Here is a 57,464-nt window from a genome sequence, read left to right as displayed (position 1 = left end):
AGTAGATGGCGTGGATTTAAGTTTATCTGTGGTGGTGCAGGTCCAGCTGAACGCGGGGCCGTGCAGGCTAGGACGCGAGGGCGTCGGCGCCGGCAACGATCTCGGACAGCTCCTGCGTAATTTCAGCCTGGCGGGCCGTGTTGCGCAGACGCGTGTACTTCTTGATGAGGTCCGTGGCGTTGTCGCCTGCGGACTTCATGGCACGCTGTCGGGCAGCGAGCTCCGAGGCTGCTGCCTGCAGCATGGCCGCGAAGATGCGTGACTCGATGTAGCGCGGCAGCAGAGCGTCAAGAACACGCTCGGTTTCCGGCTCGAACTCGTACAGCGGCAACAGGTCCGTTTCTGAAGCCGCCTGCTCTTCCACAACTTCCAGGGGAAGCAGGCGGATGACAGTTGGCTCCTGGGTGACCATGGACTTGAAGCGGGTGTACACCACGTGGATTTCATCCACGCCGCCCTCTTCGTAGTCGGTTGCGAAATCGGCCAGCAGTGCTTCGCCGACTTCGCGCGCGGTAGTGAACTCGGGTGCGTCGGTGCCTCCGGTCCAGACCCGTGAGTATTCACGGTTCCGGAACTCAAAGTAGGCCTGCGCCTTGCGTCCGACGAGGTACGTCTTGACTTCCTTGCCTTCAGCGTGGAGCAGCTCGTTGAGACCCTCCACCTGCTTCAGCACGCTTGCCGAGTAGGAACCAGCCAGGCCACGGTCCGAGGTGATTACCAGGACGGCGGCGCGGCGGATCTGCTCCGGCTCGGTGGTCAGCGGGTGGTCGATTTCGCTTTGGCTGGCGACAGCAGAAACGGCGCGCGTGATCGCGTTCGCGTAAGGCAGTGAAGCTGCTACGCGCGCACGGGCCTTGCCGATGCGCGAGGTAGCGATCAGTTCCATCGCCTTGAAGATCTTGCGCATCGACGTGGTCGAGCTGATCTTCTGGCGGTAGACCCGAATCTGGGCTCCCATACTTATCCTTTCCTAACATTCCGTAGACCGGGTGTGCCGGACCCTGGAGGTCCGGCACACCCGGCCAGTGGAATTAGCGCTTCTGCTTGACGATTTTTTCCTGGTCGACATCGCCCTCGGAGATAGCGCTGTGCTCCTCGTGGCCGGCGCCTACCAAGTGGTTGTCACCCTCGCCGAAGAAGCCCTTTTTGAAGGCCACGATGGCGGACTTCAGCGCTGCCGCGGTGTCATCGTCCAGCACGTTGGTCTGCGCCAGCGTGGTGAGGATGGAGGACTTGTGAGTGAGGTGCTCCAGGAACTCCGACTCGAAGCGGTTGATGTCCTCAACCGGAACGTCGTCGAGGTAGCCGTTGGTGCCTGCCCAGATGGAGACGACCTGGTTCTCGACCGGGAACGGCGAGTACTGGCCCTGCTTGAGCAGTTCCATCAGGCGGGCGCCACGGGTGAGCTGCTGGCGTGAAGCGGCGTCCAGGTCCGAGGCGAACATGGCGAAGGCCTGCATGTCGCGGTACTGGGCGAGGTCCAGCTTCAACGTACCGGAGACCTTCTTCATGGACTTCACCTGTGCGGCGCCGCCCACGCGGGACACGGACACACCAACGTCAACAGCAGGACGCTGATTGGCGTTGAAGAGGTCCGACTGCAGGAAGATCTGGCCGTCGGTGATGGAGATGACGTTGGTCGGGATGTAGGCCGAAACGTCGTTCGCCTTGGTCTCGATCAACGGCAGGCCGGTCATGGACCCTGCGCCCAGCTCATCGGAGAGCTTTGCACAACGCTCCAGCAGGCGGGAGTGCAAGTAGAACACGTCACCCGGGTAGGCTTCGCGTCCCGGCGGACGGCGGAGCAGCAGCGACACTGCACGGTAGGCCTCAGCCTGCTTGGACAGGTCATCGAACACGATGAGGACGTGCTTGCCGCCGTACATCCAGTGCTGGCCGATGGCCGAGCCGGCGTACGGTGCAAGGTACTTGAAGCCTGCGGGGTCCGAAGCGGGAGAGGCCACGATGGTGGTGTACTCCAGTGCGCCGTTGTCCTCGAGGGTCTGACGGATGGCGGCAATGGTTGACGCCTTCTGGCCGATTGCCACGTAGATGCAGCGGACCTGCTTGGTCACATCGCCCGAAGCCCAGTTGGCCTTCTGGTTGATGATGGTGTCAATCGCAATGGCGGACTTGCCGGTCTGGCGGTCACCAATGATGAGCTGGCGCTGGCCGCGGCCGATCGGAATCATGGCGTCGATGGCCTTGAGTCCGGTCTGCATCGGCTCGTGCACCGACTTGCGCTGCGTTACGCCGGGAGCCTGGAGCTCCAGTGCGCGGGTGGTCTCGGCCTTGATCTCGCCGAGGTCGTCGATGGGCACGCCCAGCGGATCGACCACGCGGCCGAGGAAGGCGTCGCCCACGGGTACGGACAGAACCTGTCCGGTGCGGTGGACTTCCTGGCCTTCTTCGATGCCGGTGAAGTCGCCGAGGATGATGACGCCGATTTCGCGGACGTCAAGGTTCTGGGCGAGGCCCAGGGTGCCGTCCTCGAAGCGCAGCAGCTCGTTCGCCATGACCGAGGGAAGGCCCTCAACACGGGCGATGCCGTCACTAGCGGTGGTTACGCGGCCGACCTCTACGCGCTCTGCGTTTCCGGGTTCGTAGGACGCCGCGAACTCGTTCAGCGCATTACGGACGTCGTCGGCGTTGATGGTCAATTCGGCCATCTGCAGTCCCTGCTCTCCTGTTTTTGTGATCACCGTTGCGATGACCGGGGTTTCTATCAGTTTTGTTGTGCTTGTCCGGCTAGCCGGCCAGCTGGCGTTGCAGCTCGCCAAGGCGGGTGAGAACCGAAGCATCGAGCACTTCGTCACCGACCTGGACGCGGATGCCGCCAATGAGTGACGGATCAACGTTGACGTTGACCTTCAGTTCCCGCCCGTACATTGCATTCAGGCCCGCCTGGAGGCGGGCAAGCTGCATCGGTGTCAGGGGGCGGGTCACGCTGACCGTTGCAATCCAGCGCTGCTGCCGCTTGGCCGCCAGTTCGGCGAACCGTTCCACCAGCCGGGTGGGCTTGATGCCGCGGGGCTGGGTAACTGCCTGCGTGATGAGGACCTTTGCTTCCTCACTCACACCGGGAACCAGCTTCTCGGCAAGGGCAGCCTTGGCTGCAGCGCTGGCCTGTGGTTCGGACAGAGCACGTTGTACCTCGTGGTTGGAGGCAACGGCCTGGTTGAAGGAGAACAGATCGTTCTCCAGCTCTTCCAGGCCAGAGATTCCGGAGGCAGAAACGGCCGACTTGTTTTCAGCAACGGAAATAACCACCGTTGCGGCAAGAGTCTCGAGTGCATCGCCGATATCCCGGGCAGTTGCCCAGCGTGAGCCGGCCAGTCCGCCCGCGATCTCTGCAGCATCAGCGGAGACTTTCCCGCCAACCAGCTGCCTGACCAGCGCCGACTTTTCGTCACCGTTGCGGGACGGGTCAGTCAGGGCGCGGCGCAAGCCAGCCGAGCTGTCCACCATTCCCAGAATTCCGAAGAGTTCCTTTGCCAGCTGCAGTGACGCCGTCGGAAGCTTGGCTTCCAACATGGCCAGCCCTGTTGCCAGCGATTCGCTCGATACGCCTGCCATTACTTAGCTGCACCTGCGTTCTGGGTCTCCAGATCTGCCAGGAAGCGGTCCACTACCCGTGCTGCACGCTGGTCGTCGTTCAGCGATTCGCCAACGATGCGGCCGGCCAGGGTAGTGGCCAAAGTGCCCACCTCCGAACGCAGGGACACAACGGCCGCCTGGCGCTCGGATTCGATCTGGGTGTGGGCCTGGGCCGTAATGCGGGCAGACTCTGCTGCTGCCTTTTCCTTGAGATCCGCGAGGATCTGGGCACCTTCGGCCCGGGCTTCCTCACGGATGCGGTTGGCTTCGGCGCGGGCGTCGGTCAGCTGCTGCTTGTACTCTTCGAGTGCAGCAGACGCCTCAGCCTGGGCCTTTTCAGCCTTTGCAATGCCGCCTTCGATAGCCTCGGCACGCTCGGCGAAGGTCTTCTCGAACATCGGGACAACGAACTTGACCACGATGAACATGAGGATGGCAAAGCCCACCAGGGTAACGCCCATTTCCCAGAGGTTGGGCATCAGGGGGTTAACTTCGCCCTCAGTGGCGGCTGAGATGATCAGCTGATTCATATTTCACCCGTCCTTTTCTACTCGGTTCTGTAAGTTCGCTTCGTTCTAAGGACTAGAGAACGAAGGCGAAGACCAGGCCGAGGATGGCGAGGGCTTCGGTAAGCGCAAGGCCGAGGAACGCGATCGGCTGCAGGACACGCTGTGCTTCCGGCTGGCGGGCGACGCCGTTGATGTAGGCAGCGAATACGAGACCAACACCGATACCACCGCCGATTGCGGACAGACCGTAACCTACGAGGTTGAGATTGCCTTCCATTTTTCTTCCTTTCAAGATGCCACCCATGTGGCAGGTTGTTTGGGTTGCTATCATCCCCGCGAGGGGAAGCTTAAGGGTGCCTAGTGGCTGTCGGCGTGAAGCGCGCCTTCAATGTAGATCGCGGTCAGCAGGGTAAAGACGTAGGCCTGCAGGACCATGATCAGGGCTTCAAGCATGTACATGGCGATGGCGCCGGCGAGAACCAGTACGGAGGTCCCCTTGAGCAGGAGGTTCTCCTGCATGATGAGGTACTCGATGCCGGATCCGGCGATCATCACGATGAGGTGTCCTGCGAGCATGGTCGCGAACAGACGGAGGCTGTGCGTGACGGGCCGGACCAGGAAGTTGGAGATGATCTCGATCGGGATCACGATCGGAAGGATGAACCAGGGAACACCGGAAGGCACGGTGGCCAGCTTGAAGTAGCGGAGTCCGTTCTTCTTCACGCCGATGGCGATCCAGGTGAAGTAGACAAGGCCGGCCAGTACGTAGGCGCCGCCCACGTGCGAGAACGTGGGGAGCTGGAACAGCGGAATGGCACCGTAGATGTTGTTCACCAGGATGAAGAAGAACAGGCTGAACAACAGCGGGACGTACTTAATGAAGTCCCTGCCGCCGATGATGTCCTTGGCGATTCCATTGCGGACGAAGCCGTAGGCGGCCTCGCCGGCGAACTGGAGCTTGCCGGGTACCAGCTGCTGCTTGCGTGCGGCGAGCACGAAGAAGACGGAGATAAAGACAACAGAGAGGAGGACCAGCAGCATCTGCTTGGAGAATCCTTCTGCGGCACCCCACGGCAGGATTGCCGGCAAATGCATTTCGTTAATTCCAGGAGGAGTAAACTCTCCTGAATCTTGGGCCGGGAGCGCAAGCGCGATCAACGCGTTTCCTCTCTGCAGTGTCCATCATTGGGCGTTGGGCGGGGACCGGCAGACGAAAGGCCTGCTGTTCCCCCTGTGAAATTATTTGGCATTAGTGTCGCCGTCCTGGGACGGCCCGCTGGCAGCATGGCGCTCTCCAGCAATTTTTCGAGAACTGGTAAGGCCATGCATGTGGGAAAGGTAAAAACCTCCGACGGCTCCAAGCAGAGCGCCTGCGAGCACAATCCAGCGCGTTCCCCACACGTAATCCAGACCCCACCCTATCAAACTCCAGACGATGATTCCGCCAATGATGTAGCTGAATACGGCCATGCCGGCGTTGTATCCGCCGCTGGTTCCGTCGCGTGATACACCGGGGGCAGAGCCGTCCGATTTGCCCGTGCCGTTGGATGCTTCGTTGGGGTTCCTGGGATCACGCATCGCGGGTTTCCTTGGTTTCTGGATCGTTGTAGATCTGGAGGCGGGCTTTGCTGAAACCGTAAAGTTCGGCAGCCTGCCAAAGTACGACGGCGGTGACGGCACCGGCAACGAACCAGCGGCCATGCAGCCACTGCGGAGCCCCGATGACGAACAGGACCGCCGCGAATCCAACCACCTTCACGAAGTAGGTGGCGACGAACATGCCGATGGCCCCGGATGGATTGTTGCGCCCCATGAAGTGGCCCACCAGCAGGCTGATCCCGAAGAACACCATCACAAGCAGGCCGCCCAGAGTACTGGACACGGCGCCGCTTCCGCCGTCGAGGATTGCTGCAGGGACTGCGCACAGGGCGAGTCCGGCCGCAGCAGCTGCGGAACTTCGTCCCAGGAGGTTCAGCCACAGGGACGTTGTGGGGCTGGATGCGCCAACGTTTCCGTTGCCGGAGGCAGGTCCGGACTCGGCGTTGGAGGTCATTTGATCCCAATCGTCGGCAGCATCAGGCACGGAGCCAGGAGGCAGTTTGAAGGGCAGCTTTGGCTGCCTTCGAATTCTACACGAGATAGAACACCGCTAGCTCACCGGAAGCCGTGTGACTTTGGAGGGGCGCCGGTACCGCCTGATGAGGTCCGGGCTGGCGAGGTACAGGGCAAGCACCAGCACGGTCGCGGCCACGCACAGGGCGACGACCGGAAGAGGCGCAGTGGCGGCGGCAAAGCCCAGGATGATCACGGCGGCGGTGCACACCGTGACAGTTGCTGCAGACTGGAGGTGCGAGAATCCCACGTCGGTGAGCCGCTGGTATACATGCTCCCGGTGCGAGGCGTACCACCGCTCCCCTGCCTTGATCCGGCGCAGCAGGGTGTAGCCGGTGTCCGCGGCGTACACCAGGACTGGTGAAAGAACGTATTCGACATAGACGCCGCCGAGGAAGCCGGCTACGGCGAGGGCGGCAATCGAGGCACCCAGCAGGTAGCTGCCGACGTCGCCAAGGAAGACGGAACCGCGGCTGAGGTTCCATGGAAGAAAACCGAGGAATGCCGTGGCCAGCACCAAACCACCGGCCGCGAGCCATGGCTGTCCGGACAGCCAGCCGGCCGCGGCATAGGCAGCCCCGGCTGTCACCCCGTGCAGGCCCGAAATGCCATTGACGCCGTCCATGAAATTGGCGATGTTCACGTAGGCCGCGATCGCCACGGCAGCCAGCGGCAGCCACCAGAACGACTGTCCTGTCAGTGCGATGAGCACCGCCGAGCCGACGGCCCCGATGCCGAGCTGGGCGCCCGCGCGCCCGCGGATGGACATGCCGCGCAGGTCCTCGGCCCACCCCACGGCTGCGCACGCGGCAATGATGCCAAGCACGACGGCGAATACTGAGCGGTCCACTGTCACGACCCCCAGCAGCACCGCAGCGGCATAGCCAAGTGCTGTTGCCAGGGCCACGGCGACACCCATGCCGCGGATGGTCGCATTGACGTGCGATGAACGGGCGGAAGGAACATCCACCACGCCCATCCGGACCAGCCAGGGCTTCACGGCAAAGGGAAGCAGCAGGCTGGCCAACAGCGTGATCCCGGCCACCAGGGCCAACGGCATCATGAGGCCACCCGGATCTCACCGGCGTCGTTGGCCTCATCATCGGGGATGGCGGTGATATTGGCGCCTTGTTCTGCCTCACAGCGGGCCAGCCAGACGTTGAGGTCAAGCTTGTCCGGGTCCTGCTCGGTGGCCTTGGTGTGTGAAATCTTTGGGTGCAGGGGCCGCTGGTCCCGTTCACCGCTGCCGACCAGCACTTCGTGCAGCTTCTCCCCCGGCCGCAGCCCGGTGTAGATGATTTCCACGTCCTTGCCCGACATGGCAATCATCCGCTGCGCGACATCCAGGATGCGGACCGGTTCACCCATGTCCAGGATCAGTACGTCGCCGCCGGTACCGATGGCACCTGCCTGGATCACCAGCTGGCATGCCTCGGGGATGGTCATAAAGAACCGTGTGACATCGGGGTCGGTGACGGTGACGGGACCGCCTACACGGATCTGCTCGGTGAAGAGCGGCAGCATCGAGCCGCGGCTGCCCATGACGTTGCCAAAGCGGACCGACACGAACTTGCTGCCGGTCTGGCCTGCCATCCAGGCGGTAAGTTTTTCCGCCACCCGCTTGGAGTGGCCAAGGGCGGTGGTGGGGTTGGCCGCCTTGTCGGTGGAAATGTTCACAAAGTGCGAGACACCGGCCCGCTGGGCAGCACGCAGGACGTTCAGGGTGCCGCAGACGTTGGTCTTCCAGGCCTCCACCGGATACTGCTGCAGCAGCGGCGCGTGTTTGAGGGCGGCGGCGTGGAAGACCACTTCAGGGCGCCGGTCCTCGAAGATGTTCTGCAGTGCTTCAGCGTCGCGGATGTTGGCCAGCACTGTGTCCCGGCCTGCCAGCAGGCCGTGGCCGGTGATGGAGATCTGGGTTTGCTGCAGGCCCGTCTCGTCGTGGTCCAGCATGATCAGTTCCGCCGGCTCGAACTGGACGATCTGCCGGCAGAGCTCGGATCCGATGGATCCGCCGGCGCCGGTCACCAGAACCCGTTTGCCCTTGATGTATCCCGCAATCTCGTCGACCTTGATGTCCACCGGCCGCCGGCCGATCAGGTCCTCGACCGCCACCTCGCGGAAATCGGAAAAACCGGCAGGTGCGCCGCCGCCCAGCATGTCCCGCAGCGGGGGAAGCACCAGCACACGCACGTTCAGGCCCGCCACGGCATCGGAAATGCGCCGGACTACGGAGGCCTCGACGTTGGCGAAGGCCAGGACCAGGACCGAGGCGCGGGTGCGGCGGATGATGGCCGGCAGGTCATCGCCGCGGCCCTGTACCTGGACGCCGGAGAGCCGCAGGTGTTTTTTGGCCGGGTCGTCATCGACCAGGCCCACCGGGAAGTACGGGGAATCCGGATCCTGCAGCATCCGTGTCACCAGGGAGTTGCCGAGGAATCCGGCGCCGTAAACCAGCGTGTTTTGTGCCCCGTCCCCGGGCCGTGCCTTGCCTTCCACATAGAGCCTTTTCGCGTACCTGGCGGCGCACATAAAGAGACAGGCGAAGGGAAAGGCGATCAGGCCCACGCTGCGGCCGATGCTGATGGCTTCGTAGAGCACCAGCAGGCTTGCAGTGATGGTGGCGGCGACAATGACGGTGACGAAGACCAGCGCCTTGGCCTCCTGGAAGCTGCCGAAGGGATACCGGCCGCGGTACAGGGCGAGGGAGTAGCCGGCCAGCATCTGGGCCACCACCGCGATGGCAGCGATAACGACCGCTCCGGCGAACTGTTCCATCCGGATGCCCATCTCATAGCGCAGCAGCAGCGCCAGTCCGATCGCCACAACCCACGACATTGAGTCCAGGAAGAGCTGGATCCAGATCCAGAGTGCGGGTTTCTCGTCCCGTACGGCGGCAGATGCCTGCGTTTCTGATTTTGTACTCAACGAAAGATGCAACCGACTTCCAATACCACGGCGGCCAGGCGCCTGTTTCAAAATACCCCGCCGCAAGACCGTCGGACGGCGAAGGGGCCTAAGACGATACTAATTGCTTCGGGTTCCGCTGCCCGGATATGCCGGCAGCGGCGGCATGGGTTCCCAGCCCCTGTCCGCCAGGATTATTCGTGATTCACGCCATCCCTGCCAGAGTGCGCCCGCCCCCTTGAGGGTCCTCTCGACCAGGACCAGGCGGACAAGTTCCTTGAGGAAGGTCAGGGCGGTGCCGGCTGCGAAACCCGCCCGGTTGAATTTGCCGTATGCCCGCAGGTAGTGCGCCACATGCCCGCGGTTGCGCATCACATAGCGGCGGCTCAGGTCGGAGGAATCATTGAGATGGCGCAGTCCCAGGTCCACCTGCCGCTGCGCGCGGACCTTTTTGATGACAAAGGCATTGACGTACACCACCGGTGTTTGCTGCGCGGCAAGCCAGCCGTAGACCAGGTCGTCCCAGGTGATGAAGAAACGGGGATCCGGCAGGCCGATGCTACGGGCAACGGAAGCATGGATAAGCATGCCTTCAAAGTTCCCTACGTTTGTATGGAAGACCTCAGAGTGCCGGAAAACATCGCGCGAAACCGGAAGGAAGATGCCCAGCGCCTCGACGAAATGGTGCTGCCAGAAGAACGGCTTGCCGTTGGCGTCGTACCGGCGGCCGATGAGGCAGGAGTACTCCGGCGTGAACTTCTCCAATGCCTCCACCGCGCCGGGCAGAACCTCGACGTCGTCATCCATCAGCCACAGCCATTCGGCCCCGGACTCCAGTGCCAGCTCCACGCCGCGCGAAAACCCGCCGGCCCCGCCAACGTTCCGGTCAAGCCGTTCGTACTGGATGGGCGGCCCGCCGGCTTCGATGGCCTGGGCGACCACGTCCGGAGTGTGGTCGGTGCTGGCATTGTCCACTACGAGGATCCGCGCAGGGGCAGTGTCCAGCCGGGCGAAGGAATCGAGCAGGTTGCGCAGGAATTCTGCCCGGTTGTAGGTGACGACGACGGCGTAAAGGTTCTCCACGGGTGCCTAGCTGTTTGCGGACATCAGTTCCGCGGGCGAGCCGAAACCCTTGCCGCGGAAGCCGATTGAATAGGCCCTGAACCAGTGCGCCAGGCCTTTGAGGTCCCCGGCTTTCAGGAAGTAATAGGGGAAGCCGACGACGTCCGCGCTGAACCAGCGCAGGTTCCGGTACTTGCGGGTCAGGTAGCCCCGGTTCCGGAAGTAGCAGTAGCGCTTGAACTCACCTTCGGGGATCACGGGGGTGATGAATCCGCCGAACACCGGTTTCATCTCCGTCCAGGTGGCGGGATGCTGCACCGCGACGGTGGCGAGGGTGCCGTACTTCAGTCCTGCTTTCTTGACGCGCGACAGGAAATCAACCTCGTCGCCGCGGATGAAGAACTTAACGTCGGGGATGCCTATCCTGTAGAAAACTTCGGTTTTGATCAGTGCACCGTTGAAAAAGTGCACCATGTCCGGAAGGTAGCCCATGGGCGCCAGCCGGGACCTGTCGTTGGTCAGCAGCCCGTTGATGCGGAAGTTGAAGGAGAGCCGGTTGGGGTCGGCGGTGGCGGCCACCAGCGGGCTGACAATGTCGAGTTGGTGTTCCTCAGCGGTGCGCAGCAGTTCGGCCAGGCAGGTGGCGTCCTCGGGGTGGCCGTCGTCGTCCATCATCCAGATCCACTCGGCGCCGCTGGCCATGGCCGCCAGGATGGCGTAGGCGAATCCTCCTGCGCCGCCGAGATTGGCTTCGGAGCGAAGGTAGTTGATGTTCTGCGCTCCCCCGGCATTGACGACGGCGGTGGCCGGGTCAGTGCCGGAGTCCACCAGGGCGATGGAGTGGATGGGCGCTGTCTGCGCCGCCAAACCCTTCAGGAGGAGGGCAAGCTCCTCGTGGCGGTCAAAGGTTACGGCCGCGACGGCCACTTTGGGCTGCATGTCAGATCCCCGGGAGGTTGTCGGTGCTGTTGACGGCACTGCTGCCGGCGGCGGGGCGGGCGCCGTCCTCCGGTGCATCCGATGCCGCAGAAACCTTCGGGGCCTCCGAGGGCTCCGGAACCTCCGGTTCTTCTGCAACCATGGGAATTTCGCCGAGTCCCAGGACGCCGGGAACATGCTCCCGGAGCTGGTCCAAACTCACGGCACCGTTCCGGACCACGCGCAGGCGGGGGCCGGTGGCGTCAACAATGGTGGACGGTACTGCAGCAGCACCGTCGAGGGGACGGACGCCGCCTTCAAGGTAAACCTCAACCGAATCGGCCAGCTGTTCGCGCGCTGCGGCGGCTGTCTGCCCGGGAGCATGGCCGGTGCGGTTGGCGGAAGAAACGGCCAGCGGCCCGGTGAGCGTCAGCAGTTCCTGGGCGATCTCATCATCGGGCATCCGAAGCGCCACTGTGCCTTTGGTTTCGCCAAGATCCCAGTCCAGCGACGGCTGGGCATGCAGGATGAGGGTCAGGCCGCCGGGCCAGAACGCTTCGGCAAGCTTTCGGGCGTCCGCCGATACGTCAGTGGCCAGCCCGTCGAGGGCGTTGATGCGCGGAATCAGCACGGGCGGCGGCATGGTGCGGCTGCGTCCCTTGGACACCAGGAGCATGGTTACGGCCTGTGGGGAGAAGGCATCGGCGGCAATCCCGTAGACCGTATCGGTGGGAAAAACTACGCATTTCTTCTCGCCAATGGCCCGCTGGGCGTGCTCAAGTCCTTGGGCGCGCTCGTCGTCGCTGGTGCAGTCATAGGTTGTGGTCACTGGCTTATTCTTTCATTCCCTGTGGTCCGGTTCCGTCAGCAGGGCACTGGTGGCGCGCTCCTTGCCGTTGAGGTCCCGATGCGTGCTGATGGCGGTCCAGTTCCCTGTCCGTGCCAGCATGGCCGAGATCCAGCCCGCCTGGACTTCGGCGTGTTCCATGACAAAGTAGCCCCCGGGTACCAGTAGCCGGGCAGCCGAGGCGGCTGCCGCCGTCGGAAGTTCCATGCCGTCCGCTCCCCCGCCGTACAGTGCTTCCGGAGGGTCGTGCAGGGCCACTTCGGGCTCAATGGGGACCGCTTCGGCCGGGATGTAGGGCGGGTTGGAAATGACGACGTCGAAGGTCCCGTCGAGTTCCGGCAGCGCGTCCCGCAGGTCCCCCAGCACGAGACGGACGCCCAGGGGGGCCAGGTTCTTCGCCGCCCAGGCGTGGGCGAGGGGGCTGAATTCCACCGCATGCACTTCCGCTCCGGGCACTTCGTGGGCGATGGATCCGGCAATGGCGCCGGATCCGGTCCCGAGGTCAACAATCCGCGGATTCCGCATGCCTTTGACGTGGTCGATGACCAGCTGAACAACGGATTCGGTTTCCGGCCGGGGTACAAAAACTCCGGGCCCCACGGCGAGTTGGAGGTAGCGGAAATGCGCCACTCCGGTGATGTGCTGGAGCGGTATTCTGCTGGCACGCTCCGCCACCAAAGCCGCGTAACCCGCAGGCACAGGGGTATCACCGAGCATCAGGGCACGCAGCCGGCCCAGCCCGACGTCCAGCAGGTGGTCGGCGAGCAGCTCGGCGTCCACCCGCGGGCTGGGTACGCCGGCCTCGCGCAGAATACCCGTAGCTTCGCTGACGGCATCTGCGAGGGACTGGCCTTGACCGAGTGTCATGCGCTGTATTCCGGGACGCGTCAGTCGCCGATGGCGTCCAGGCGGGCCTGTTCGTCCATCTCGATAGCGGACTGGATAACCGGTTCCAGATCGCCGTTCATCACCTGGTCCAGGTTGTAGGCCTTGTAACCGGTGCGGTGGTCCGCAATCCGGTTTTCCGGGTAGTTGTAGGTGCGGATGCGCTCGGACCGGTCCATGGTGCGGATCTGCGATTTCCGCTGGGCAGAGTTTTCCGCGTCAATCTGCTCCTGCTGGTGGGCGAGGATCCTGGCCCGCAGCACGCGCATGCCGGCTTCACGGTTCTGCAGCTGCGACTTCTCGTTCTGCATGGCCACCACGATGCCGGTAGGCAGGTGGGTGATGCGCACAGCAGAGTCGGTGGTGTTCACGGACTGGCCACCGGGTCCGGACGACCGGTATACGTCGATCTTGAGGTCATTCTGGTTGATTTCAAGTTCTTCGGGCTCATCCACTTCAGGGAGGACGAGAACGCCGGCGGCAGAAGTGTGGATGCGGCCCTGGGACTCCGTCACGGGAACGCGCTGCACACGGTGCACGCCGCCTTCGAACTTGAGCCGGGCGAAAACGCCCTCCGCCGGATCGTTCGAGCTGCCCTTGACGGCAACCTGCACGTCTTTGTAACCGCCAAGGTCTGATTCCGTGGCGGAGATGATTTCCGTCTTCCAGCCGCGGGACTCCGCGTACCGGGTGTACATCCGCAGAAGGTCGGCGGCGAACAGGGCAGCCTCATCGCCGCCTTCACCGCCCTTGACCTCGAGGATCACATTGCGGGCGTCGTCAGGGTCGCGGGGAATGAGCAGGCGCCGAAGTTTGGCAGCCGCTGCTTCCAGCGCCTCCTCCAGCTCGGGCACCTCAGCAGCAAACTCGGGATCCTCGTCAGCCATCTCCTTGGCAGCAGCGAGGTCATCACGCAGGCCTTCCCACTTGTGGTACGCCTCTACAATCCCATTGAGCTGAGCCGAACGCCGCCCAAGCTTCCGGGCAAGCCGCTGATCAGCATAAACAGCAGGATCCCCCAGCTGCGCCTGGATAGCATCATGCTCATCAAGCAGGCCCTGTACGGACTCAAACATATTTCAAAACCTCTTTCGACTTGTACAAGTCTAGTAACAAACGGGAACGTGCCGCGGCTGGTGGGCTTAACGACGAAGCCGCACAGATTTTTCCGCCCCGGGAGTGGCATCGGGCCTGCCGGAGCTGGGAGGCTAACGATCGAAGATCGGAAGCCTCCCAGCGTAGGGGCGGGGGCGGAAAAATCTGTGCGGCGTCAGCATCGGGGCAGCAGAATCAGCCGCTGACCGAAGCGTTACTTGTCGTTATCGGACTTTGCACCAAGCGTCGTCTTCTGGACCTGCATGAGGAACTCGACGTTGCTCTGGGTCTCCCGGATCTTGTTGGTCAGGAGTTCAAGGCTTTGCTGGGTTTCGAGTCCGGAGAGGACGCGGCGCAGCTTCCACATGATCTTGACTTCCTCGGGGGAAAGCAGGTTTTCCTCGCGGCGGGTGCCGGACGCGTTGACGTCCACGGCCGGGAAGATGCGCTTGTCTGCCAGCTGGCGGGACAGGCGGAGCTCCATGTTGCCGGTGCCCTTGAACTCTTCGAAGATGACTTCGTCCATCTTGGAACCGGTCTCCACGAGAGCCGTTGCCAGGATGGTGAGCGAGCCGCCGTTTTCGATGTTGCGGGCCGCACCAAAGAAGCGCTTGGGCGGGTACAGGGCTGCGGAGTCGACACCGCCGGACAGGATGCGGCCGGAGGCCGGTGCTGCCAGGTTATAGGCGCGGCCCAGGCGGGTCATGGAGTCCAGCAGGACCACCACGTCCATGCCCATTTCCACGAGGCGCTTGGCGCGTTCGATGGAAAGTTCGGCCACAGTGGTGTGGTCGTCGGCCGGGCGGTCGAAGGTGGAGGCAATAACCTCGCCCTTGACCGTGCGCTGCATATCCGTGACTTCTTCAGGACGTTCGTCAACGAGCACCATCATGAGGTGGACCTCAGGATTGTTGGTGGTGATGGCGTTGGCGATGGACTGCAGGATGAGCGTCTTGCCGGCCTTCGGCGGGGAGACGATCAGGCCGCGCTGGCCCTTGCCGATCGGGGCAACCAGGTCAATGACGCGGGGGCCGATCTTCTTGGGGTCGGTCTCGAGGCGCAGGCGCTCGGACGGGTACAGCGGTACCAGTTTGGCGAACTCGACGCGGTCCTTGAGTTCTTCCGAGGTCTTGCCGTTCACGGACGTGACGCGGACCAGGGCGTTGAACTTCTGGCGGGCCGACTGCTGGCTGCGGTCTTCGCCGTCGCGGGGAGCGCGGATGGCGCCAACCACGGCGTCACCCTTGCGCAGGTTGTACTTTTTCACCTGGGCGAGGGAGACATACACGTCGTTCGGGCCAGGAAGGTAGCCGGAGGTGCGGATGAACGCGTAGTTCTCCAGCACGTCCAGGATGCCGGCAACCGGGAGCAGGACGTCGTCCTCGGTGACCTCGACGTCGTCGACGTCCGGTCCCTGGGCGCGTCCACGGCGGCGGTCGTTGCGGTCCCGGAAACGGTCGTTGCGGGAGTTGTCCCGGTCCTGGCCGCCGGAGCGGTCATTCCGCTCGTTGCGATCGTTGCGGTCGCGGCGGTTTCGGCGGTTCCGGCGGCTGCCGCCGTCGGCGTCGTCAGTGTCACGGTTGTCCTCCCGGCGGGCGCCTTCACGCTGCCCTGCCTCGCGGCTGCCGGCGTTGTCGCGGCCGCCGTCGGCGTTCTCGCGTGCGGCGTTGTCCCGGCCGCGGGTGCGTCCACCTTCGCGGCGGTCCGTGCGCTGCCCGGCGTCGCCGGCTTCGGCTTCGGTCCGCTCGGCGGCCCGTTCTGCCGTGCGGTTTTCGGTGTTGGCCTGCGCTCCGGCGGGCTGCTCGGCGTCGGCCTGTTCTGCCGGTGCCTCCACACCTTCGGCGCCCTGCGGCGCTGCTGCGGCTGCTTCGCTGCGGCGGCGGTTGCGGGTGCGCGGCTGGCGGCGCTCGGCAGTGCCTTCAGCAGCTTCTGGAGCCTCAGCGGCGGCGGGAGCCTCCACCGGAGCTGCGGGGGCGGCTTCGGCAACAGCCGGTTCGGCGGCTGCAGGGGCTACGACTCCGTCGCTGACGGCGCGGCGGCTGCGGCCACGGCCGCGGGCCCGCGTTCCCTCGGCAGGAGCCTCGGTTGGTTCAGCAGCCGCTGCGGGGGCGGACACTGCCGGGACAACGGCCGGGGCGGATACGTTCTCAACAGCCTTTTCCGCTGCCTTGGCCGGGGCCTTGGTCATAGGGGTGCCGGCGCGGTGTGCGGAAATGGCTGAAACCAGGTCCCCCTTGCGCATCCGGGAACCGCCGGAAATCCCGAGCTGGCTGGCAAGCGCCTGCAGCTGGGCGAGCTTAAGGCCGGCAAGCCCGCTGCTCTTGGCGGGTGCGGCCGGTGATTCGGCAGCAGAAGATAGTTCCACAGCTGGCGACAGCTCAGTGGTTTCGGTCACGAAGGATCCTTCCCCCTCGACGGCGTCCAGACTGGGAGCTGGACGCGATGATTTGATCTGGGCTGCAGTTCAGATCTGCAGCCGGATTGTTCGGCCTTGCCGGTTGGATATCGGCCAGCAGGGCCGGATACTAATTCACCTTGCGCTCCGCCCATGGCGGGACGCAGGACTGACGCTTTAGGGGCAGTTTGTGTGCTGCAGATTCCTGCGACAGACCAAGCAGGCGGCACCGGAATAGATTGCGCAGTAAAAGACCAAGCGGCAACTAGTGCAATAGCAGATCAGATAGGCGTCAATTACCGCCGGTGCAACTCCACCTTAGCACCTTCGACGTCCACTGCGAGCTTCAGAACACGCCACCCAATTTCCGGCGCGTTCACGGCGGTGAACTCTTCAATGAAGGCAACGACGGCGGCCGCATCAGCCTGTCCATTGGCCAGGACCAGCACGGTGGGCCCGGCACCTGAAACCACTGCCGCGTGCCCGGCCGCCCGGAGCGCCGAAATCAGGGCGGCGCTTGGGCGCATGGCTTCTGCACGGTAACTCTGGTGGAGGTAGTCCTCCGTGCCGGCCAGCAGGAACTCGGGCTTTCTGGTTAAGGCATGGATCAGGAGTGCCGCACGTCCGGAGTTCATAGCGGCTGCATGATGACCAATTGAGGCTGGAAGCAGCGCACGTGCGGTCTCGGTCGACAGTTCGAAATCGGGAACCGCGACAACGGGAACCACGGTTTCACACACTGTCGCGCTGGTGCTGCTGTACTGGTCACTGTCCTGCCATGACAGCGCCAGTCCGCCGAAAATGGCAGGTGCCACGTTGTCCGGATGCCCTTCGAGTTCGCTGGTGAGCTGAAGGATCCAATCCTTCCCGCGGCGGCTTGCCTCGGGAACCAGAGCGTTTGCGGCGGAAACGGCTGCCACTACTGCCGATGCGGACGAGCCCAGCCCCCGTCCATGGGGATTGACGTTGTCAGCGGTGACCTTCAGCCCGCCGTGGCGGAACCCCAGCCGTTCGAAAGCCGCTTCCATGGCCCGGATGACAAGGTGGCTCGCGTCCCGGGGAAGGGTGTCTGCGCCTTCGCCCCGAAGGTTGAACAGGAGTTCCTCCGATTCAAGGCTCTCCACTGTGAGCGTGTCGTGCAGGGCCAGGGCCAGGCCCAGGCTGTCGTAGCCGGGGCCAAGGTTGGCCGACGTGCCCGGTACCCGGACCGTGACGCTTTGCCCGGGTTCAATAAGCTGCAGTCCGACGGCGGTCTGCGAGGTGGCGTCCAAAGCTATTTTTCTTCCAGTCCCAGCTCAGCTGCAACGGTAACCACGTCATTGGAAACCTTGACCGGCTGCACATCGCTGCCGTCCTCGGTGCGCAGGGCCCACTGGGGATCCTTCAGGCCGTGGCCCGTGACGGTGATGACGATGGTCTTGCCTGCGGGAACCTCACCTGCGGCGTGCTTCTTGAGCAGGCCCGCGACGCCGGCTGCCGAACCCGGTTCAACGAAGACACCTTCACGGGAGGAGAGCCAGCGGTGGGCGTTGAGGATTTCCTCATCGGTCACGGCATCGATGAGTCCGCCCGATTCGTCGCGGGCACCAATGGCACCCTCCCAGGACGCCGGATTGCCGATCCGGATGGCGGTGGCGATGGTGTCTGGTTCGGTGATGGGGTGGCCGGCGACGAAGGGCGCGGCACCCGCTGCCTGGAAGCCCCACAGGGCCGGGGTCTTCGTGGAAACGGCGGGAAGGGTGCCGGCAGTTGCGGACTCAAACGGAACCGCGTACTCCTTATAGCCCTTCCAGTAGGCCGTGATGTTGCCGGCGTTGCCCACCGGAAGCACGTGGATGTCGGGGGCGTCACCCAGGGCGTCGACGATCTCGAAAGCACCGGTCTTCTGCCCCTGGATGCGCGCGGGGTTGACGGAGTTGACCAGGAACACCGGGTAGGACTCCCCCAGCTTCCGGGCGATGTCCAGGCAGTTGTCGAAGTTGCCGTCAACCTGGAGGAGGGTGGCGCCGTGGGCGATGGCCTGGCTGAGCTTGCCCATGGAGATTTTGCCTTCGGGCACCAGGACCGCGCACTTCAGGCCCGCGGCCGTGGCGTAGGCAGCAGCGGAGGCGGACGTGTTGCCGGTGGAGGCGCAGACTACGGCCTGGGCGCCGGATTCGACGGCGGCGGTCATGGCCATGGTCATGCCGCGGTCCTTGAAGGAGCCGGTGGGGTTCATGCCTTCCACCTTGAGGTACACCTCCGAGCCCGTCAGCTCGGAGAGTTTCTGCGCGTGCACCAGGGGGGTGCCGCCCTCGCCCAGGGTAATGACCCGGGTGGACTCCGTCACGGGCAGACGGTCAGCGTATTCGCGGATAACGCCGCGCCATTGGTGAGCCACTTAGACTCCTTCTACCCGCAGAACGGATGTAACTGAATTGATGACGTCGAGGCCCTTCACAGCCTCAACGGTGGCCGCAAGGGCGGCCTCGGATGCGCGGTGGGTGACAATCCGCAGTTCGGCCGACTCCACATTGGAATCCGCATCCCGGTGGATAGTCTGCCGCATGATTTCGATGGAGACGCCGTGCTCGGCGAACAACTGGGCGATTTTGGCCAGCACGCCGGGCTGGTCCGCCACATCAAGGCCGATGTAGTAGCTGGTCACCGCAGCATCGATGGGCAGGGCCGGAACGTGGCCAGTGGTGGTTTCCGTTCGCTGGGGCCCACCCAGGACCAGGCGCCGGGCAGCTGAGACAAGGTCGCCGAGGACGGCGGACGCGGTAGGGGTGCCACCCGCGCCCTGGCCGTAGAACATCAATTCGCCGGCGTTCTCGGCTTCGATAAACACAGCGTTGAAGGCGCCGTGGACGGCAGCCAGCGGGTGCTCCCGGGGAAGGAGCGTGGGGTGCACGCGCACGGAAATGCCTTCGGCGCCGTCTGTGTCAGTGCCTCCGGCGGGAAGCTTTTCAGCGATGGCCAGCAGCTTGATGACGAAACCGGCCTCCTTGGCCGCGGCGATGTCAGCGGCGCTGACTGAACTGATGCCTTCGCAGTGGACGTTTTCCAGAGCGAACCGGGTGTGGAATGACAGTGTGGCCAGGATGGCCGCTTTGGCGGCTGCGTCGTGCCCTTCGACGTCGGCCGTCGGGTCCGCTTCCGCATAGCCGAGCCGCTGGGCTTCAGCGAGGGCATCGGCGAACTGGGCGCCGGTGGAATCCATCTGGTCCAGGATGAAGTTGGTGGTGCCGTTGACAATGCCCAGCACCCGGGTGATGCGGTCGCCGGAAAGGCTGTCGCGGATGGGGCGCAGGATGGGGATGGCGCCGGCCACGGCAGCTTCATAGGACAGCTGCACGCCCGCCTTGTCCGCCTCTTCGTAGAGGGTGGGTCCGTCCTGGGCCAGCAGGGCCTTGTTGCCGGTGACCACGCAGGCGCCGTTTTGCAGCGCGGAGAGGATCAGTGTGCGGGCCGGCTCGATGCCGCCCATCAGTTCGATGACCAGGTCTGCGTCCTTGACCAGGGTCTCGGCGTCGGTGGTGAAGAGCTCCTGCGGCAACTCAACGTCCCGCTTGGAGTGGACGTTGCGCACGGCGATGCCGGACAGCTGCAGGCGGGCGCTTGTGCGGGCGGCAAGGGCGTCGGCGTCTTCAATGAGAATCCGCGCAACCTGGGCCCCAACGTTGCCACAGCCCAGCAGGGCCACTTTCAGGGTTCGCAATTCAGACATTCAGGCTCCCATGTCGCGGTTCAGCAGATCTTCTTCGGTTTCCCCGCGGACAATCAGCCGGGCAGATCCGTCGCGCACCGCGACAACGCCCGGCCGGGCCAGATAGTTGTAGTTGCTCGAGAGGGCCCAGCAGTAGGCGCCGGTACCCGGTACAGCAAGCAGATCACCGGCTGCCACGTCCTCGGGCAGATATACATCTCTAACAACTATGTCGCCGCTCTCGCAATGTTTGCCCACCACGCGGGACAGCTGAGGCCCGGCGGTTGACGTGCGGGAGGCCACGACGGCCGAATAATCCGCGTCGTAGAGCACCGGCCGGGCGTTGTCGCTCATGCCGCCGTCCACCGACACATAGCGGCGCGGATACGTAACGTTGCCGGCAGCGTCGGATGCATCCTGGCCGGGCGCATCCACGCGGACGGTCTTGAGCGTACCCACCTCGTACAGGGTGAAGGTGGTGCTGCCCACGATCGCGCGCCCCGGTTCGATGGAGATCCGGGGTGAGTCAATGCCCAGTTCAGCGCAGGTGGATCGGACGACGGCGGCCATCGCCGCCGCAATCTCTGCTGCGGAGCGGGGGGTGTCCACCGGGGTGTAGGCAATGCCGTAGCCGCCGCCGAGATCAAGTTCCGGCATGACGATGGAGTACTTTTCCTGCATGGCGGCGAGGAAACGAAGGAGCTTCTCCGCCGCCAGGGCGAAACCGTCGGGCTCAAAGATCTGGGAGCCGATGTGGCAGTGCAGGCCCAGGAGCTCGATGCCGGGGTGCGCGGATGCGGCCGCTACGGCTTCTTCGGCAGCAGACAGGCCGGCCTGCTCCGTGGTGTCTGCGGCCATGGAGAGGCCAAACTTCTGGTCCTCGTGCGCGGTGGCGATGAATTCATGCGTGTGAGCGTGGACGCCCGGGGTCAGCCGCAGCATGACTTTGGCCTGTATTCCGCGGGCCTGGGCTATGTCGCCCACCCGCACCAGCTCGGACAGGCTGTCCACAACAATCCGGCCGAGTCCCATGTCCAGGGCACGGTTGATCTCGCCGTCGGACTTGTTGTTCCCGTGCAGCGCCAGCCGCTCACCGAGAATTCCGGCGCGTGCAGCCACGGCCAGCTCTCCCCCGGAGGACGTGTCCAGGCGCAGGCCTTCCTCCTCAACCCACTTCACAACAGCGGTGCAGAGGAAGGACTTTCCCGCGTAGTAAACATCGACCCCGCCGCAGATGTCAGCGAAGGCAGCATCAAAGGAATCCTTGAAAGCCCGTGCCCGGGAGCGGAAATCGGCCTCATCCAGGACGAAGAGGGGTGAGCCGAACTGCTCCTTAAGCTCCTGGACAGTGAGCCCTCCCACAGTGAGCGCGCCGGCGTCGTTGCGTTGCACGCTGCCCGCCCACATCGGTTCCTGGAGGGCGTTCAGGTCAGCGGGCACCGCGAGCCACTCGGGTGCCAGCGGCGACGCGGTCCTGGTGGTTTCTACAGACATTTCCGTCACATCCGTTCCGGCGCGGAAACGCCAAGGAGGTTAAGGCCGTTGGCCAGCACCTGGCTGGTGGCGTCGTTGAGCCACAGGCGGGTGCGGTTGACATCAGTAACCGGTTCGTCCCCCATGGGCGCGATGCGGCAGGCGTCGTACCAGCGGTGGTATGCCCCGGCGATGGTCTCCAGGTGCCGTGCCACGCGGTGTGGTTCACGCAGTTCCGCGGCCTTTGCCACTACCGATGGGTAGCTGCCCAGGTATGAGAGCAGTTCGTTCTCCGTGGCGTGGTCCAGGAGGGAGGCGTCGAAGCTGTCGGTGCCGTCCACACGGCGTTCCACGCCGGCGTCGACGGCGTTGCGTGCTGCGCCGCGGGAGCGGGCGTGGGCGTACTGCACGTAGAACACAGGGTTCTCGTTGCTGTGCTTCTTCAGCAGCTCCGGGTCCAATGTCAGCGGCGAGTCCGCCGGGAACCTAGCCAGGGAGTAGCGGACGGCATCTTTGCCAAGCCAGTCGATCAGGTCCTTCAGCTCAATGATGTTGCCTGCGCGCTTGGACAGCTTGGCACCGTTGACGGAAACCAGCTGGCCGATCAGCACCTCGATGTTTACCTCGGGATCATCCCCGGCGCAGGCGGCGATGGCCTTGAGCCGGTTGATGTATCCGTGGTGGTCGGCGCCGAGCAGGTAGATCTTTTCGGTGAAGCCGCGGTCCTTTTTGGACAGGTAGTAGGCTGCGTCGGCGGCGAAGTACGTGGGCTCGCCGTTGGCACGGATCATCACCCGGTCCTTGTCGTCGCCAAAGTCAGTGGTGCGCAGCCAGACAGCACCGCCGTCGTCGAACACGTGGCCCTGCTCGCGAAGGCGGGCTACGGCACTTTCGATGGCGCCGGCGTCGTGCAGTTCCTGCTCGGAGAAGAACACGTCGAACTCAACGCCAAAGTCGGCGAGGGTGGCCTTGATGTCCTTCATCTGTGCCTTGTAGGCCGCGGCGCGGATGACCGGAAGGGCGGCAACTTCGGTCAGTTCGCGGATGGCGGGGTGCTCGGTGAGGACCTCGTGGCCCAGGTCTGCGATGTACTGGCCCGGGTAGCCGCCGTCGGGCACGGGCAAACCGTGCAGGCGGGAGTACACCGAGTTGGCAAAGACGTTCATCTGTGACCCGGCGTCGTTGATGTAGTACTCGGCCGTGACGTCGGCACCGGAAGCGCGCAATACCCGGGCGATGGCGTCGCCGAGGGCAGCCCAGCGGGTGTGCCCGATGTGCAGCGGGCCGGTGGGGTTCGCAGAAACGAATTCCATGTTCACCGTGTGGCCGGCGAGCGCGGTGTTCGTTCCGTACTGCTGGCCGGCTTCAACGATGGCCTTGGCGAGGGCGCCGGCTGTTGCGGCGTCAACGGTGATGTTCAGGAACCCGGGCCCTGCAATGTCCACGGCGGAGACGCCGTTGATCGACTTGAGCCGTGCACTTAGTACGGTGGCGAACTCGCGCGGGTTGGTGCCTGCCTGCTTGGCAAGCTGCAGGGCGATGTTGGTGGCCCAGTCGCCGTGGTCCCGGTTCTTGGGCCGCTCCACGCGTACCTCGTCTGGCACTCCTGATGCTGAAAGGGCAATCTCGCCGGCGGCGACGGCGTCTTTCAGGCAGGCGGATATGGCGAGGGAGAGTTCTTCGGGAGTCACCCCTCTAGCCTACCGGGGGCCAGTGACAGCAAAAGAATTGGGTAATTGTCCGGAGCCGTAGGCATTCCACAGGAAATCCACAAGGCACTTGCAAAGTTGAACCAATACGCTGGGTTCAACGTTGACACCAGCGTAAGCACCGTCCCAAACACTTAATCGAAATGAGTGCCTTTATGAGACCGTCAGTCCGCAAGAGTGTTTTCGCCGGAATCGCCGGCCTGTCCCTCGCCGGAACGGTAGCCGGGTGCGCCCCGTCCGCCACTGAGAGCACGCCGGCAGCCCCCACGGGCGGCGCGGCAGCAACCTCCGCGGCAACCCCGGCTGCAGAAGCTTCGCCGCTGGCCACCAGTGGCTCCAGGTACAAGGACGGCACCTACAGCGCCGACGGAAACTATGTCTCCCCAAACGGCACCGAGACAGTTGGCGTGGAACTGACCCTGGCTGAGGGCACAGTGACGGACGTCAACATCACACAGCATCCGTCAAACCCGAACACCCGCAAGTACCAAGGTGAATTTGCCGGCGGAATTGCAGCGCAGGTGGTGGGGAAGAACATCGACGAACTGAACGTGTCCCGGGTAGCTGGCTCCTCTTTGACCAGCGGTGGCTTCAACCAGGCCGTGGAACAGATTAAGTCGCAGGCGCAGTAGACGGTGCCGGACGGGGACTGGGACGACTTTGCGTTCGAGGGAATCGGCACGCAGTGGGAGATCTCCACGCCTCTTCCGCTTCCCCGGTCTGTCCGCGCGCGCCTTCTTGGCCGGGTGGAAAAGTTCGACGCCGACTGGTCCCGTTTCCGTGCCGGTTCCCGCGTCAGCGCCTTGGCGCGGGGGTCCGGCCGGTTCGATTTCCCGGACGAGGCGGACCGGCTTGGGCGGCTGTACCGGACGCTTTACCGGCTGACGGACGGCGCCGTGACTCCTCTGATCGGCGCTTCCCTTGAGCGGCTGGGGTACGACCCCGGCTACAGCCTTGAGCCTTCAGGACCGCCCTTGCCGGCACCCCGCTGGGATGAGGTTTTCGAGTGGGCGGGAACCACTATCACCACCAGGTCGCCCGTGGTTCTTGACATCGGGGCAGCAGGCAAGGGCTTGCTGGTTGATCTGCTTGCCGGGGAACTGGACGCTGAAGGAATCGATTCCTTTGTCATCGACGGCAGCGGAGACCTGCTGGCAAGGGGCGCCCGGTCAACCAGGGTGGCTCTGGAACATCCCTATGACCCTGGCCAGGCTATCGGCATTGTTCCCCTTGCCGGGCGTGCACTCTGCGCCTCGGCGTCCAACCGCCGGGCTTGGGGCGACGGCCTGCACCACGTCCTGGACGGCAGAACAGGGCAGCCGGTCCGGACCGCCGTCGCCACGTGGGCCATGGCAGAGACGGCAATGCTGGCCGATGCCCTGGCTACTGCGCTGTTCTTTGCCCCCGGCGGCGAATTGCAGCAGGAGTTCGATTTCTCGTGGCTGACCGTGTTTTCCGACGGGAGCGCCGCCCACTCCGCCGAGTTTGAAGGGACACTGTTCAGATGAGCCCAGTGGAAACGCCGAAAGCCGGCTACGCACCCTCGGTGGCTGCCCGGCTGGATACGGTGCTGGGCCGGTTCACTATGTACCGGCTCATCCTGATCGTCCTCGCTGTGCTTGCCGCGTACAGCCTTTTACTCGATGTCCTCGGCTGGCTGACGTTTGGCATTCCGGAGATGCTGGCGCACCTTGTGCTGTGCCTCGGCCTGACGTACGCATCGAACCGGGCCCTGGCGGCTTTGTTCCGTGTGCGGCCCCACTCCGAATCTTCACTCATCACAGGGCTGCTGCTGTACTTTCTGTTCTGGCCCTCCTTCGCGCCGCTGGACGTAGCTGGAGTGGCCTTGGCCTGCGTCGTGGCGTCGGCCTCGAAGTACGCGCTCGCGTGGCGGGGACGCCACATTTTCAACCCTGCCGCTGCCGGGGCCTTCGTGGTTGGGCTCACGGGACTTAATATCGCCACCTGGTGGGCAGCCACCCCTGCAATGCTGTTGTTCCTGGTCCCGGGGGTCCTTTTGGTGCTGCACCGCACACGAAAGTTCCTGATGGCCTCGGTTTTCCTCATGGTGGCCTGCGCCATCATCACCGCGGAACTGCTTCAGGCCAACATGTCCGTGGGGACGGCGTTGTGGCAGTCATTGGCGCAGCGGCCACTGCTGTTCTTTGTGGGCTTTATGCTTACCGAGCCACTGACGCTGCCCCCGCGAAGGTGGCAGCAATTGGCCCTTGCCGCTGTTGTGGGCGTGGTTTTTGCAGTTCCCTACAACTTCGGGTTCATCGCCAACTCCCCTGAGGCCGCGCTGCTGCTGGGCAATCTCCTCGCCTTCATGGTGGGTCAGCGGGGCGGTGTGCGGCTGAAGTTCAACGGGACCAGGCGGCTGACACCCAGCACCACTGAGTTCTCCTTCGAGCCCTCCCGTCCCGTGCGGTTTGTCCCTGGTCAGTACGTGGAACTGGACCTGCCGCATGCCAAGTCTGATGGGAAGGGACGACGCCGGGTGTTCAGCATGACCGGCTCCCCCACGGAGCGCCTGGTGAAGTTCGGCGTGCGGACAGCCGAGCCCCTGTCGGCTGCGAAGAAGGTCCTTCTTTCGCTGCACCCGGGTGATGAGTTGACGGCAACGTCAGTTGGCGGAGACTTTGTCCTTCCCCGCGATCCGCATAAGCCCGTTCTCATGATGGCTGCCGGCATCGGCATTACGCCATTCCTTTCCCATATCGCCTCCGGAGGCTTACGGGACCGGGATGCCGTGCTGCTCCTGCTGGCCAGGAGCGCCGACGAGATCGCGTACGTGGATGAATTGAAAGCTGCCGGTGTCCGGGTCGTAGCCCGCATCGCCGATGGCTCCGAACCGCCACCGCACATAACCGCCTTCCCCGCAGACGGGACCAGGCTGGACGGTGACGCGATCAAAGCACTTATTCCCGACGTCGCTGACCGCGAGGTTTATATTTCGGGCTCACCGGCGAGCGTCGCCTCCCTGAGGCGTGCGGCGCGGCAAGCCGGGGCCCGGCGAATTCACGTCGACTCGTTTTCCGGTTACTGATCCGCATCTCGGGACGCCGCCTTTTCGACTCAGGAGTGGCAATTTTCCCTTGCGGGCCACCTTCCTGCTAAGCTCTAGGACGTCCCGCCGGCAACGGCAGGAAATCCCCGGACTGCCCTCGTAGCTCAGGGGATAGAGCGTCTGCCTCCGGAGCAGAAGGTCGTAGGTTCGAATCCTATCGAGGGCACCAACAGAAGCACCCTGGTCCACCGGCCGGGGTGCTTCTTTTTGTTGGTCGAGTTCCCGACGGTGACACTTTCGTCCTCGGGTTTTTGTGCCCCGGCATCGTGCTAGACCTCGCAGGCCATCGCCCACCAGATTTCTTCGGGCAGAGGGTCCTTGGGCAACGTATACCCGGGCAGCAGCCAGTCGTCGTAAGTGTCTTCCGGAAACTCTTCGTGCCAAAACAGGTTTTCGGCGGGCTGGTCGTGGGTGGTCATGCAGGCTTGCGAAAGATCGGCGGGCGGTGGGAAATTCAGGTCCTTGAGCTCTGGCGGCCAGTGTGGTGGTTCCCAGTGGTGGTGTTCGCTTTTGTAGTGCCGGCCGGTGGGGGAGGTCCAGCCGGGCGGTGCGGTTTTGGTGGCCGGGGTGGGTTTCCAGGCGGTGGCGTGTTTGAGGCGGTGGTGCTTGGGGCAGAGCTGGCCGAGGTTGCTGATTCCGGTGGTTCCGCCGTGGTGCCAGGCGGTGAGGTGGTCCGCTTCGTTGTCCAGGGAGTTGTTGCTGCACCCGGGGAAGGTGCATTTGCCGTCCCTGAGTTGCAGGGCTTTCTTCATGGCTGCCGTGATCCGGTAGCTGGTCCGGCCGATCTCCAGCGGTGCGCCGTCGCGGGGGTCAACGAGGACCCGGTGAAACGAGCTGGCCCCCGTCCGCGACGAGTTTGCGTGCCATCGACGCCGGGATCGGGCCGTAGCCGTCCAGCATGGCCGGTTCCTCGGTCAGTCCCATCAACGCGAACACCGGGACGGTGACGAGCACGTCCGCCTTCGGGGCCGGAACCTTTCCCATGCCCGCAACGTAAGCAGTTTCACCGTCCCCCTTCCCGCCCCCGCTTGCAGCGCCCCCATCCCCACGGTCCGCGGTACCTGCGCCCGGGGCCGTGAGCAGCAAACCGGCGGCGGTGTCGGCCCGCAACTGTGTGAGGGTGCGGGGCTCGTTGGGGCCTTGGAGTCCACGGGCGAGGGCGGTGGTGCGGTTCCAGATAGCCGCTGCCTGGTCAGCGGGCAGGTAGGCCGAGAGCCAGGCCATCCCGTCCTGGTCCGGACGGTATTCCATCCGCCGGTCGACCACACCCCTGGCGTGCCGCTGTTCGATGGACTCGGTGTGGTGGCGTTCCCGCCACACCCGGGCTTTAGCTTTGAACCGGTACGCCGGAACGTCCCCGATCGGCGCGGCGGTGGATGGTATGGGTGTATCCGGGCCCAGGAAGTGGGCTTCAAGGGCGGCAGCGCCGGCAGAGTCCAAGGTGGCCGTTTCCTCGTCCATGACCTGGGCGTGCCGCCACGAAACCGTCCCAGCGCGCAGGGCCGAGAGGGTCAGCGGCAGCGTGGCCACAAGGGCGTGGGAGGTGGCCAGGAAGGAACCCGCGGCCCGGCCGCCAAGGGCCAGGAGGGCGCCGATTTCCGCGGCGACCGCCATCTCCTGCGCCTGCACCGGGGTTCCCGGCGCCGCGACAGCATGAACCGTGTCCGCGTACGTCACCGCCGCCCGGGCCTTCAGCCCCGCGACCCGTGCCTCCACGGCTGCCGCGCCGGAGAGGATGTCCAGGCAACCATCAGCCAGGGCAGCCAACGGATCAGCACCATCAACCACCCCGGAACCCGGAGCCGCCGCTTCGGCATAAAGCACGGCAAGGGGCGGCGTTGATGTCCTCAAACGCCTTCACCACCGCCGCTTTACCCATGTACTCATCATGGCAAGGGGGTCAGACAATCCGGCTGCACCCGAGGGTTGCATTTGACCGCTTCGAAACTGCGCGTGAATCCCCCGCTTTGTCGGTACCCCCTCGTAGTCTGAACGCACCTAGTTGAGGGGGTACGCCATGCACGTTCCATTCTGTTCCATCATTCCGCCCTACCTGCTGAGGAGGCTGGCCCGGCAGGACGCTCCGGAGTTTTCCGCAGCCGCAAGAGCCGCCAAGGAAGCTTTGGGGCATGTGCGCTCAGTGCATGCAGCACGCACCCAGGCCGCGCCCGACGTCCCGGCCGGAGTGCGGCAAGCCAAACCAGGACCTGCAAACCGCTCGGTCTTCGACGCCGACGGTTCGGAAACTTTACCCGGCAAGCTCGTCCGCAAGGAGGGTGAGCCCGCTACGGGGGACCCGGCAGCTAACGAAGCCTATGACGGGCTGGGCCACACCCACCGGTTATACGCCGATGTCTTCGGAAGGAACTCCATCGACGGCCGGGGGCTGCCGCTAAACGCCACCGTGCACTTCGGCAAGCTTTATGACAACGCGTTTTGGGACGGGACGCAAATGGTCTTCGGCGACGGTGACGGGGAAGTCTTTGAGCGGTTCACCAAGTCCCTCAGCGTCATCGGCCATGAACTTGCCCACGGGGTTACCCAGCACTCCGCCGCCCTGGTGTACCGGAACCAGGCCGGGGCCATCAACGAGTCCATGTCGGACGTCTTTGGCGCCCTGGTGGAGCAGTACGTGAAGAACCAGTGTGCCGCAGAGGCCAGCTGGCTCATTGGCGAGGGCCTTTTCACCCTTGAAGTTGAAGGGCGCGCCCTGCGCTCCATGAAAGCCCCCGGAACCGCGTACGACGACGACGTGCTGGGCAAGGATCCCCAGCCGGACTCCATGGACACTTACGTAAGGACGAGCGCCGACAACGGCGGAGTGCACATTAACTCAGGTATCCCCAACAGAGCGTTTTACCTCGTGGCCGAACAGCTGGGTGGGAACGCTTGGGACTCCCCCGGGCGCATCTGGTACGAAACGCTCACCGGCGGTGATTTGCCCACCGGGGCCACCTTCACGGTATTCGCCCGCGCTACAGCGGCTACGGCCCGGGAGCTTTTCGGTTCTGGTTCAAAAGAGCATGACGCCGTGCGGAACGCGTGGGAAACTGTGAAGGTCAAACTTTAACGGGATGCCTGGCTGCCGCACCAAGGGCGATCAGGCCCGATGTACCCAGGAACCATGCCATGAAGATCAGTGTGGAGCGCACCGGTGGCGTCGCCGCGATGACCCGGGTTTGGACTGTAAATGCCGTGTCCGAGACCGCCAGGAACCGATGGCAGCCCATTGTGGAAGCATGCCCCTGGGACGCTGTACCCAGGACACCGCGGGCCGCCGCATCCCAATTCCAGGAAGCACAACCGGACCGGTTCATCTACTCCATCCGGGCAGGGCAGCATCGCGCAGCCCTGCCCGAACGGGCGGTCACCGGCCCGTGGCGGGTGCTGGTGGACAGCACCCGGGCGGCCGCTGAAGAAGCCCGCACGGAACAACGCCCGGACACGTAGACCCTGCTGTTACCCCACCTCGGCAAGCTGGCCCCGGAAGGCCCTGCGGTAAGACTGGGGGCTGGTATCCAGGACTTTCCCGAAGTGGTGCCGCAGCAGGACCGGGTGGCCGAATCCGGACTCCCGCGCAATCTCCTCGATGTTCATGTCAGTGGCCTCAAGGAGTTCCTGCGCCCGAAGCACCCGTTGGGAATTGAGCCAGGCTGCGGGCGTCGCACCGGTCTCCGACCGGAACTTCCGGGCGAATGTCCTTGGCGACATGTGCACCCGCGCCGCCAGCTCGTTCACCGTATGCTCACGGTCCAGGTGCTGCACCATCCAGCGAAGGAGTTCCTCTATCGGTGCCGAGCCGCAGGTAGGCATGGGGCGGTCAATGAACTGCGCCTGGCCACCATCCCTGTGCGGGGGAACCACCATGTCCCGGGCTATGGCGGCGGCGACGTGCGCGCCCAATTCCACACGCACCAGGTGCAGGCAGGCATCGATACCGGCTGCTGTACCGGCCGAGGAAATGATATTGCCGTCCTGCACGTACAAGACGTTTTCGTCCACGTGCGCGTTCGGATATTCGGCAGCCAGCTGGCCCGAGTAGTGCCAGTGCGTGGTGCAGCGGCGGCCATCAAGGAGGCCTGCCTGGGCCAGGGCGAAGGCACCGGAGCAGATGGACATCACCCACGCTCCCCGTGCATCTGCAGCCCGAAGGGCTTCCAGGACGGAATCCGGCAACTGCTCATCCCTGCCGTAAGGAGCCATGATCACGAGGTCGGCGTCAGCGGCGGCTTCCAGCCCCAAATCCACGTTCATGGACAAACCGGACCTGAGCGGGACGTTGCCCGGTGAGGGGGTGCAGACCCGGAAATCGAAGGCCGGGACGCCGCTCCCCCGCCCGGTCCTGTCGAGGCCGAACACCTCGAAGGCAGTGCCAAATTCGAACATAGCGAAGTTGGGAACAACGATGACGGCTACTGATTTCAGCATGCTTCCATTGTGGCAGGAATTTTAGCTTTTTGGGCATTTCTGCCACTTTTTCCCGGTTCAGGACAGGAGAAGCATAGAGCCATGGAAATCCTCACAACCATCCTTATCGTCCTGCTGCTCCTCGTATTCGCCGCCACCGTGTCGGCACTTCTGCAAGACGGCCGCGGTCATATGCCTCCTGTCAAATCGCATGAAACCTGGTCCGCGCTGGACCTTCCCAGCACCAACTACACGCTGCGCATCTTCTGACCTTTCGGCCGCCTCAACCGGGATAGCTGCAACCGGTCGAAACGGGAAGCCCGGGCTCCCGCAGTAGACTGGCAGCAGCCATGACACTTCACATCTCCTATCCTGCCGAGCTCCCGGTTTCCGAGCGCCGCGAAGACCTGATGGCCGCCATCGCAGCGAACCAGGTCACCATCATTGCCGGCGAGACCGGCTCGGGTAAGACCACCCAGATCCCCAAGATGTGCCTCGAACTCGGTTTGGGAGACAACGGCCTGATTGGGCACACCCAGCCGCGCAGGCTTGCAGCCCGCACAGTCGCTGAGCGCATCGCGGAGGAACTGGGCGTGGACATTGGCCAGGAAGTCGGCTTCCAGGTCCGGTTCACCGGCGAGGTCAGCCGGAACACGAAGGTCAAACTGATGACCGACGGGATACTGCTCGCGGAAATTCAGCGCGACAAACTCCTGCGCAAATACAACGTAATCATCATCGACGAAGCCCACGAGCGCAGCCTCAATATCGACTTCATTCTCGGCTACCTCAAACGGATCCTGCCGCAACGGCCCGACCTGAAGGTGATCATCACCTCCGCCACCATCGATCCCGAGCGCTTTGCCAACCACTTCGGCACGCCGGAAGACCCTGCGCCTATCATCGAGGTCTCGGGGCGCACATACCCGGTGGAAATCCGGTACCGCCCGCTCTCACAGCCGCCCGCCGGAACAGATGAAGAGAACGCTTCCGACGACGAACTTGAGGAAGACCGGGATCCACTCGATGCCGTCTGTGACGCTGTGGATGAACTCGCGGCGGAAGCGCCCGGCGACATCCTGGTGTTCTTTTCCGGCGAGCGCGAGATCCGGGATGCGGCCGAAGCGCTTCAGGCCCGCATCCAGTCCAACCGGCGGCTGGCCGGAACCGAAGTCCTCCCCCTGTTCGCGCGCCTGAGCCTGCAGGAACAGCACAAGGTGTTCCACCCCGGCAGCAAACGGCGGATCGTCCTTGCCACCAACGTTGCCGAGACGTCGCTGACCGTGCCGGGCATCAAGTACGTAATCGACACCGGCACGGCCCGCATCTCCCGGTACTCCCACCGCACCAAGGTCCAGCGGCTCCCCATTGAACGCGTCTCACAGGCATCGGCCAACCAGCGTTCCGGGCGGTGCGGCCGTGTGTCCGACGGCATTGCCATCCGCCTCTACTCCGAGGACGACTTCGAATCCCGGCCCCGCTTCACCGATCCTGAAATCCTGCGCACCAACCTCGCCGCCGTCATCCTTCAGATGACAGCAATGGGGGTAGCGCGCGGGCCGAAGGACGTCGAGAACTTCCCCTTCGTGGAGCCTCCGGAAACCCGGGCAATCAACGACGGCGTCACGCTGTTGCGCGAACTCGGCGCCCTGGCTGCCGCGCGGCCCCAAAACGGCACGGAGGGGGCTAAGAGCGGCGGCGGCCTCACCGCCGTCGGGCAGAAACTCGCACAGCTGCCCGTGGACCCCCGGCTTGGCCGGATGATCGTGGAAGCGGGAAAACGGGGGTGCGTCCGGGAGGTCATGATCCTGGCAGCAGCCCTCACCATCCAGGACCCCCGCGAGCGTCCGACAGACAAGCAGCAGCTTGCAGCGGAAAAGCACAACCGCTTCAAGGATGAGAACTCGGACTTCACCGGCTTCCTGAACCTCTGGAACTACATCCAGGAGAAGCAGCAGGAGTTGTCGTCGTCGGCCTTCCGGCGCCTGTGCCGGACCGAATTCATCAACTACCTCCGCGTCCGGGAGTGGCAGGACCTGTTTGCCCAGCTGCGGCAGCTGGCCCGCCCCCTCGGCATCAGCCTGGACAACAAACGCCTTGCAGACCCGGTCGGCAACCACGACGGCATCCACATCAGCCTCCTGTCCGGGCTCCTGAGCCATATCGGCATTCTGGACGAACGGAAGCGTGAGTACGCCGGCGCCAGGGGCAGCCGCTTCGCGATCTTCCCCGGCTCGGCCCTGTTCAAAAAGTCGCCAACATTCGTCATGGCGGCGGAGTTGGTGGAAACAAGCCGGCTATGGGCCCGGGTTGCCGCCCGCTTCGATCCCCTTTGGGCAGAACAGGTTGCGCCTGACCTGGTAAAACGCAGTTACAGCGAACCCCACTGGTCCACCCGCCAGGGCGCAGTGATGGCCTACGAAAAGGTCACTCTCTATGGGGTACCCATCATCGCCCAGCGCAGGATCAACTACGGCAGGGTGGATCCTGTCGTGGCCAGGGAGCTTTTCATCAGGCATGCCCTGGTGGAGGGTGACTGGAAAACGCACCACAAGTTCTTCCACCGGAACCGGGCCCTCCTGCAGGAGGTTGAGGAACTCGAAGCGCGGATGCGGCGCCGGGACCTCCTGGTGGACGACGAAACCCTGTTTGAGTTTTATGATGCGCGGATCGGGCCGGACGTGGTGTCCGAACGCCATTTCGATAAGTGGTGGAAGGACGCCCGGCAGGAGAACCCTGACCTCCTGGACTACGACAAATCCCTCCTCCTTAGCGACGACGCCGACAACCTCGATGTCTCCGCCTACCCGAAGACCTGGCTGCACAAGGGCTTCGAACTGCCGCTGACGTACGAGTTCCATCCTGTGGCTCCCGGCTCGCCGCCCAATCCGAGCGACGGCGTCACCGCCGAAGTCCCCGTCCTGTTCCTTAATCAGCTGGACGACAAGGCCTTCCGCTGGCTCATCCCCGGTCAGCGCGTGGAACTCGTGACAGCCCTGATCAAGTCCCTTCCCAAGCAGATCCGCAAGAACTTTGTGCCTGCCCCGGACGTGGCCCGGCAGGCAGTGTCAGTCCTCGAGTCCGACTTCGATCCAGCCGCCGACGAGCTTGAACCGTCCCTTGAACTTGCGCTCCGCCGCGTCCGCGGGCACGTTATTCCGCCCGGTTCGTGGAACTGGGACGCCGTTCCCCCGCACCTGCGTGTGACGTTCAAGGTAGTGGACAGCAAGGGCAAAGTGCTGGAAGAGGGCAAGGACCTGGCGGCCCTCCAGGAAAGGCTTGCCCCTGCCACGCGGCGCGCCATCGCAGAGTCATTGGGTGCCACGCCCGCCTCCGCCGCCCCACGAAGCAAGGCAGGGCGCGCCCCGGGCAAGGCCGACGTCGGGCGGCCCCCCGCGCAGCAGCCCGCCCAGGTGCCGGGCGGGTCCGTCCCCGCCGGGTTCAGGGAGCAGGATGGGCTCACCGAGTGGAGCTTCGGATCCCTCCAGCGCCAGGTCAGCAGCGTGGTCAATGGCCACACCGTCACGGGTTATCCGGTGTTGCAGGACCAGGGCACGTCGGTGGCCCTCCGGGTTTTCCAGACCGTAGACGAACAGCAGGACGCGATGCGCGGTGGCGTGATCCGGCTGCTGGCCCTGCGCGTTCCTGCTCCTGACCGCTATGTGCTGGAGCACCTGAGCAACACGGAGAAGCTGACATTCAGCCAGAACCCCCACGGCTCGGTTGCCGCCCTCATTGCAGACTGTGCACTGGCGGCCATCGACAAGCTCACTCCCGCAGAGCTCCCGTGGGACCGGCCGTCCTTTGACAGGCTTTACGAGCTGGTTCGGGCTGAACTGATTGACACCGTGTTCAGCGTGACGGCGGTGGTGGAGCGCATCCTCGCCAGTACCCGGCGGATTGAAAAGCAATTGAAGGGCACCACCAGCCTGGCCCTTATCAGCGCGCTCAATGACATCAAGAGCCAGCTCGAACAGCTGGTGTATCCGGGCTTTGTGGCCCGCACCGGGTATGCGCAGCTAAGCCAGCTTCCCCGGTATCTTGCCGCCATTGAAAAGCGGCTGGAGCGCCTCCCGGGCAACGTCCAGCGGGACGGGCTCGGCATGGCGGTGGTGCAGCGGCTCGAGGATGACTACGACGACGCCGTGTCGGCGCTGCTTCCCGGCCGGCGGGCCGGCGGCGAACTGGCGCAGGTCCGCTGGATGATCGAAGAGCTCCGGGTGAGCCTTTTCGCCGTCGAACTGGGAACTGCCTACTCTGTGTCCGAGAAACGGATCCGCGCGGTGCTCAACAAGGCACTGGCCCCGGCCTAGCCGGGCCAGCACCCGGCCGGGCAGGCCGTCAGGCTGGAACGAAATCGCCGTATCCTGCTGCCCGGAGTCCCTGCCGAAGTTTCTCGGCGTTGGCGTCCAGGACCTCCGGATCCGGATTCTGGTCCGCGGAGGCGAAGTTGAAGTCGGCCATGCTCCTCGACGGCCATACATGCACGTGGAGATGGTTGATCTCATAGCCGGCCACGATGAGCCCTGCGCGGGGCGCGTCAAAGATGTCCACCTGGACGGCTCCGATCCGCCGGGCCACTTCCATGACTCTCGCCAGTGTTTCCGGTGATGCATCCGTCCAGCGGTCCACTTCCTCCGTGGGAACCACCAGGGTGTGACCGTCCGCCAGCGGCCCGGTGGTGAGGAACGCGGATACGTCGTTTTCCCGCCACACGAAGCGGCCTGGAATCTCGCCGTTCAGTATGCGGGTGAAAAGCGTGCTCATGCGTCTGCCTCCTTGGCGGGTCCCTGCAAAGTGCTGGTGTCCAGCACAAACCGGTATTTCACTTCGCCTGCCACCATGCGGTCGTAGGCCTCGTTCAGCTGGTCCGCGCGAACGACTTCGATGTCGGCCACCACGCCGTGCTCCGCGCAGAAGTCCAGCATCTCCTGAGTCTCGGCTATGCCCCCGATCAACGACCCGGCGTAGGCGATCCGCCGCCTGATCAGTGCCCGCGGGTTCACAGGCGGCATCGCCTCGGACGGAAGGCCAAGCTGGAAAAGTGAACCATCAACGCGCAGGGTCCGGAACAGCGGATTCAGGTCGTGCGGAGCAGCGACGGTATCAATGATCAGATCAATGGTCCGGTTTGCCGCGTCCATCGCAGTTTCGTCCGTGGACAGCACCACTTCGTCGGCCCCCAGTTCCAGGGCGGCCGGCACCTTGGACTCCGAGGTGGTGAACACCACCACCTTTGCCCCCATCGCCTTGGCAAGCTTGACGGCCATATGGCCAAGCCCGCCAAGCCCCACCACACCCACAACGTCTCCCTCTTCGACGTCGAAATGCCGCAGGGGGGAGAACGTCGTGACTCCTGCGCACAGCAGCGGCGCGACGGCGGCGGGGTCCAGGGAGTCCGGGACGCGAAGGACGTAGCGGCGGTCCACCACCACGGAGGAGGAATAGCCGCCCTGTGTGATTGAGTCGCCGTTCCTTCGGTCCACGGAACCGTACGTCCCGGTCATGCCGTTTTCGCAGTATTGTTCGAGGCCGTCCAGGCAGCTTTCGCATTCCCGGCAGGAGTCCACGATGCAGCCAACGCCCACGCGGTCCCCGGGCGCAAAGTCGGTAACGGCCGAGCCGACGGCACTGACCGTACCGACAATTTCGTGTCCCGGCACCAGCGGCCAGACCTGGCCGCCCCACTCACCGCGCACTGCGTGGACATCGGAATGGCACAGCCCGCAAAACTCAATCGCAATTTCGACGTCGTCCGCCTGGGGTGCGCGCCGGGCAAGGGTCAGCGGGACCAGCCCGCTGTCAGCGGACGTGGCGCCGTAAGCGGCAGCCAGCACACCGCCGTCGGAAGCAACAGGTCCGGGGGCAACAGGTTTCGCGAGGGGCGGCGGCACGGGACGTCCAGGAGTCATAGTGCGACGCTACCCTTGAGCGCCGCCAAGTTTCCACTCAGCAGGGCCGCCGTCGCCGCCGCTGGGTTCCGGCCCCGCCACCACCGGCAGGTGGGGATTGCTTGACCACTCGGAAAAGGACCCGGGGTAGAGAGCGGCGCGGAAGCCGGCAAGCTCCAGGGCGGCAACCTGGTGGGCTGCCGTGACACCGGACCCGCAGTAGACGCCCACGTGGGAGTCGTCGCTGATGCCCAGCGACTCGAAACGCCGGCGCAGCTCCGCGGGAGCCAGAAACCGTCCGGCGCTGTCCACGTTATCGGAGGTGGGCGCACTGACAGCGCCGGGAATGTGCCCGGCGCGGGGATCAACAGGCTCGATCTCGCCGCGGTACCTCTCCCCCGCGCGAGCATCGAGCAGGATCCTGTCAGGCAGGCGACCGTCATGGCCGGCACTGCCCGCCATCGGGGTACTTTCCATCCAGGCGGTCACGCTGGCAGCGTCCAGGACCGGCATCTGCCCGTCCTCCAGGATGACGTCGCCGGAAGGAGGCGCCACCTCGCCCTGCTCGAGCGGCAGCCCTGCAGCCCGCCAAGCCGCCAGGCCGCCGTCGAGCAGGTAAACGTCAGCCAGGCCTGCGTTTCTCAACATCCACCACACGCGTGCTGCGGCCATATCTGCGCTATCGTCATAGGCCACCACAACATCGCCCTTGTTAATGCCCCAGCGCCTCGCCGCATCCTGGAACCGGGGCACTGATGGCAACGGGTGCCTGCCCCGCTCCGGAACTGCAGGGGCCGCAAGTTCGCTCGCCAGGTCAACGAATACGGCGCCCGGCAGATGCCCCTTCAGGTAGTGGTCGTGGCCGTGCGGGTCGCCCAGCGCCCAGCGCACATCCAGCAGCACTGTGCGCAGGCCGCCGGCGCCGCGCTTCTCCAGTTCGGAAACATCCATCAACGGATTCATCGTGCTCCTTAGCGTGGGCAGCCTACGCTCCCACTCTAACGGCAGCTTGGATGGCCGCAGGTAGGCTGGTGCGGTGAAGATCGAGCGCACCGCGGGCAGGGACTGGGCCGACGAAGCCATCCGCAAAATCACGGCGGAAAACAACCGCTCCGCCGATACCCACCTTTACTCGGTACCCCTGCCCGAGCACTGGGGCGTCCAGCTTTATCTCAAGGATGAGTCCAAGCACCGCACCGGGAGCCTCAAGCACCGGTTGGCGCGGTCCCTGTTCCTGTTCGGCCTCGTCAACGGCTGGGTCAGGGAGGACACCACCATCGTTGAGGCCTCAAGCGGCAGCACAGCGGTATCCGAAGCCTATTTCGCCCAGCTCCTGGGACTGCCGTTCATCGCCGTCATGGCGCGCACCACCAGCTCCGAGAAAATTGCGCTGATTGAGCAGTTCGGCGGCTCCTGCCTCCTGGTGGACCACGCCTCCGAGGTTTACGCAACCGCGGAAGAAGTCGCTGCCACCAGCGGCGGGCACTACATGGACCAGTTCACCTACGCCGAGCGCGCCACGGACTGGCGGGGTAACAACAACATCGCGGAATCCATTTTCGGCCAGCTCGAGCTGGAGGAACATCCCGTGCCGGACTGGATCGTGGTTGGCGCAGGGACCGGCGGCACCAGCGCCACCATCGGCCGGTACCTCCGCTATCACAGCCACCCCACCCGGTTGCTGGTGGTAGACCCGGAGAACTCGGCCTTCTACCCGGGCTGGCTTGGCAGCTCCCACCCCGCTTCCGGATTGCCGTCCCGGATCGAGGGTATCGGCCGGCCCCGGATGGAGCCCAGCTTTGTGCCGTCCGTGATCGACCACATGATCCAAGTCCCCGACGCCGCATCCGTGGCCGCCATGCGGCACCTGCACACCCTTGCCGGTCTCCATGCCGGTCCCTCCACCGGAACAAGCCTGTGGGGCGTCTGGCAGATTGTTGCGGGAATGCTTGCCGAAGGCCGCAGGGGCAGCGTCGTTTCGCTGATGTGCGACGGCGGCGAGCGTTACGCGGGCAACTACTACTCTCCGGAGTGGCTGGCGTCCCACGGCCTGGACCCCGAGCCGTATGAAGCGGTGATCCGGCGGTTCTTTGATACCGGCAGCTGGGACGGCGGCGGGGCCTAAACCTCCACGGACTCTCCCGGGGCCAGGTGCTGATACTCGGTGCCGTATTTGGCTCCAAGACGTTTGACGTGACCTTCCACGATTTTCAGGCCGTTCTCATTGAGCAGACCGTCGTGGATCTGGAATGCCCGCGGTGCCCGCACGCCGATCACAAAGTCCACCACCTCGGCGGACTTGCTCCATGGCGCGTGGATGGGCACGAGCAGCGTCTGGACGCTGATGCCGTCGGGAACGATGAAAGAGTCACCGGGATGGTAAACGCTCCCGTCCAGGAGGTAGCCGATGTTGGCAACCATCGGGATCTGCGGATGGATCAAGGCGTGCTGGCCGCCGAAGCTGCGCACTTCGAAGCCTGCTGCCTGGAAGGATGATCCGGGCTCGACGCTGTGGATCCTCGGTGCTGCTGCGGGGGCTTCCTTGCGCAGGTTGTCCGCTACGCCTGCCGGGGCGAAAACTGCCAGCGCGCTGTTGCCCTTGAGAGCAGCCACCACTGCGGGAACGTCGATGTGGTCGGTGTGTTCGTGCGTGACCAGGACCGCTTCGGCGCCCGCCAGGGCCTCAGCCGTTTCCGAAAAAGTCCCCGGATCCAGCACCAGGACCCGGTATTGCTTCTCAAGGCGGATGCAGGCATGGGTGTACTTGGTCAACTTCATAGCGCCAGCCTAGGGTCGGACCTGAACCCTGTCCACGAAGCTGCGGCTGGTAATCTTGATCTCTGCCACCATCCTGAGGGAAGCGAGTCTGTTCATGCCGTTCGGCGCCAAGGCTGAATCCACCAATCCCGCTTCGGCCGCAGCCACGAAAGCCAACGCAGGGACCGCTTCCAAGCCTGCCGGCGTCGCCGGTCCCACTGCCGTCAAGGAACAGCGCGTCACCAAGCAAAGGCTGGCAGTCAGCGCCGCGCTGGATGAGCTGGCTGATTTTGTGAGCACCCAGGAGCTCTACCGCATCCTGCAGAACCAGGGCGTATCGGTGTCCCTGGCCACCGCCTACCGCATCCTCCAGTCCCTGGCGGACGAGGGGCTGGTGGACGTGCTGCGCAACGGCGACGGCGAAGCGGTCTACCGCCGATGTGCCGTCACCGGCCACCACCACCACCTGCTGTGCCGCAACTGCGGCAAGGCAGTGGAGGTGGAAGCGCCCGCCGTTGAAACGTGGGCAGCCCGCACGGCCAACGAACACGGCTTCACGGAAGTGGCGCACACCGTGGAGATTTTCGGGCTTTGCCCGGACTGCACTTCGCGCAAGGCAGCCGGCACCCTCTAGGCCCCCGAAGCGCAGGGTCAGCGTGCCTGCAGCACCCGTCCGTTGATGCCCCTGGAAGATCGGACGGATCCGACGACGCGGCACACCACATAGATCAGGAACGACAGCGTTGTGACGTAGGGGCTGATGGGGATGCGGCCGCCGAGGGCCAGCAGGATTCCACCGACGGTCGCCGTGACGGCGAAAGCAACGCTCAGCACCACCACTGCCACCGGGGAGGACGTCACCCGAAGGGCCGCCGCAGCCGGCGTGATCAGCAGAGCAAGCACCAGGAGGGCTCCCACCACCTGGATGGAAAGAGCCACACTGATTCCCAGCAGGACCATAAAAACGATGGCAAGCGTTCGGACGGGAACACCGCGGGCCTCGGCCAGCTCCGGATCCACGCTGGCAAAATTCAACGGCCGCCAAATAGCCGCCAGAACCACCATCACCACCACCGCTGTTCCGGCGAGCGCCTGAAGCTGGACGGTGTCGACTGAGACGATCTGCCCGGTCAGCAAACCGAACTTGTTCGCGGCACGGCCCTCGTACAGGGACAGGAACAGGATCCCGAGGCCCAAACCGAAGGGCATAATCACCCCGATGATTGAGTTCTTGTCCCTGGCCCGCACGCCCATGAGCCCCAGAAGCAGGGCAGCCGCTACCGAGCCGATCAGCGAGCCGAAAACGATGTCCGCTCCGATGAGCAGTGCAAAAGCGGCGCCGGCAAAGGACAGTTCCGATATTCCGTGCACGGCGAACGCCAGGTCACGTTTCATCACGAACGTCCCCACCAGCCCGCCGAGCAGCCCCAGGACCGCTCCTGCCCAGATCGAGTTCTGGACAAGGACCAGTAACTCACCGTAGTTCTCGAAGCTGAAGATCGCCCCGATGATGCTGTCCGCATCCATCAGGCCACCTCTCCGGCGAGGGCGTGGGCCTCGGCATGGTGATGGGTGGTGGCATCGGGCAACCCGACCACCACGATGCGGCCGTTGGCGTGGATGACCTCCACGTGGCTGCCGTAAAGATCCGAGAGGACCTCCGTGGTCATGACTTCCTGCGGAGTGCCCACCTTGAACCGCCCGCCGGCCAGGTAGAGCACGCGGTCCACGTAGTCAATCACGGGGTTGATCTCGTGCGTAACAAACACCACTGCGCTGTTCTGCTCGTGGCATTGCTTGTTGATCAGGGCGCTGACTGCCTGCTGGTGGTGCAGGTCAAGCGACAACAGCGGCTCATCGCACAACAGGACCTTAGGGTCAGTGGCAAGGGCCTGCGCCACCCGGAGCCGCTGCTGTTCACCGCCGGAGAGCTGGCCCACGGGAACTTTGGCATAGTCCGTTGCCCCCACCAGTTCGAGGAGTTCGTCAATCCTGCGGTTCGCTTGGCGGGACGACATACGCAGACCCCAGCGGTGGCCGTCCACACCGAGGCCCACCAGGTCGCGGGCGCGCATGGGCGTATCGCGGGCGAACGATTTTTGTTGCGGGATGTAACCGATCAGGCTGCTGCCGCGTTCAACCGGCTTCCCGCCCAGTGTGGCCTTTCCGCTGTGCAGGTCCTGAAGACCCAGCAGGACCTTGAGGAAGCTGGTTTTACCGCTGCCGTTGGGGCCGAGCACGGCAAAAAATTCGCCGGGCCTGATCTCCAGGTCCAGGTCCTCCCAGAGCGTCCGCTTACCGAAAGTGAGGGACGCCCCGGTGAGGCTGACCACGGGTTTCAACTATTTGTCTCCAGAACTTTGCTGACGTTGTTCACATTGTCCGTCATCCACTGCACGTAGGTCTTGCCCTCGGGCAGGGTTTCACTGAAATCGACTACAGGAACACCTGCCGATTCCGCAGCGTTCTTCAGCGCCTCGGTCTGGGGACCCTCAGTCTGCCCGTTATAGGCAAGGAACCGCACCGACTTGGAGGACACCAAATCGGTGGCGGCCTTGAGGACGGCCGGCGGAACGTCAGAGCCTTCCTCGATCGCGGCAGTGTAGTCCTCAGGCGTAGCGTTCTCCAGGCCCGCTCCCTCCAGCAGGTACACGGGCACGGGCTCGGTCACAGCAACGGAGGCGCCGGCGGCCCCGGCCTTCAGCCCTTCCAGTTTCCCGGTCAGTTCTTCCAGCCGGGCCTTAAAGGCAGCAGCGTTTTCATCGAAGGCAGCAGCTGAACCGGGTTCCAGCTCGCCGAGCTTTGCTGCCAGATCATCAGCCAGCCGCCCCATGGCATCAAGGCTGTACCAGACGTGCTCGTTCAGCTCGCCGTGGTCGTGTGCGTGGTCCTCGCCCTCTGGCTCCGCAGGTGTTGCCCCGCCGGAGGCTTCCTCCCCGGGGTGTGCCAGCCCGGAGAGTTCGACGGCGTTCAGCACGTTGCCGGCGTCGATGCTGCTGTCCTGCGCCAGGGTATGCAGAAAGTCGTCGTACCCGCCGCCATTTTCAATGAGGAGATCTGCCTTGGACACAGTCAGCCGGTCCTGGGCGGTGGCTTCGTAGGAATGGGGGTCCTGGCTGGTCTTGGTGATTATCGCGGTAACGCTGACCTTGTCCCCGCCGATCGTTTCCGCGATATCGCCGTAGACGTTGGTGGAGGCCACCACGTTGATCCCGTCGGCCGCTTCGGGTGAACCCTCCGGCTGGGGGCTGCACCCGGTGAGCAGCAGGCCAAGCCCGGCAAGGGCGGTCAGGGATGATCGGGCAACGGAGAGACGGCGCACGGAAACCTCGGTTCAAACGGGACGGGAAGGAAAAAGAACCACTTCAGCTTATATCTAAATGGGAATGATTCCTATTTAGGTACATAGGCGCGCCTGTCCGAGAGGACCCCGGAGCCCCGCGCCGCGGAGCTCCGGGAGCTTCACCCTGCGTTCGGCTGCCCCAGTCTTCGGACGCCGGTGGCCTGGGTGGCATCGCGGATTTCACCCACCAGCTGCTCAATCACGTCCTCCAGGAACAGGACACCCTTGGTATTGCCGTCTGGACCAATAACGCGCGCCAGGTGGGAACCGGTGCGCTGCATGACGGACATCGCCTTTTCGATTTCGTCATCAAGGGCCAGGTTGGCCAGGGACCTGATCCGGCTTTCGGCAATGGGACGGCCGTAAGCCGCCTCGGGAATGGACAGGACGTCCTTTACGTGGAGGTAGCCATACAGCATGTCGTCATCATCGAGCATTGGAAAACGCGAGAATCCGGTGCGGCTCACGGCCTTCTCGAACTCCACCGGAGTTGTTGCCGCCTTCAGCATGACCAGCTTTTTCAGCGGAACCATGATGTCCGCCGCACTGTACTCGGAAAACTCAAGCGCACCGGTGATCAGTCCCGCCTCGTCATCCACCAGGCCGTGACGGGTGGACTCCTGAACAATCGACTGCACCTCCTCCAGGGTGAAGGAGGAGTTAACTTCGTCCTTAGGCTCGATCCTGAGCATCTTGAGGATGTGGTTCGCGGACCAGTTGAGGACCGAGATGACAGGGTGGACGAGCCTTGCGACGAACATGAGCGGCGGGGCGAGCAGGAGCGCTGCCTTGTCAGCGACGCTCACAGAGATGTTCTTCGGCACCATCTCGCCAAAGGTCACGTGCAGGAACGTCACCACCAGCAACGCGACGGCGAAGGCCGCCACATCGGCAACTTCCACCGGCAGGCCCAGCATCTCCAGCGGCACGGCCAGCAGATGGTGGATGGCCGGCTCTGCCACCAGCAGGATCAGGAGGGAGCAGACGGTAATGCCGAGCTGCGCACATGCCAGCATCAGCGAAACGTTCTCCATTGCACGCAGGGTTGTCTGCGCCCGCTTGGACCCTGCGTCCGCCAGCGGTTCAATCTGGCTGCGCCGGGCTGACATCACCGCGAACTCGGCAGCGACAAAAAACGCGTTGCCGAACAGGAGGACAACCAGCCACAGTATTCCGGCCCAGTCGCTCATCGTCCAGTCCCGTCGTCGTTGTTGCCGGACTCCGGTTCAGGTTCCGCCGGCCGGAAACAGATGCGGTCGATCCGCCTGCCATCCATCCTGGTGACACTGAGCGTTCCGCCGCCAACGGGGACGGTATCGCCCACCACGGCGATCCGGCCAAGTTCGCTCATGACGTAGCCGCCCACTGTTTCGTATGCTGCCTCATCAGGAACGGTCAGGCCGGCAATCTGCTCGGACAGCTCGTCCGGGCGGAGGAGTCCGGGAAAGTACCAGTCGCCGGATGCACTCTGGAGCAAACCGGGGCGGACCTTGTCATGCTCGTCCGCCACCTCGCCCACAATCTCCTCAACCAGGTCCTCAAGAGTGGCGATGCCCGCCGTTCCGCCGTACTCGTCCAGGACAACCGCGAGCTGCAGGTTGCCGTCGCGAAGTTCAGCCAGCAGGGCATCAAGGTGGATGGTCTCCGGCACCCGCAGCACCTCGGTCATGATGGCCCCGGCCTCCAGGTTCTGCCGGCGCTCCCAGGGAACAGCCACCGCCTTCTTGACGTGGACCAGCCCCCTGATGTCATCGGCGGATTCACCTATGACCGGGAACCGGGAGTACCCGGTCCTGCGCGCCGCCGCGAGGATGTCAGCCACAGGCTGGTCCGCCTCGATGGTTTCCACGCGGATGCGCGGCGTCATCACGTCCGCCGCGGTCCGGGTGGAGAAGTTCAGTGTCCGCGACACGAAGTTGGCCGTCCCGGCATCCAGGGTTCCCATCTCGGCCGACCGACGCACCAGCGACGAAAGTTCGGCAGGGGTCCTGGCACCGGAAATTTCCTCCTTCGCCTCCAGTCCAAAGACGTTCAGCACTTTGTTGGAGAAGCCGTTGAGCACCACGATGGCGGGTTTGAACACGGCGGTGAACATGAGCTGCGGCCGGGCCAGGGCGCGGCCCACAGGGAAGGACAGGGCGATTGCCATGTTCTTGGGCACCAGTTCGCCCAGGAGCATTGACAGCAGGGTGGCGATCACCATCGCCAGGACCAACGAGATGGAGGCCACTGCAACGCCGGGAAGCCCGACGGCGGCCAGCGGGGCTTCCAAAAGCCGGCCCACTGATGGCTCCATCACGTACCCGGTCAACAGGGTGGTCAGCGTGATGCCCAGCTGGCAGCTGGAGAGCTGGGTGGAAAGGGACTTAAGGCACGCGAGCAAGGGGACGGCGCCGGTGTCACCGTCGTCGATGGCCCTCTGGACGGTGGCCTGGTCCAGGGCAATCAGGGAAAATTCGACGGCGACAAAAAAGCCCGTGCCGGCGATCAGCAGCAAACCTGCTGCCAGGAGAAGCCATTCCATTCAGCATCCCGCCCGGACAGCCGCGGCCGCGTGGCAGGGCATTGACGGAGAAAAGGGGGGCCAGGGAGATCGGTCCGGCGGAGGATGGTCGGTCGATGCCGACGCAGTATCCTTTACGGCCCCTGCCGGCTGTGCCGGCGAATGGTGATGGGCGTGTGTTCGGGGTTTGCCGGCTCTGCGGGTGGACTGCGCGGCGCTCTTGACGCTCCGCTGACAGCCCCCAGGCCGGCACCTAGATTTACTGTCCATAAGAATTTCAGTCTACAGGGAGCAAACCACCCCCGCGGCGACTCCCGGAGCAGCCTTCCGGGCGCCCTGCCCAGGCCTAAAAAACCCTTCCCTGTCTTCTTTCCAACCGCCATATTCCGGCCTTTTCACGTCACTTCATGATTTGGGTCACCCTTATTGGCAGTTACCACAGGATGCTTACTAGACTGGCAATGGTCTGGGTTCAGAGGACGCAGAGACCGGTTGGATCGTAGTGCTGAGGCACCGTGGGCCGGAGAGAAATCAAACTCATGGAAGAGGCGTATTTCAAGTGCCAGAGCAGCCAAGCCACCGTCTACCAGAGGAATTTGGCGGAAACGAGTGGCTCGTTGACGAACTGTACGAGCAGTACCAGAAGGACAAGAACTCGGTGGACGCCAAATGGTGGCCGCTGTTTGCATCCTTTGGCGCGGCCGCGGGTTCTTCTTCCAACGGAAATTCCGGGCACGCCGCTGCCCACCCTGCAACGAGGGAATTGCCGGTTGTGAATGCGGCTCCTGCGGCACCGGCAGCGCCGCCAGCTGCAGCCCCCGCCCCTCCGTCGACGCCCCCCGCCTCTGCGGCCCCTGCTGCCGCCCCGGCCCCGGCGCCCGTCAAGAAGGCTCCTGCCACTGTGGCCCGCGACGGTTCCAAAAAGACTGGTACCGGCACGGGCTCGCAGCCCATCCCGGCGCAGCTGCCCAAGAATGTCAAGGCACCCACGGCTCCCGAAGAGGACGTCGTTTCGGTCCTCCGCGGCCCGGCGAAGGCCATTGCCACCAACATGGTCACCAGCCTCGAGGTGCCCACCGCCACCAGCGTCCGGGCCATTCCCGCCAAGCTGCTGATCGACAACCGCGTTGTCATCAACTCCAACCTGGCCCGTGCACGCGGCGGCAAGGTCTCCTTCACGCACCTCATTGGCTACGCGGTCATCCGTGCGCTCTCCCAGTTCCCTTCCATGAACGTCTACTACGACGAAGTGGACGGCAAGCCTGTTGCCGTCCAGCCGGCACACGTCAACTTCGGCATCGCCATCGACATGCCGAAGCCCGACGGAACCCGCCTGCTCATGGTGCCGAACATCAAAAAGGCTGAAACCCTCAACTTCTCCGAGTTTTGGCACACCTACGAGGACCTCATCAAGCGCGCCCGCAACGGCAAGCTGACGGCTGAGGACCACCAGGGCACCACCGTTTCGCTGACCAACCCGGGCGGCATCGGTACTGTCCACTCCGTGCCGCGCCTTTCCAAGGGCCAGGCAGCCATCATTGGCGTCGGTGCGCTGGACTACCCGGCCGAGTTCCAGGGCGCCAGTGAGAAGATCATCGCGCAGAACGCCATCAGCAAGGTCCTCACCCTGACCTCCACCTACGATCACCGTGTGATCCAGGGAGCCGGCAGCGGTGAATTCCTGAAGCTGGTACATCAGCTGCTCCTGGGTGCCCAAAACTTCTACGACGAAATTTTCGAGTCCCTGCGCATTCCGTACGAGCCCGTACGCTGGAGCGCGGACAAGCAGGTGGACCCGGCGGACGAGATCAACAAGGTCGCCCGGATCCAGCAGCTCATCCACTCCTACCGCGTCCGCGGACACCTGATGGCGGACACTGATCCCCTCGAATACGTCCAGCGCAAGCACCCGGACCTTGACGTCCTCACCTACGGCCTGACGCTCTGGGACCTGGACCGCGAGTGGCCCACCGGTGGTTTCGGCGGCAAGCCGATGCTCAAGTTCCGCGACATCCTCGGCGTCCTGCGCGACGCCTACTGCCGCACCACGGGCATCGAGTACATGCACATCCAGGAACCGGAGGAACGCAAGTGGTTCCAGGACCAGCTGGAGCACCCGTACTCGAAGCCCAGCCGTGAGGAACAGCTCCGCATTGTCTCGAAGCTGAATGCCGCTGAGGCGTTCGAGACCTTCCTGCAGACCAAGTTCGTGGGCCAGAAGCGCTTCTCCCTTGAGGGCGGCGAGTCCCTGATCCCGCTGCTGGACGCCATCATGTCCGATGCCGCTGACGACGGCCTTGACGAGGTAGCCATCGGCATGGCGCACCGCGGCCGCCTGAACGTGCTCACCAACATCGCGGGCAAGACCTACGCACAGGTTTTCCGCGAATTCGAGGGCACCCAGGATCCGCGCTCGGTCCAGGGCTCCGGTGACGTCAAGTACCACCTGGGCACCGAGGGGACGTTCACCTCGGACAACGGCAAGGAGACAAAGGTTTACCTGGCCGCCAACCCGTCCCACCTGGAGGCAGTCGACCCCGTCCTGGAGGGCATTGTCCGCGCCAAGCAGGACCGCCTGGACCAAGGCGAGTCGTTCCCGGTCCTGCCCATCGTGGTCCACGGCGACGCCGCCTTCGCTGGCCAGGGCGTGGTGGCTGAGACCCTTAACCTGTCCCAGCTCCGCGGTTACCGCACCGGTGGAACCATCCACATTGTGGTCAACAACCAGGTGGGCTTCACCACCGCCCCGTCATCGTCCCGGTCCTCCACGTACTCCACCGACGTTGCCAAAATGATCCAGGCACCGGTGTTCCACGTGAACGGCGACGATCCCGAAGCTGTGGTCCGGATCGGCCAGCTCGCCTACGAGTTCCGCCAGCGGTTCCACAAGGACGTTGTGATCGACATGGTCTGCTACCGCCGGCGCGGGCACAACGAGGGCGATGACCCCTCGATGACCCAGCCGCTGATGTACAACCTGATCGAAGCCAAGAGGTCGGTCCGCAAGCTCTACACCGAGTCCCTCATCGGCCGCGGTGACATCACCGAGGAAGAAGCCGAGCAGCTGCTCCGCGACTACCAGGAGCGCCTGGAGCGGGTCTTCGCTGAGACCCACGCGGCCCAGACATCCCCGATTCCGATCATCACCGCGGACTCGGCAGCCGTCTCGGACATCGAGCGGCCCATCGCCCAGCAGTCCGATTCCGGCACGGGTTCCCAGGTGGCCACCGCCATTTCCGCTGACACCCTGGCGCGGATCGGTAAAGCCCACCTGGAGATTCCGGAAGGCTTCACCGTCCACGCCAAACTCAAGCAGTTGCTGGAGAAGCGCGAACAGATGTCCCGCGAAGGCGGCATCGACTGGGGCTTTGGCGAGATTGCAGCCTTCGGCTCGCTCATCATGGAAGGCGTCCCCGTGCGCTTGGCGGGCCAGGACTCACGCCGCGGAACGTTCGTGCAGCGCCACGCCGTCTTCCACGACCGCGCCAACGGCAAGGAATGGCTGCCGCTGGGCAACCTTTCCGATGACCAGGCCAAGCTGTGGATCTATGACTCGCTGCTGTCCGAATACGCGGCCATGGGCTTCGAATACGGCTATTCAGTGGAACGCCCCGATGCCCTCGTTTTGTGGGAAGCCCAGTTTGGCGACTTCGTCAACGGTGCCCAGACCATCATTGACGAGTTCATCTCCTCGGCCGAGCAAAAGTGGGGCCAGCGTTCCTCGCTGGTACTGATGCTTCCGCACGGCTACGAGGGCCAGGGCCCGGACCACTCCTCGGCGAGGATTGAGCGCTTCCTGCAGATGTGCGCCGAGGAAAACATGATCGTGGCCAACCCCACCACGGCAGCCTCGCACTTCCACCTGCTGCGCCGCCAGGCCTACAGCCGCCCGCGGAAGCCGTTGATCATCTTCACGCCGAAGCAGCTGCTGCGCCTTAAGGGTGCCGCGTCTTCCGTGGAGGACTTCACCAATGGCACGTTCCAGCCTGTCATCGGGGACCATGAACAGCTGGCTGCGGAAGCCGTCGAACGCGTTCTGCTGGTTTCGGGCCGCCTGTACTACGATCTCCTGTCCACGCGGCAGAAGACCGATGACAAGACGACGGTGATCGTCCGCGTGGAGCAGCTTTACCCGCTGCCCTCCGCGGAGATCGCCGCGGAGCTGGCAAAGTACCCGAACGCCGAGGTCGTCTGGGCGCAGGACGAGCCTGCCAACCAGGGACCGTGGCCGTTCATCGGCCTGAACCTGCCGGACGCCCTTGAACGGCGCGTCCGCCTGGTGTCGCGTCCGGCCTCGGCTTCCACGGCCGCCGGCTCCATGAAGCGCCACGCCGCGGAACAGGATGCCCTCTTGAAGCAGGCATTTGCGCGGTAGTAATCAGTAAGGCTGCCCGGCCGGACGTCGAAATACCAGACTCCGGCCGGGCAGTTCTGTTTAATGGGATGGACAGCGCCTGCCCGATCCCCCTAAGTGGTCCGGTTGGCGACGGGCAGTCAGCACCGAAGTTAAGAGGAACGTGTGGAAGACAGGAAGCTGCGTATCGCAGCTGTAGGCGATGAACTGCTGGCGGGGCTCGGTGACCCTCGGGCACTCGGCTGGCTGGGCCGCGTGTTGGCCCGCACTCCCCAGGACGGCGTGCTCCTGGAGAGCTACGCCCTCCCCTGTCCGCAGGAAGGAACGGAAGGCCTGGCCGCCCGGTGGATGGATGAAGCCGGCCGGCGGTTCAGCGGGCAAACCGAGAACCGCCTGGTGATTGGCCTGTCCGGCCGCGACATCGAATTCGGGCTTTCCACCGCCCGCAGCCGGCTCAATCTTGCCAACATCCTGGACTCAGCGTCCCAGAACCGGCTCGGAGTCTTTGTGGTGGGACCTCCCCCAACCCTGGACCCTGCACAGAACCGCCGCCTGGACGAGCTGAACACAGCCTTCGCTGACGTCACCACCCGCCGGAAGCATCTTTATGTGGATACTTTTTCCCCCCTCCTCAACCACGAACAGTGGCGCCAGGACCTGGCGGCAAACGGGGGCACTCCGGGGCAGGCCGGATATGGGCTGATGGCCTGGCTGGTCCTGCACCGCGGCTGGTTTCAGTGGCTGGGGATGGCCGTACCCGAATAGGTACGGATCGCGATATATCTTGACCCGGGCTGCCCGGGGCGGTACGTTGGGTGCATCACGCGATATATCGTTTTTGGAGGACCAATGGCTGATCAGACCTGGGATGTCACAAGCGCGCAAACCATCGACGTCGACTCGGTGACGTCCCTCAAGCTGGGCATGGTGCGCGGCCGCTTCGATGTGGTGGCGCACCACGAGCCGGTTACCCGGATCGAGATCTCGGAGGTCCGGGGCGACCCCGTGGCCGTTTCACTCGAGGACGGCCGGCTTGAGGTCCGCCATCAGCTGCACGGTCCCCAGGGCTGGTTCAAGAACCTGATGGGAACGGTCAACCATAACAGCGAGAACTACGCAGTCATCAGCATTGCGGTTCCCGCCACTGTTGAGGTGGAGGCAGGCACCGTGAGCGGTGACGGCCTCGTTTCGGGGATGGCGGGCCGCACCCGCCTGAACACTGTTTCCGGTTCTGTCATGTCCGACGGCACTGACGGCGAACTGCACGTCAACACCGTCAGCGGCGAGGTAAGCGCCCGGGACCACAGTGGCGTCCTCACGGCCAAGACTGTTTCCGGCGAGGTAACGGCCTCAGGAAACTTCAGCCACATCCGGGCCAATACGGTCAGCGGCGGCATGAATTTCGACCTGCTGGGCTATACCCAGGACTTCGGTGCTAACTCAGTCTCCGGTGACCTCACCATCCGGATTCCCGACGACGTCGGCGTGGACATCGTCGCCAAGTCTGCCAGCGGAACGGTGGTCATCGACCACCAGGAGTATCACGTGCCCGGCGGCAAAGTAGAAACCATCGCCGGACCTGACGCCAAACTCATGCTGGTCAGGACCAACTCCGTCTCAGGCACCACGTCCATCATCCACAGCGGAGCGGCCGGAAACGCGGAAGAACGGTCCTGATGCCCGCCGTCTTCGCCCACGGCGCCCTGCGGCTCTACCTGCTGTCGCTGCTGGAATCCGGCCCGAAGCATGGCTATGAACTCATCAAGGCGCTCAAGGACAGGTTCGGCGGCACCTACTCCCCCAGCGCGGGCACCATCTACCCGCGGCTGGGGAAGCTCGAGGAAGAAGGGCTGGTGGCCACGGAATCGGCCGGGCGCCGCACCAACTACCGCATCACGCCTGCAGGGGTCGCGGAACTGAACCTGCGGCGGGAAGAACTGGCCGCAGTGGAAAAGGAAATTTCCGTTTCTGTCCGGCGGCTTGCGGACAACCTGCGGGAGGACATCCGCAGCAACATGCGCGGGCTGCGGGCTGACCTCGCAGCCACCGCCGAAGCGGCGCGGGCCGCGGCCGGTTCCGTCGATCTCACTGCCGCCGGGACCAGGTCCGCACCGGAAGGCAAACGCGCCCTTAAAGAAGCCGAGATGTTGCTCCAGTCGTTCCGGGACGACCTCCGAGCCGAGCTGCGCCAGCAGGCGGGCCGGCAGCCCATAAGCCCGGTGGCCCTGGAAACCCTTCGGACGGTGCTGGAACAGGCCCGCATCGCAGTCCGCAACTCCCTTGCGGAAAAATAGCTTTGCCACACGAGAGCTCCATCGAACCGCAGGTCACGTGGCTGTTGCCGGTTCGCGGGGCGCCACATCATGTGGGAGACTTGAGGGCAGCTCTTTTTGAGTACAACAGTAAGGAGGCCAGCTATGAGCAAGCGTGCACGCAAGCGTCGTGACCGTAAGCGTGGCGGCGCGAACCACGGGAAGCGCCCCAACACCTAGGCAAAGGCCAGGTACTACGGTTCACAGCAAAAGAACCCCGGAAGCCACATGGCTTTCGGGGTTCCTTTGTGTTCAGGTGAGGAAATCGCGGCCCTGGCCCTGTGGCCGGACAGCCGAGCTAGACATCCACTGGCCGGATCGAGTGGATCCGGTCCAGGATGGCGTTTTTAAGGTTATCCGGCGCAGCTTCGGTACAGGAGCGCTTGACCATGTTGCGGATGACGCACTCAAGGTCATACTGCTCCGTGCATTCGGGGCATTCATCAAGGTGCGTTTTGATTTCCGTGATGTCCTCACGGGTCAGGGCGCCGTCCAGATACTCATAGATGCGTTGCATCCGGGTATCGTCGCAGTCGCCCAATCCCTGGCAGTCGCTCATTTCCTGTTCTCCTGTTGTGTGCTTTCCGCCGCGTCCTGCTGGGGGGCGGCCGTTTTGAATCCCCGCTCTGCGGCGTACTCTGCGAGCATGTCCCGCAACATCCTCCGGCCGCGGTGGAGCCGGGACATCACCGTGCCGATGGGCGTGTTCATGATGTCCGAAATTTCCTTGTACGCGAAGCCTTCGACATCCGCGAAGTACACCGCAAGGCGGAACTCTTCGGGAATGTCCTGGAGCGCACGCTTGACGTCCGAATCGGGCAGGTGATCCAGCGCCTCTGCCTCTGCGGACCGCAGCCCGCTGGAGGTGTGTGATTCGGCCCTCGCGAGCTGCCAATCCTCGATGGTGTCCGAGTTGGACTGAAGCGGCTCGCGCTGCCGTTTGCGGTACAGGTTGATGTAGGTGTTTGTCAGGATGCGGTACAGCCAGGCCTTAAGGTTGGTACCCGGCTTGTACTGGTGAAACGCAGAGAAGGCCTTGGTGTAGGCCTCCTGGACGAGGTCCTCGGCGTCGGCGGGATTCCGGGCCATGCGCATCGCGGCTGAGTACAGCTGATCGACGTACTGCATGGCATCACGCTCGAAACGGGCGCGGCGCGCCTCCGCGGACTCCATGGAAACATCGACTGCCACGTCAGTAGTTTCCGCATCAAGCGGCTGTACTTCTGCCGTTGGCTCTGCAGGCCCCGGCCGTGCGTCAGTCTTGGCTTCGCTCTGGGAAGCCTCATACATGGCCGAAACGGCCGGATCCAAGGTGCTCATTGCCTTCAAGTCTACTGTCAGGCTCCGCGCACGCGGTGAGCCGTACCCGCGGGGTTCGGTCTCCAGGGAGACCATTGCCACCGGGCCTGCTGCGTCAATTCCGTCCAACACCCGCCTCAAGGGCCAACTCCACTCTGTTGTCCGGTGCTTTGTCTGTCGGGCCAGGCTTTCGCGGACCCAGTTTCGATAACCCCGGCCCCCGGGCAAATATTCCCCAAAAGTGCAAGACTAGAACCGACTTCGCCGCACCCGACGCGGTTCGTCCAGCCAGGAGGAAATTCATGTCCTTTGTCCGCACTCTCGCACGGCCAATGTTGGCCTCCAGTTTTGTTCTTGCCGGAATGGATAAGCTCAAAAATGCCGATGACACTGCGCAGCAGCTGTCACCGCTTCTGAGCAAGGCCACGGCGGCGCTGCCGTTCCGGACTGATGAGAAAACGCTGGCCCGGGTCATCGGCGGCACCCAGGTGGGCGCGGGTGTCCTCTTTGGGCTCGGGAAGTTTTCGCGGCTTTCGGCCACCGTGCTGACCGTCATTTCCCTCCTCAACACCTTCGTTGAATGGCGCAGTGCGGACATCAGCAGCAAGGAAGGGCGCGGGAACCGCCGCAGCCAGCTGCTGAAGAACCTCTCGCTGAGCGGCGGGGCACTCTTGGCGTCTGTTGACACCAACGGCAAGCCGGGATTGGCCTGGCGCGCTGAGCACCTGGCTGCCGATGCCAGGAAGGGTGCCGCGCACCTTGCCGCGGACGCCAGGAAGACCACCAACAAGAAGCTGAACAAAGCTGATAAGGCTGTACGCCGCGCCGTTGAACAGGCCACGGGGGCATAAGCAGGACATGACCGCAGCAGCCGCCGCCACCCAGGACAACGCAGGAACGTCCCTTCCCCACTGGCCTGCGCCTTTCGCATCTCGGCCTGTCGATGCCACTGTCAGGGTTCCGGGCTCAAAGTCGCTGACCAACCGGTACCTGGTACTTGCAGCGCTGGCCGAGGGCCCGTCACGCCTGCGCGCGCCGCTGCATTCCAGGGATTCGGCGCTGATGATTGATGCGCTCCGGCAGCTGGGCGCCACCATCACGGAGGTCCCGGGTGACGGCGCGTTCGGTCCGGACCTGGAAGTGGTCCCGCTCCCGGCGGGTGCGGCACCGTCCTCCACGAGGATAGATTGCGGCCTTGCCGGCACGGTGATGCGCTTTGTTCCGCCGCTGGCGGCGCTCCGTAACGGGGCCAGCGAGTTCGACGGCGACCCCCACGCCCGTAACCGGCCCATGGGGGCCATTATCGAAGCTCTCAAGGCGCTGGGGGTGGCGGTCACCGCCGAAGGCGGCAGGGCGCCGTCGTCGTTGCCGTTTGTGGTGGAAGGCACCGGAGAGGTGCGCGGCGGCCACCTGGTCATCGACGCCAGCGCGTCCTCGCAGTTCGTTTCGGCGCTGCTTCTGGTGGGCGCAAGGTTCACCGAAGGACTGCACCTTGAGCACGTCGGGAAGCCGGTGCCGAGCCTCGACCACATCAACATGACCGTAGCCGTCCTGCGCGAAGCCGGGGTTGTTGTTGACGATTCGGTTCCCAACCACTGGGTTGTTGCCCCGGGACCCATCCGCGCCTTCGACCAGAGGATCGAGCAGGACCTGTCCAACGCCGGTCCCTTCCTGGCCGCTGCCCTGGCATCCGGCGGAACAGTCCGCATCCCGGACTGGCCGGAACAGACGCAGCAGGTGGGAGACCTTTGGCGGACCATCCTCACTGAAATGGGCGCGGACGTCACGCTTCGGGACGGCGTCCTCACCGTAACGGGCGGACCTGAAATCAAGGGCGCCGATTTTGCGGACACGAGCGAACTCGCCCCCACCGTGGCAGCGCTCTGCGCGCTGGCCACCGGCCCTTCCCGGCTCAGCGGCATAGCGCACCTCCGCGGCCACGAAACCGACAGGCTGGCGGCGCTGGTCACCGAGATCAACCGCCTGGGCGGTGATGCCGAGGAAACCAGTGACGGTCTGGTGATCCGGCCCGCCCAGCTGCACGCCGGCGTCGTGCGCAGTTACGCCGACCACCGCATGGCCACGGCCGGAGCAATCCTTGGCCTGGCAGTGGAGGGCGTGCAGGTGGAGGACATCGCCACTACCGCGAAAACGATGCCGGACTTCCCCCGGCTGTGGGCGGACATGCTGGCCCAGGCAGGGCCGGCCACAGCCCGCGCGGAAGGTACCACCAGTGGCGCGCAGCACTGACTCCTGGGATGAATCCGATGTCCGCATCAGGCCCAGCAAAAAGGGTTCGCGCCCGCGCACCAAAGACCGGCCCAGCCACGACGACGCCGTAACCGGCCGGATCATCACCGTTGACCGCGGGCGCTACACGGCAGTGGTGGGCGAGGACTCAGGAAACGAACGGGTTGTCATAGCCGCGAGGGCCCGGGAGCTGCGCCGCAACCCGGTGGTGGCGGGGGATTTCGTCTCCCTTGTAGGTGACGTCTCGGGCGAACCGGACACCCTGGCCCGGCTGGTGAAGATCCAGGACCGCCGGACCCTGCTGCGGCGCAGCGCCGATGACACGGACCCGGTGGAGCGGGCTGTGGTGGCCAACGCGGACCAGCTGGTGATTGTGGTGGCTGCGGCCAACCCCGAGCCGCGCACCGGCTTCATCGACCGTGCCCTGGTGGCGGCATACGACGCCGGGATCGAGCCGATCCTGTTGGTCACCAAGGCGGACGTCAAGGATCCGGCGGACCTGCTGTCCAACTACACGCACCTGGACTTCCCGGTGATCATCAGCCGCACTGCCGACTCCAGCGCTTCAGGCATTGATGCCCGTTCCGACGACGGACTCTCCGCACGGCTCGACAGCAAAGCCGTGGCTGAGCTCCGCGCGTACCTTGATGAGAAAGTCACGGTCATGCTGGGGCATTCAGGGGTGGGCAAATCCACCATGGTGAATGCCCTGACCGGCGCGGAACGGGCCACCGGCGGGGTCAACGCCGTGACGGGGCGCGGGCGCCACACCTCGTCGTCGGCGCTGGCGTTGAGACTGGCAGACGCACCTGTAGGCAGCTGGATCATCGACACCCCCGGCATCCGTTCATTCGGCCTGGCCCACGTGGATCCGGACCGGATCCTGCGCTCCTTCCCGGACCTCTCCCCCGGCATCGAGGACTGCGAACGCGGTTGCAAGCACACCGCCACCGCGGTGAACTGCGGACTCGACGCCTGGGTGGGCGGCGGCCACGCCGGCGCCACGGGGGCAGCACGGCTCGCTTCGCTGCGGCGCCTGCTGGGCACCGACCCACGCCTGGAGGCGCAGGAGACCAAGGAACTGGGAAGCGTCAACTGACAAGGCCGACCTCCCAGCAGAACCCCGCACAGACGGTAGTTTGGAACCATGATCCAACCCGCTTCAAGCTACAACGATGACCTGCGCCTGGCCCACGTCCTGGCAGACTCCGTGGATGACCAGACCATGAGCCGCTTTAAGGCCCAGGACCTCCACGTGGAGACCAAGCCGGACCTGACGCCGGTCACCGACGCGGACAAGGCCGCAGAAGAAGCCATCCGCGGCCAGTTGTCCCGGTCCCGCCCGCGTGACGCCGTGCTCGGGGAAGAGTTCGGCAGCACCGGCCACGGGTCCCGCCGCTGGATTATCGACCCCATCGACGGCACCAAAAACTTCGTCCGCGGCGTCCCCGTGTGGGCAACCCTGATCGCACTGGTGGATGAAGGCGAGCCCGTCGTCGGAGTGGTGAGCGCACCGGCCCTGGGAAAGCGCTGGTGGGCGGCCAAGGGCATGGGCGCCTACATGGGACGGTCACTGGCGGCCGCCACCCGGCTCCGCGTCTCCAACGTCGCCAACCTGTCCGATGCTTCGCTGTCCTACTCGAGCCTGGGCGGCTGGAAGGAACGCGGCAGCCTGGACAATTTCCTGGGCCTTACCGAGGATGTCTGGCGGACCCGTGCGTACGGCGACTTCTGGTCCTACTGCATGGTGGCTGAAGGCTCGGTGGACATCGCCTGCGAACCCGAACTCAACCTGTACGACATGGCGGCACTTGTGCCGATCGTGGTCGAGGCGGGTGGCCGCTTCACCTCCCTGGAGGGTGAGGACGGGCCCTTTGGCGGCAACGCGCTGGCCACAAATTCCATCCTGCACTCCGAGGTTCTCCGCCGGCTGAACCCTGACCTTGACGATCTCCTCTAAGCGTCTGTATCGAACAATCAGCGGCGGGGGGGCGCCCCCAGAAGGAGCACCCGCTCGTTTCTTTCTCCCTTGCTTGGGTTTTTCGTCCGTGTTTCGCAAAACAACTTCACATCCCCCCCGC

At 64.3% G+C, this 57,464-nt stretch carries 51 protein-coding genes, 1 tRNA gene and 1 pseudogene; 19 read left to right on the top strand and 34 right to left on the bottom strand.

From position 1 onward, the window contains the following. Positions 1 to 67: 67 nt before the first annotated feature. From AC5RT4_RS16015 to argS, 21 genes are all read right to left on the bottom strand, one after another. Complete coding sequence (locus AC5RT4_RS16015; RefSeq protein WP_494040045.1) at positions 68 to 958, bottom strand: F0F1 ATP synthase subunit gamma; 891 nt, start codon at positions 956 to 958, stop codon at positions 68 to 70. A gap of 73 nt (positions 959 to 1,031) precedes the next feature. Further along, a complete protein-coding gene (gene atpA, locus AC5RT4_RS16010) occupies positions 1,032 to 2,669 on the bottom strand; it encodes a F0F1 ATP synthase subunit alpha (RefSeq protein WP_494040046.1) in 1,638 nt (545 codons plus the stop codon). Positions 2,670 to 2,748: 79 nt separating this feature from the next. After that, positions 2,749 to 3,576, bottom strand: coding sequence for a F0F1 ATP synthase subunit delta (locus AC5RT4_RS16005; RefSeq protein ID WP_494040047.1), 828 nt, complete (start codon positions 3,574 to 3,576; stop codon positions 2,749 to 2,751). Beyond that, a complete protein-coding gene (locus AC5RT4_RS16000) occupies positions 3,576 to 4,127 on the bottom strand; it encodes a F0F1 ATP synthase subunit B (RefSeq protein ID WP_494040048.1) in 552 nt (183 codons plus the stop codon). The genes AC5RT4_RS16005 and AC5RT4_RS16000 overlap by 1 nt, the downstream gene beginning before the upstream one ends. Before the next feature lie 52 nt (positions 4,128 to 4,179). Further along, positions 4,180 to 4,383 (bottom strand): ATP synthase F0 subunit C, encoded by a 204-nt coding sequence (gene atpE, locus AC5RT4_RS15995; protein WP_009356484.1) that lies wholly within the window; start codon positions 4,381 to 4,383, stop codon positions 4,180 to 4,182. 80 nt (positions 4,384 to 4,463) lie between these two features. Further along, the gene (gene atpB / locus AC5RT4_RS15990; RefSeq protein WP_494040049.1) at positions 4,464 to 5,264 is read right to left on the bottom strand and encodes a F0F1 ATP synthase subunit A; all 801 of its coding nucleotides are present in this window, start codon (positions 5,262 to 5,264) and stop codon (positions 4,464 to 4,466) included. Positions 5,265 to 5,345: 81 nt separating this feature from the next. Continuing rightward, on the bottom strand, positions 5,346 to 5,684 hold the full coding sequence (locus AC5RT4_RS15985) for an AtpZ/AtpI family protein (RefSeq protein WP_494106430.1): 339 nt from the start codon (positions 5,682 to 5,684) through the stop codon (positions 5,346 to 5,348). Further along, positions 5,677 to 6,159 (bottom strand): Cg1360 family ATP-synthase-associated protein, encoded by a 483-nt coding sequence (locus AC5RT4_RS15980; protein ID WP_494040154.1) that lies wholly within the window; start codon positions 6,157 to 6,159, stop codon positions 5,677 to 5,679. Before AC5RT4_RS15980 ends, AC5RT4_RS15985 begins: the two co-directional genes overlap by 8 nt. 96 nt (positions 6,160 to 6,255) lie before the next feature. After that, a complete protein-coding gene (locus AC5RT4_RS15975; protein WP_494106429.1) occupies positions 6,256 to 7,281 on the bottom strand; it encodes an MraY family glycosyltransferase in 1,026 nt (341 codons plus the stop codon). Further along, complete coding sequence (locus AC5RT4_RS15970) at positions 7,278 to 9,056, bottom strand: polysaccharide biosynthesis protein (RefSeq protein ID WP_494040155.1); 1,779 nt, start codon at positions 9,054 to 9,056, stop codon at positions 7,278 to 7,280. Before AC5RT4_RS15970 ends, AC5RT4_RS15975 begins: the two co-directional genes overlap by 4 nt. A gap of 189 nt (positions 9,057 to 9,245) precedes the next feature. Further along, entirely contained in the window at positions 9,246 to 10,208 is a 963-nt protein-coding gene (locus AC5RT4_RS15965; RefSeq protein ID WP_494106428.1) for a glycosyltransferase, read from the bottom strand. 6 nt (positions 10,209 to 10,214) lie between these two features. Beyond that, complete coding sequence (locus AC5RT4_RS15960; protein ID WP_494040053.1) at positions 10,215 to 11,126, bottom strand: glycosyltransferase; 912 nt, start codon at positions 11,124 to 11,126, stop codon at positions 10,215 to 10,217. Position 11,127: 1 nt separating this feature from the next. Next, a complete protein-coding gene (locus AC5RT4_RS15955; protein WP_494106427.1) occupies positions 11,128 to 11,934 on the bottom strand; it encodes an L-threonylcarbamoyladenylate synthase in 807 nt (268 codons plus the stop codon). A gap of 12 nt (positions 11,935 to 11,946) precedes the next feature. Continuing rightward, positions 11,947 to 12,819, bottom strand: a complete 873-nt coding sequence (gene prmC / locus AC5RT4_RS15950; RefSeq protein WP_494106426.1) for a peptide chain release factor N(5)-glutamine methyltransferase — start codon at positions 12,817 to 12,819, stop codon at positions 11,947 to 11,949. 20 nt (positions 12,820 to 12,839) lie between these two features. Beyond that, positions 12,840 to 13,913, bottom strand: a complete 1,074-nt coding sequence (prfA, locus tag AC5RT4_RS15945; RefSeq protein WP_494040056.1) for a peptide chain release factor 1 — start codon at positions 13,911 to 13,913, stop codon at positions 12,840 to 12,842. Between the two features lie 233 nt (positions 13,914 to 14,146). Beyond that, positions 14,147 to 16,327, bottom strand: a complete 2,181-nt coding sequence (gene rho, locus AC5RT4_RS15940) for a transcription termination factor Rho (protein WP_494040057.1) — start codon at positions 16,325 to 16,327, stop codon at positions 14,147 to 14,149. A gap of 296 nt (positions 16,328 to 16,623) precedes the next feature. Continuing rightward, positions 16,624 to 17,598: a homoserine kinase gene (thrB, locus tag AC5RT4_RS15935; protein WP_494106425.1), complete on the bottom strand. Its 975-nt coding sequence runs from the start codon at positions 17,596 to 17,598 to the stop codon at positions 16,624 to 16,626. A gap of 2 nt (positions 17,599 to 17,600) precedes the next feature. After that, the gene (gene thrC / locus AC5RT4_RS15930) at positions 17,601 to 18,707 is read right to left on the bottom strand and encodes a threonine synthase (protein ID WP_494106424.1); all 1,107 of its coding nucleotides are present in this window, start codon (positions 18,705 to 18,707) and stop codon (positions 17,601 to 17,603) included. Next, on the bottom strand, positions 18,708 to 20,036 hold the full coding sequence (locus AC5RT4_RS15925; protein WP_494106423.1) for a homoserine dehydrogenase: 1,329 nt from the start codon (positions 20,034 to 20,036) through the stop codon (positions 18,708 to 18,710). Then, the gene (gene lysA, locus AC5RT4_RS15920) at positions 20,037 to 21,509 is read right to left on the bottom strand and encodes a diaminopimelate decarboxylase (RefSeq protein WP_494106422.1); all 1,473 of its coding nucleotides are present in this window, start codon (positions 21,507 to 21,509) and stop codon (positions 20,037 to 20,039) included. A 5-nt stretch (positions 21,510 to 21,514) separates the two neighbouring features. Beyond that, positions 21,515 to 23,179 (bottom strand): arginine--tRNA ligase, encoded by a 1,665-nt coding sequence (argS, locus tag AC5RT4_RS15915; protein ID WP_494106421.1) that lies wholly within the window; start codon positions 23,177 to 23,179, stop codon positions 21,515 to 21,517. A 173-nt stretch (positions 23,180 to 23,352) separates the two neighbouring features. Here argS and AC5RT4_RS15910 point away from each other — a divergent pair, with 173 nt between their 5' ends. The 4 genes from AC5RT4_RS15910 to AC5RT4_RS15895 all read left to right on the top strand — a co-directional run bounded on the left by AC5RT4_RS15910 (position 23,353) and on the right by AC5RT4_RS15895 (position 26,436). Next, positions 23,353 to 23,829 carry an FMN-binding protein gene (locus AC5RT4_RS15910; protein ID WP_494106420.1) on the top strand — a complete coding sequence of 159 codons (477 nt, stop codon included), beginning with the start codon at positions 23,353 to 23,355 and terminating at the stop codon, positions 23,827 to 23,829. 3 nt (positions 23,830 to 23,832) lie between these two features. After that, positions 23,833 to 24,705: an FAD:protein FMN transferase gene (locus AC5RT4_RS15905; RefSeq protein WP_494106419.1), complete on the top strand. Its 873-nt coding sequence runs from the start codon at positions 23,833 to 23,835 to the stop codon at positions 24,703 to 24,705. After that, a complete protein-coding gene (locus AC5RT4_RS15900; RefSeq protein WP_494106418.1) occupies positions 24,702 to 26,246 on the top strand; it encodes an FAD-dependent oxidoreductase in 1,545 nt (514 codons plus the stop codon). Before AC5RT4_RS15905 ends, AC5RT4_RS15900 begins: the two co-directional genes overlap by 4 nt. A 114-nt stretch (positions 26,247 to 26,360) precedes the next feature. Continuing rightward, positions 26,361 to 26,436: transfer RNA gene (locus AC5RT4_RS15895), tRNA-Arg, on the top strand. A 100-nt stretch (positions 26,437 to 26,536) separates the two neighbouring features. Here AC5RT4_RS15895 and AC5RT4_RS15890 read toward each other — a convergent pair. After that, a pseudogene (locus tag AC5RT4_RS15890) lies at positions 26,537 to 28,146 on the bottom strand (HNH endonuclease signature motif containing protein). A gap of 138 nt (positions 28,147 to 28,284) precedes the next feature. Between AC5RT4_RS15890 and AC5RT4_RS15885 the strand changes: the two are divergent. Together AC5RT4_RS15885 and AC5RT4_RS15880 are read left to right on the top strand one after the other, a co-directional pair. Then, a complete protein-coding gene (locus AC5RT4_RS15885) occupies positions 28,285 to 29,337 on the top strand; it encodes a M4 family metallopeptidase (protein WP_494106417.1) in 1,053 nt (350 codons plus the stop codon). Positions 29,338 to 29,396: 59 nt separating this feature from the next. Beyond that, on the top strand, positions 29,397 to 29,717 hold the full coding sequence (locus tag AC5RT4_RS15880) for a protealysin inhibitor emfourin (RefSeq protein WP_494106416.1): 321 nt from the start codon (positions 29,397 to 29,399) through the stop codon (positions 29,715 to 29,717). A 9-nt stretch (positions 29,718 to 29,726) separates the two neighbouring features. On the opposite strand, the gene AC5RT4_RS15875 is transcribed toward AC5RT4_RS15880, so the two are convergent. After that, a complete protein-coding gene (locus tag AC5RT4_RS15875) occupies positions 29,727 to 30,695 on the bottom strand; it encodes a GlxA family transcriptional regulator (RefSeq protein WP_494106415.1) in 969 nt (322 codons plus the stop codon). An 81-nt stretch (positions 30,696 to 30,776) separates the two neighbouring features. On the opposite strand from AC5RT4_RS15875, the gene AC5RT4_RS15870 reads away from it, so the two are divergent. Beyond that, on the top strand, positions 30,777 to 30,944 hold the full coding sequence (locus AC5RT4_RS15870) for a hypothetical protein (RefSeq protein WP_494106414.1): 168 nt from the start codon (positions 30,777 to 30,779) through the stop codon (positions 30,942 to 30,944). Between the two features lie 80 nt (positions 30,945 to 31,024). Then, on the top strand, positions 31,025 to 34,987 hold the full coding sequence (hrpA, locus tag AC5RT4_RS15865) for an ATP-dependent RNA helicase HrpA (protein WP_494106413.1): 3,963 nt from the start codon (positions 31,025 to 31,027) through the stop codon (positions 34,985 to 34,987). Positions 34,988 to 35,015: 28 nt separating this feature from the next. Here hrpA and AC5RT4_RS15860 read toward each other — a convergent pair whose 3' ends face one another. From AC5RT4_RS15860 to AC5RT4_RS15850, 3 genes are read right to left on the bottom strand one after another with little or no spacing between them, the layout of a single operon-like run. Beyond that, a complete protein-coding gene (locus AC5RT4_RS15860; protein WP_494040072.1) occupies positions 35,016 to 35,441 on the bottom strand; it encodes an HIT family protein in 426 nt (141 codons plus the stop codon). Further along, positions 35,438 to 36,586, bottom strand: coding sequence for an NAD(P)-dependent alcohol dehydrogenase (locus AC5RT4_RS15855; protein ID WP_494106412.1), 1,149 nt, complete (start codon positions 36,584 to 36,586; stop codon positions 35,438 to 35,440). Before AC5RT4_RS15855 ends, AC5RT4_RS15860 begins: the two co-directional genes overlap by 4 nt. 9 nt (positions 36,587 to 36,595) lie before the next feature. Continuing rightward, positions 36,596 to 37,528 (bottom strand): sulfurtransferase, encoded by a 933-nt coding sequence (locus AC5RT4_RS15850; protein ID WP_494106411.1) that lies wholly within the window; start codon positions 37,526 to 37,528, stop codon positions 36,596 to 36,598. Positions 37,529 to 37,601: 73 nt separating this feature from the next. Between AC5RT4_RS15850 and AC5RT4_RS15845 the strand changes: the two genes are divergently transcribed. Continuing rightward, on the top strand, positions 37,602 to 38,690 hold the full coding sequence (locus AC5RT4_RS15845; RefSeq protein WP_494106410.1) for a PLP-dependent cysteine synthase family protein: 1,089 nt from the start codon (positions 37,602 to 37,604) through the stop codon (positions 38,688 to 38,690). Here the strand turns inward: AC5RT4_RS15845 and AC5RT4_RS15840 are convergent. Continuing rightward, complete coding sequence (locus AC5RT4_RS15840) at positions 38,687 to 39,343, bottom strand: MBL fold metallo-hydrolase (protein WP_494106409.1); 657 nt, start codon at positions 39,341 to 39,343, stop codon at positions 38,687 to 38,689. The genes AC5RT4_RS15845 and AC5RT4_RS15840 overlap by 4 nt on opposite strands. 94 nt (positions 39,344 to 39,437) lie before the next feature. Here AC5RT4_RS15840 and AC5RT4_RS15835 point away from each other — a divergent pair, with 94 nt between their 5' ends. Continuing rightward, on the top strand, positions 39,438 to 39,956 hold the full coding sequence (locus tag AC5RT4_RS15835; RefSeq protein ID WP_494106440.1) for a Fur family transcriptional regulator: 519 nt from the start codon (positions 39,438 to 39,440) through the stop codon (positions 39,954 to 39,956). Positions 39,957 to 39,973: 17 nt separating this feature from the next. Here AC5RT4_RS15835 and AC5RT4_RS15830 read toward each other — a convergent pair whose 3' ends face one another. The 5 genes from AC5RT4_RS15830 to AC5RT4_RS15810 form a co-directional block, all read right to left on the bottom strand. Beyond that, complete coding sequence (locus AC5RT4_RS15830; protein WP_494106408.1) at positions 39,974 to 40,849, bottom strand: metal ABC transporter permease; 876 nt, start codon at positions 40,847 to 40,849, stop codon at positions 39,974 to 39,976. Further along, positions 40,849 to 41,664 carry a metal ABC transporter ATP-binding protein gene (locus AC5RT4_RS15825; protein ID WP_494106407.1) on the bottom strand — a complete coding sequence of 272 codons (816 nt, stop codon included), beginning with the start codon at positions 41,662 to 41,664 and terminating at the stop codon, positions 40,849 to 40,851. The genes AC5RT4_RS15830 and AC5RT4_RS15825 overlap by 1 nt, the downstream gene beginning before the upstream one ends. Then, a complete protein-coding gene (locus tag AC5RT4_RS15820) occupies positions 41,661 to 42,644 on the bottom strand; it encodes a metal ABC transporter solute-binding protein, Zn/Mn family (RefSeq protein WP_494106406.1) in 984 nt (327 codons plus the stop codon). The genes AC5RT4_RS15825 and AC5RT4_RS15820 overlap by 4 nt, the downstream gene beginning before the upstream one ends. Before the next feature lie 140 nt (positions 42,645 to 42,784). Further along, a complete protein-coding gene (locus AC5RT4_RS15815) occupies positions 42,785 to 43,855 on the bottom strand; it encodes a hemolysin family protein (RefSeq protein WP_494106405.1) in 1,071 nt (356 codons plus the stop codon). After that, a complete protein-coding gene (locus AC5RT4_RS15810; RefSeq protein ID WP_494040081.1) occupies positions 43,852 to 45,189 on the bottom strand; it encodes a hemolysin family protein in 1,338 nt (445 codons plus the stop codon). Before AC5RT4_RS15810 ends, AC5RT4_RS15815 begins: the two co-directional genes overlap by 4 nt. Positions 45,190 to 45,727: 538 nt before the next feature. Between AC5RT4_RS15810 and AC5RT4_RS15805 the strand changes: the two genes are divergently transcribed. The 5 genes from AC5RT4_RS15805 (at position 45,728) to AC5RT4_RS15785 (ending at position 52,014) form a co-directional block, all read left to right on the top strand. Continuing rightward, positions 45,728 to 49,543, top strand: coding sequence for a multifunctional oxoglutarate decarboxylase/oxoglutarate dehydrogenase thiamine pyrophosphate-binding subunit/dihydrolipoyllysine-residue succinyltransferase subunit (locus AC5RT4_RS15805; RefSeq protein WP_494106404.1), 3,816 nt, complete (start codon positions 45,728 to 45,730; stop codon positions 49,541 to 49,543). A 144-nt stretch (positions 49,544 to 49,687) separates the two neighbouring features. After that, positions 49,688 to 50,287 (top strand): GDSL-type esterase/lipase family protein, encoded by a 600-nt coding sequence (locus AC5RT4_RS15800; protein ID WP_494040083.1) that lies wholly within the window; start codon positions 49,688 to 49,690, stop codon positions 50,285 to 50,287. Positions 50,288 to 50,371: 84 nt separating this feature from the next. Continuing rightward, a complete protein-coding gene (locus tag AC5RT4_RS15795) occupies positions 50,372 to 51,199 on the top strand; it encodes a DUF4097 family beta strand repeat-containing protein (RefSeq protein WP_494040084.1) in 828 nt (275 codons plus the stop codon). Beyond that, positions 51,199 to 51,816: a PadR family transcriptional regulator gene (locus AC5RT4_RS15790; RefSeq protein ID WP_494040085.1), complete on the top strand. Its 618-nt coding sequence runs from the start codon at positions 51,199 to 51,201 to the stop codon at positions 51,814 to 51,816. Before AC5RT4_RS15795 ends, AC5RT4_RS15790 begins: the two co-directional genes overlap by 1 nt. Before the next feature lie 123 nt (positions 51,817 to 51,939). Further along, entirely contained in the window at positions 51,940 to 52,014 is a 75-nt protein-coding gene (locus AC5RT4_RS15785) for a 50S ribosomal protein bL37 (RefSeq protein ID WP_369299106.1), read from the top strand. Between the two features lie 118 nt (positions 52,015 to 52,132). Here the strand turns inward: AC5RT4_RS15785 and rsrA are convergent, their stop codons facing one another. Together rsrA and AC5RT4_RS15775 are read right to left on the bottom strand one after the other, a co-directional pair. Beyond that, on the bottom strand, positions 52,133 to 52,393 hold the full coding sequence (gene rsrA / locus AC5RT4_RS15780; RefSeq protein WP_494040086.1) for a mycothiol system anti-sigma-R factor: 261 nt from the start codon (positions 52,391 to 52,393) through the stop codon (positions 52,133 to 52,135). Next, complete coding sequence (locus tag AC5RT4_RS15775; protein ID WP_494040087.1) at positions 52,390 to 53,154, bottom strand: sigma-70 family RNA polymerase sigma factor; 765 nt, start codon at positions 53,152 to 53,154, stop codon at positions 52,390 to 52,392. Before AC5RT4_RS15775 ends, rsrA begins: the two co-directional genes overlap by 4 nt. A 281-nt stretch (positions 53,155 to 53,435) precedes the next feature. Between AC5RT4_RS15775 and AC5RT4_RS15770 the strand changes: the two genes are divergently transcribed. From AC5RT4_RS15770 to hisN, 4 genes are read left to right on the top strand one after another with little or no spacing between them, the layout of a single operon-like run. Further along, positions 53,436 to 53,984 carry a DoxX family protein gene (locus AC5RT4_RS15770; RefSeq protein WP_494040088.1) on the top strand — a complete coding sequence of 183 codons (549 nt, stop codon included), beginning with the start codon at positions 53,436 to 53,438 and terminating at the stop codon, positions 53,982 to 53,984. Between the two features lie 7 nt (positions 53,985 to 53,991). Continuing rightward, positions 53,992 to 55,383: a 3-phosphoshikimate 1-carboxyvinyltransferase gene (gene aroA, locus AC5RT4_RS15765; RefSeq protein WP_494040089.1), complete on the top strand. Its 1,392-nt coding sequence runs from the start codon at positions 53,992 to 53,994 to the stop codon at positions 55,381 to 55,383. Beyond that, a complete protein-coding gene (rsgA, locus tag AC5RT4_RS15760) occupies positions 55,367 to 56,482 on the top strand; it encodes a ribosome small subunit-dependent GTPase A (protein ID WP_494106403.1) in 1,116 nt (371 codons plus the stop codon). The genes aroA and rsgA overlap by 17 nt, the downstream gene beginning before the upstream one ends. Positions 56,483 to 56,530: 48 nt before the next feature. After that, on the top strand, positions 56,531 to 57,343 hold the full coding sequence (gene hisN, locus AC5RT4_RS15755) for a histidinol-phosphatase (RefSeq protein ID WP_494040091.1): 813 nt from the start codon (positions 56,531 to 56,533) through the stop codon (positions 57,341 to 57,343). Positions 57,344 to 57,464 lie beyond the last annotated feature (121 nt).

Source organism: Arthrobacter sp. sptzw42 (assembly GCF_059089685.1).
The sequence above is the reverse complement of the archived record's forward strand: the minus strand, read 5'-3'. Positions and strand labels throughout refer to the sequence as shown.

Coding starts and splice junctions, on each gene's coding strand:
- AC5RT4_RS16015 (WP_494040045.1), bottom strand. CDS start 958: ATGGGAGCCCAGATTCGGGTCTACCGCCAGAAGATCAGCTCGACCACG.
- atpA (WP_494040046.1), bottom strand. CDS start 2,669: ATGGCCGAATTGACCATCAACGCCGACGACGTCCGTAATGCGCTGAAC.
- AC5RT4_RS16005 (WP_494040047.1), bottom strand. CDS start 3,576: ATGGCAGGCGTATCGAGCGAATCGCTGGCAACAGGGCTGGCCATGTTG.
- AC5RT4_RS16000 (WP_494040048.1), bottom strand. CDS start 4,127: ATGAATCAGCTGATCATCTCAGCCGCCACTGAGGGCGAAGTTAACCCC.
- atpE (WP_009356484.1), bottom strand. CDS start 4,383: ATGGAAGGCAATCTCAACCTCGTAGGTTACGGTCTGTCCGCAATCGGC.
- AC5RT4_RS15985 (WP_494106430.1), bottom strand. CDS start 5,684: ATGCGTGATCCCAGGAACCCCAACGAAGCATCCAACGGCACGGGCAAA.
- AC5RT4_RS15980 (WP_494040154.1), bottom strand. CDS start 6,159: ATGACCTCCAACGCCGAGTCCGGACCTGCCTCCGGCAACGGAAACGTT.
- AC5RT4_RS15975 (WP_494106429.1), bottom strand. CDS start 7,281: ATGATGCCGTTGGCCCTGGTGGCCGGGATCACGCTGTTGGCCAGCCTG.
- AC5RT4_RS15970 (WP_494040155.1), bottom strand. CDS start 9,056: ATGTCGTGGGTTGTGGCGATCGGACTGGCGCTGCTGCTGCGCTATGAG.
- AC5RT4_RS15960 (WP_494040053.1), bottom strand. CDS start 11,126: ATGCAGCCCAAAGTGGCCGTCGCGGCCGTAACCTTTGACCGCCACGAG.
- prmC (WP_494106426.1), bottom strand. CDS start 12,819: ATGACACTCGGTCAAGGCCAGTCCCTCGCAGATGCCGTCAGCGAAGCT.
- prfA (WP_494040056.1), bottom strand. CDS start 13,913: ATGTTTGAGTCCGTACAGGGCCTGCTTGATGAGCATGATGCTATCCAG.
- AC5RT4_RS15925 (WP_494106423.1), bottom strand. CDS start 20,036: ATGTCTGAATTGCGAACCCTGAAAGTGGCCCTGCTGGGCTGTGGCAAC.
- lysA (WP_494106422.1), bottom strand. CDS start 21,509: ATGTCTGTAGAAACCACCAGGACCGCGTCGCCGCTGGCACCCGAGTGG.
- AC5RT4_RS15910 (WP_494106420.1), top strand. CDS start 23,353: ATGAGACCGTCAGTCCGCAAGAGTGTTTTCGCCGGAATCGCCGGCCTG.
- AC5RT4_RS15900 (WP_494106418.1), top strand. CDS start 24,702: ATGAGCCCAGTGGAAACGCCGAAAGCCGGCTACGCACCCTCGGTGGCT.
- AC5RT4_RS15885 (WP_494106417.1), top strand. CDS start 28,285: ATGCACGTTCCATTCTGTTCCATCATTCCGCCCTACCTGCTGAGGAGG.
- AC5RT4_RS15880 (WP_494106416.1), top strand. CDS start 29,397: ATGAAGATCAGTGTGGAGCGCACCGGTGGCGTCGCCGCGATGACCCGG.
- AC5RT4_RS15875 (WP_494106415.1), bottom strand. CDS start 30,695: ATGCTGAAATCAGTAGCCGTCATCGTTGTTCCCAACTTCGCTATGTTC.
- AC5RT4_RS15870 (WP_494106414.1), top strand. CDS start 30,777: ATGGAAATCCTCACAACCATCCTTATCGTCCTGCTGCTCCTCGTATTC.
- hrpA (WP_494106413.1), top strand. CDS start 31,025: ATGACACTTCACATCTCCTATCCTGCCGAGCTCCCGGTTTCCGAGCGC.
- AC5RT4_RS15860 (WP_494040072.1), bottom strand. CDS start 35,441: ATGAGCACGCTTTTCACCCGCATACTGAACGGCGAGATTCCAGGCCGC.
- AC5RT4_RS15855 (WP_494106412.1), bottom strand. CDS start 36,586: ATGACTCCTGGACGTCCCGTGCCGCCGCCCCTCGCGAAACCTGTTGCC.
- AC5RT4_RS15850 (WP_494106411.1), bottom strand. CDS start 37,528: ATGAATCCGTTGATGGATGTTTCCGAACTGGAGAAGCGCGGCGCCGGC.
- AC5RT4_RS15840 (WP_494106409.1), bottom strand. CDS start 39,343: ATGAAGTTGACCAAGTACACCCATGCCTGCATCCGCCTTGAGAAGCAA.
- AC5RT4_RS15835 (WP_494106440.1), top strand. CDS start 39,438: ATGCCGTTCGGCGCCAAGGCTGAATCCACCAATCCCGCTTCGGCCGCA.
- AC5RT4_RS15830 (WP_494106408.1), bottom strand. CDS start 40,849: ATGGATGCGGACAGCATCATCGGGGCGATCTTCAGCTTCGAGAACTAC.
- AC5RT4_RS15815 (WP_494106405.1), bottom strand. CDS start 43,855: ATGAGCGACTGGGCCGGAATACTGTGGCTGGTTGTCCTCCTGTTCGGC.
- AC5RT4_RS15810 (WP_494040081.1), bottom strand. CDS start 45,189: ATGGAATGGCTTCTCCTGGCAGCAGGTTTGCTGCTGATCGCCGGCACG.
- AC5RT4_RS15795 (WP_494040084.1), top strand. CDS start 50,372: ATGGCTGATCAGACCTGGGATGTCACAAGCGCGCAAACCATCGACGTC.
- AC5RT4_RS15790 (WP_494040085.1), top strand. CDS start 51,199: ATGCCCGCCGTCTTCGCCCACGGCGCCCTGCGGCTCTACCTGCTGTCG.
- rsrA (WP_494040086.1), bottom strand. CDS start 52,393: ATGAGCGACTGCCAGGGATTGGGCGACTGCGACGATACCCGGATGCAA.
- AC5RT4_RS15775 (WP_494040087.1), bottom strand. CDS start 53,154: ATGAGCACCTTGGATCCGGCCGTTTCGGCCATGTATGAGGCTTCCCAG.
- AC5RT4_RS15770 (WP_494040088.1), top strand. CDS start 53,436: ATGTCCTTTGTCCGCACTCTCGCACGGCCAATGTTGGCCTCCAGTTTT.
- aroA (WP_494040089.1), top strand. CDS start 53,992: ATGACCGCAGCAGCCGCCGCCACCCAGGACAACGCAGGAACGTCCCTT.
- hisN (WP_494040091.1), top strand. CDS start 56,531: ATGATCCAACCCGCTTCAAGCTACAACGATGACCTGCGCCTGGCCCAC.